The 55,596-nt window shown below is 59.3% G+C and carries 59 protein-coding genes (1 of these 59 only partly in view); 14 read left to right on the forward strand and 45 right to left on the reverse strand.

The genetic code is table 11. The annotated features are described in order from the left end of the window. Positions 1 to 62: 62 nt before the first annotated feature. Genes gshA through AB5Y89_RS08645 form a run of 4 tightly spaced genes read right to left on the reverse strand, consistent with a single transcriptional unit; the run spans position 63 to position 5,967 of the window. On the reverse strand, positions 63 to 1,661 hold the full coding sequence (gene gshA, locus AB5Y89_RS08630; protein ID WP_041210977.1) for a glutamate--cysteine ligase: 1,599 nt from the start codon (positions 1,659 to 1,661) through the stop codon (positions 63 to 65). A gap of 58 nt (positions 1,662 to 1,719) precedes the next feature. After that, a complete protein-coding gene (locus AB5Y89_RS08635) occupies positions 1,720 to 4,533 on the reverse strand; it encodes a M16 family metallopeptidase (protein ID WP_368223539.1) in 2,814 nt (937 codons plus the stop codon). A gap of 25 nt (positions 4,534 to 4,558) precedes the next feature. After that, on the reverse strand, positions 4,559 to 4,996 hold the full coding sequence (locus AB5Y89_RS08640; RefSeq protein ID WP_029313803.1) for a YqaA family protein: 438 nt from the start codon (positions 4,994 to 4,996) through the stop codon (positions 4,559 to 4,561). Next, on the reverse strand, positions 4,993 to 5,967 hold the full coding sequence (locus AB5Y89_RS08645; protein ID WP_368223542.1) for an NADP-dependent oxidoreductase: 975 nt from the start codon (positions 5,965 to 5,967) through the stop codon (positions 4,993 to 4,995). The genes AB5Y89_RS08640 and AB5Y89_RS08645 overlap by 4 nt, the downstream gene beginning before the upstream one ends. 56 nt (positions 5,968 to 6,023) lie before the next feature. Between AB5Y89_RS08645 and AB5Y89_RS08650 the strand changes: the two genes are divergently transcribed. Together AB5Y89_RS08650 and fos are read left to right on the forward strand one after the other, a co-directional pair. Further along, a complete protein-coding gene (locus AB5Y89_RS08650) occupies positions 6,024 to 6,191 on the forward strand; it encodes a hypothetical protein (protein ID WP_005308905.1) in 168 nt (55 codons plus the stop codon). 29 nt (positions 6,192 to 6,220) lie between these two features. Next, positions 6,221 to 6,622: a fosfomycin resistance glutathione transferase gene (fos, locus tag AB5Y89_RS08655; RefSeq protein ID WP_039040005.1), complete on the forward strand. Its 402-nt coding sequence runs from the start codon at positions 6,221 to 6,223 to the stop codon at positions 6,620 to 6,622. A gap of 7 nt (positions 6,623 to 6,629) precedes the next feature. Here fos and AB5Y89_RS08660 read toward each other — a convergent pair whose 3' ends face one another. Continuing rightward, positions 6,630 to 7,625: a Preprotein translocase subunit SecY gene (locus AB5Y89_RS08660; RefSeq protein ID WP_368223544.1), complete on the reverse strand. Its 996-nt coding sequence runs from the start codon at positions 7,623 to 7,625 to the stop codon at positions 6,630 to 6,632. A gap of 246 nt (positions 7,626 to 7,871) precedes the next feature. Here AB5Y89_RS08660 and AB5Y89_RS08665 point away from each other — a divergent pair, with 246 nt between their 5' ends. After that, positions 7,872 to 8,150 (forward strand): hypothetical protein, encoded by a 279-nt coding sequence (locus AB5Y89_RS08665; protein ID WP_174722078.1) that lies wholly within the window; start codon positions 7,872 to 7,874, stop codon positions 8,148 to 8,150. A 25-nt stretch (positions 8,151 to 8,175) separates the two neighbouring features. Next, on the forward strand, positions 8,176 to 8,520 hold the full coding sequence (locus tag AB5Y89_RS08670; protein ID WP_368223547.1) for a hypothetical protein: 345 nt from the start codon (positions 8,176 to 8,178) through the stop codon (positions 8,518 to 8,520). A 54-nt stretch (positions 8,521 to 8,574) separates the two neighbouring features. Here the strand turns inward: AB5Y89_RS08670 and AB5Y89_RS08675 are convergent, their stop codons facing one another. From AB5Y89_RS08675 to rpsF, 4 genes are all read right to left on the reverse strand, one after another. Continuing rightward, positions 8,575 to 9,318, reverse strand: a complete 744-nt coding sequence (locus AB5Y89_RS08675; protein WP_039040002.1) for a ferredoxin--NADP reductase — start codon at positions 9,316 to 9,318, stop codon at positions 8,575 to 8,577. A 101-nt stretch (positions 9,319 to 9,419) separates the two neighbouring features. Next, positions 9,420 to 9,866, reverse strand: coding sequence for a 50S ribosomal protein L9 (gene rplI, locus AB5Y89_RS08680; protein WP_010673120.1), 447 nt, complete (start codon positions 9,864 to 9,866; stop codon positions 9,420 to 9,422). A 52-nt stretch (positions 9,867 to 9,918) separates the two neighbouring features. Further along, entirely contained in the window at positions 9,919 to 10,149 is a 231-nt protein-coding gene (rpsR, locus tag AB5Y89_RS08685) for a 30S ribosomal protein S18 (RefSeq protein ID WP_005313392.1), read from the reverse strand. A gap of 32 nt (positions 10,150 to 10,181) precedes the next feature. Beyond that, a complete protein-coding gene (gene rpsF, locus AB5Y89_RS08690; RefSeq protein WP_005331771.1) occupies positions 10,182 to 10,568 on the reverse strand; it encodes a 30S ribosomal protein S6 in 387 nt (128 codons plus the stop codon). A 236-nt stretch (positions 10,569 to 10,804) separates the two neighbouring features. On the opposite strand from rpsF, the gene AB5Y89_RS08695 reads away from it, so the two are divergent. Next, the gene (locus AB5Y89_RS08695; protein ID WP_113069613.1) at positions 10,805 to 12,028 is read left to right on the forward strand and encodes an Nramp family divalent metal transporter; all 1,224 of its coding nucleotides are present in this window, start codon (positions 10,805 to 10,807) and stop codon (positions 12,026 to 12,028) included. A gap of 100 nt (positions 12,029 to 12,128) precedes the next feature. Further along, positions 12,129 to 12,977 (forward strand): hypothetical protein, encoded by an 849-nt coding sequence (locus AB5Y89_RS08700; protein ID WP_368223551.1) that lies wholly within the window; start codon positions 12,129 to 12,131, stop codon positions 12,975 to 12,977. Between the two features lie 189 nt (positions 12,978 to 13,166). On the opposite strand, the gene AB5Y89_RS08705 is transcribed toward AB5Y89_RS08700, so the two are convergent. The 4 genes from AB5Y89_RS08705 to rnr form a co-directional block, all read right to left on the reverse strand. Next, positions 13,167 to 13,622, reverse strand: a complete 456-nt coding sequence (locus AB5Y89_RS08705) for a GNAT family N-acetyltransferase (RefSeq protein ID WP_049636452.1) — start codon at positions 13,620 to 13,622, stop codon at positions 13,167 to 13,169. Between the two features lie 151 nt (positions 13,623 to 13,773). After that, entirely contained in the window at positions 13,774 to 14,343 is a 570-nt protein-coding gene (locus AB5Y89_RS08710; RefSeq protein WP_043153096.1) for a Crp/Fnr family transcriptional regulator, read from the reverse strand. 7 nt (positions 14,344 to 14,350) lie between these two features. Next, complete coding sequence (gene rlmB / locus AB5Y89_RS08715; RefSeq protein ID WP_010673115.1) at positions 14,351 to 15,100, reverse strand: 23S rRNA (guanosine(2251)-2'-O)-methyltransferase RlmB; 750 nt, start codon at positions 15,098 to 15,100, stop codon at positions 14,351 to 14,353. Continuing rightward, on the reverse strand, positions 15,097 to 17,490 hold the full coding sequence (gene rnr / locus AB5Y89_RS08720; protein WP_010673114.1) for a ribonuclease R: 2,394 nt from the start codon (positions 17,488 to 17,490) through the stop codon (positions 15,097 to 15,099). The genes rlmB and rnr overlap by 4 nt, the downstream gene beginning before the upstream one ends. A gap of 133 nt (positions 17,491 to 17,623) precedes the next feature. Here rnr and AB5Y89_RS08725 point away from each other — a divergent pair, with 133 nt between their 5' ends. Next, entirely contained in the window at positions 17,624 to 18,646 is a 1,023-nt protein-coding gene (locus AB5Y89_RS08725) for a GGDEF domain-containing protein (protein WP_010673113.1), read from the forward strand. A 61-nt stretch (positions 18,647 to 18,707) separates the two neighbouring features. Here AB5Y89_RS08725 and luxS read toward each other — a convergent pair whose 3' ends face one another. Genes luxS through AB5Y89_RS08745 form a run of 4 tightly spaced genes read right to left on the reverse strand, consistent with a single transcriptional unit; the run spans position 18,708 to position 21,855 of the window. Then, positions 18,708 to 19,217, reverse strand: coding sequence for an S-ribosylhomocysteine lyase (gene luxS, locus AB5Y89_RS08730; protein WP_368223555.1), 510 nt, complete (start codon positions 19,215 to 19,217; stop codon positions 18,708 to 18,710). A gap of 18 nt (positions 19,218 to 19,235) precedes the next feature. Beyond that, complete coding sequence (locus AB5Y89_RS08735) at positions 19,236 to 19,838, reverse strand: transglycosylase SLT domain-containing protein (RefSeq protein WP_042014883.1); 603 nt, start codon at positions 19,836 to 19,838, stop codon at positions 19,236 to 19,238. A gap of 46 nt (positions 19,839 to 19,884) precedes the next feature. Then, positions 19,885 to 20,223 carry a nitrogen regulatory protein P-II gene (gene glnB / locus AB5Y89_RS08740; protein ID WP_005308848.1) on the reverse strand — a complete coding sequence of 113 codons (339 nt, stop codon included), beginning with the start codon at positions 20,221 to 20,223 and terminating at the stop codon, positions 19,885 to 19,887. Positions 20,224 to 20,232: 9 nt separating this feature from the next. Continuing rightward, positions 20,233 to 21,855, reverse strand: a complete 1,623-nt coding sequence (locus AB5Y89_RS08745) for an NAD+ synthase (RefSeq protein WP_124243877.1) — start codon at positions 21,853 to 21,855, stop codon at positions 20,233 to 20,235. A 137-nt stretch (positions 21,856 to 21,992) separates the two neighbouring features. Here AB5Y89_RS08745 and AB5Y89_RS08750 point away from each other — a divergent pair, with 137 nt between their 5' ends. Then, entirely contained in the window at positions 21,993 to 22,496 is a 504-nt protein-coding gene (locus AB5Y89_RS08750) for a GspH/FimT family pseudopilin (protein WP_010673109.1), read from the forward strand. A 13-nt stretch (positions 22,497 to 22,509) separates the two neighbouring features. On the opposite strand, the gene AB5Y89_RS08755 is transcribed toward AB5Y89_RS08750, so the two are convergent. From AB5Y89_RS08755 to murJ, 12 genes are all read right to left on the reverse strand, one after another. Next, entirely contained in the window at positions 22,510 to 22,794 is a 285-nt protein-coding gene (locus AB5Y89_RS08755; RefSeq protein ID WP_041210962.1) for a TapY2 family type IVa secretion system protein, read from the reverse strand. Beyond that, positions 22,791 to 26,312, reverse strand: a complete 3,522-nt coding sequence (locus tag AB5Y89_RS08760; protein ID WP_368223674.1) for a pilus assembly protein — start codon at positions 26,310 to 26,312, stop codon at positions 22,791 to 22,793. Before AB5Y89_RS08760 ends, AB5Y89_RS08755 begins: the two co-directional genes overlap by 4 nt. A 65-nt stretch (positions 26,313 to 26,377) precedes the next feature. Then, on the reverse strand, positions 26,378 to 26,821 hold the full coding sequence (gene tppD, locus AB5Y89_RS08765) for a type IVa pilus pseudopilin TppD (protein ID WP_049636457.1): 444 nt from the start codon (positions 26,819 to 26,821) through the stop codon (positions 26,378 to 26,380). After that, the gene (locus AB5Y89_RS08770; protein WP_368172766.1) at positions 26,818 to 27,819 is read right to left on the reverse strand and encodes a PilW family protein; all 1,002 of its coding nucleotides are present in this window, start codon (positions 27,817 to 27,819) and stop codon (positions 26,818 to 26,820) included. The genes tppD and AB5Y89_RS08770 overlap by 4 nt, the downstream gene beginning before the upstream one ends. After that, positions 27,816 to 28,379 (reverse strand): type IV pilus modification protein PilV, encoded by a 564-nt coding sequence (gene pilV, locus AB5Y89_RS08775; protein ID WP_323902305.1) that lies wholly within the window; start codon positions 28,377 to 28,379, stop codon positions 27,816 to 27,818. The genes AB5Y89_RS08770 and pilV overlap by 4 nt, the downstream gene beginning before the upstream one ends. A 3-nt stretch (positions 28,380 to 28,382) precedes the next feature. Next, complete coding sequence (tppA, locus tag AB5Y89_RS08780; RefSeq protein WP_039039991.1) at positions 28,383 to 28,790, reverse strand: type IVa pilus pseudopilin TppA; 408 nt, start codon at positions 28,788 to 28,790, stop codon at positions 28,383 to 28,385. A gap of 110 nt (positions 28,791 to 28,900) precedes the next feature. Beyond that, positions 28,901 to 29,836, reverse strand: coding sequence for a 4-hydroxy-3-methylbut-2-enyl diphosphate reductase (ispH, locus tag AB5Y89_RS08785; protein WP_010673102.1), 936 nt, complete (start codon positions 29,834 to 29,836; stop codon positions 28,901 to 28,903). After that, positions 29,836 to 30,288, reverse strand: a complete 453-nt coding sequence (gene fkpB, locus AB5Y89_RS08790) for an FKBP-type peptidyl-prolyl cis-trans isomerase (RefSeq protein ID WP_010673101.1) — start codon at positions 30,286 to 30,288, stop codon at positions 29,836 to 29,838. The genes ispH and fkpB overlap by 1 nt, the downstream gene beginning before the upstream one ends. Then, a complete protein-coding gene (gene lspA / locus AB5Y89_RS08795) occupies positions 30,285 to 30,788 on the reverse strand; it encodes a signal peptidase II (RefSeq protein WP_010673100.1) in 504 nt (167 codons plus the stop codon). Before lspA ends, fkpB begins: the two co-directional genes overlap by 4 nt. Then, entirely contained in the window at positions 30,788 to 33,649 is a 2,862-nt protein-coding gene (gene ileS / locus AB5Y89_RS08800; protein ID WP_201985220.1) for an isoleucine--tRNA ligase, read from the reverse strand. The genes lspA and ileS overlap by 1 nt, the downstream gene beginning before the upstream one ends. Then, positions 33,649 to 34,623 (reverse strand): bifunctional riboflavin kinase/FAD synthetase, encoded by a 975-nt coding sequence (gene ribF / locus AB5Y89_RS08805; protein ID WP_048209146.1) that lies wholly within the window; start codon positions 34,621 to 34,623, stop codon positions 33,649 to 33,651. The genes ileS and ribF overlap by 1 nt, the downstream gene beginning before the upstream one ends. 207 nt (positions 34,624 to 34,830) lie before the next feature. Then, the gene (murJ, locus tag AB5Y89_RS08810) at positions 34,831 to 36,393 is read right to left on the reverse strand and encodes a murein biosynthesis integral membrane protein MurJ (protein WP_029313784.1); all 1,563 of its coding nucleotides are present in this window, start codon (positions 36,391 to 36,393) and stop codon (positions 34,831 to 34,833) included. 191 nt (positions 36,394 to 36,584) lie between these two features. Between murJ and rpsT the strand changes: the two genes are divergently transcribed. Beyond that, positions 36,585 to 36,848 carry a 30S ribosomal protein S20 gene (gene rpsT / locus AB5Y89_RS08815; protein ID WP_005308808.1) on the forward strand — a complete coding sequence of 88 codons (264 nt, stop codon included), beginning with the start codon at positions 36,585 to 36,587 and terminating at the stop codon, positions 36,846 to 36,848. Positions 36,849 to 36,896: 48 nt separating this feature from the next. Here rpsT and AB5Y89_RS08820 read toward each other — a convergent pair whose 3' ends face one another. The 8 genes from AB5Y89_RS08820 to rppH all read right to left on the reverse strand — a co-directional run bounded on the left by AB5Y89_RS08820 (position 36,897) and on the right by rppH (position 44,541). Next, entirely contained in the window at positions 36,897 to 37,199 is a 303-nt protein-coding gene (locus AB5Y89_RS08820) for a metalloregulator ArsR/SmtB family transcription factor (protein WP_042878863.1), read from the reverse strand. A gap of 48 nt (positions 37,200 to 37,247) precedes the next feature. Then, a complete protein-coding gene (nhaR, locus tag AB5Y89_RS08825; RefSeq protein WP_010673095.1) occupies positions 37,248 to 38,180 on the reverse strand; it encodes a transcriptional activator NhaR in 933 nt (310 codons plus the stop codon). Then, positions 38,167 to 38,547 (reverse strand): hypothetical protein, encoded by a 381-nt coding sequence (locus AB5Y89_RS08830; protein ID WP_175429470.1) that lies wholly within the window; start codon positions 38,545 to 38,547, stop codon positions 38,167 to 38,169. The genes nhaR and AB5Y89_RS08830 overlap by 14 nt, the downstream gene beginning before the upstream one ends. A gap of 20 nt (positions 38,548 to 38,567) precedes the next feature. Continuing rightward, positions 38,568 to 39,758 (reverse strand): Na+/H+ antiporter NhaA, encoded by a 1,191-nt coding sequence (nhaA, locus tag AB5Y89_RS08835; RefSeq protein WP_049636461.1) that lies wholly within the window; start codon positions 39,756 to 39,758, stop codon positions 38,568 to 38,570. 277 nt (positions 39,759 to 40,035) lie between these two features. Beyond that, positions 40,036 to 40,830 (reverse strand): thymidylate synthase, encoded by a 795-nt coding sequence (gene thyA, locus AB5Y89_RS08840; RefSeq protein WP_039039983.1) that lies wholly within the window; start codon positions 40,828 to 40,830, stop codon positions 40,036 to 40,038. After that, positions 40,830 to 41,654 carry a prolipoprotein diacylglyceryl transferase gene (lgt, locus tag AB5Y89_RS08845; protein WP_039039982.1) on the reverse strand — a complete coding sequence of 275 codons (825 nt, stop codon included), beginning with the start codon at positions 41,652 to 41,654 and terminating at the stop codon, positions 40,830 to 40,832. Before lgt ends, thyA begins: the two co-directional genes overlap by 1 nt. Positions 41,655 to 41,720: 66 nt before the next feature. Then, positions 41,721 to 44,000, reverse strand: a complete 2,280-nt coding sequence (ptsP, locus tag AB5Y89_RS08850) for a phosphoenolpyruvate--protein phosphotransferase (RefSeq protein WP_010673090.1) — start codon at positions 43,998 to 44,000, stop codon at positions 41,721 to 41,723. Between the two features lie 13 nt (positions 44,001 to 44,013). Then, a complete protein-coding gene (rppH, locus tag AB5Y89_RS08855) occupies positions 44,014 to 44,541 on the reverse strand; it encodes an RNA pyrophosphohydrolase (protein WP_010673089.1) in 528 nt (175 codons plus the stop codon). A 731-nt stretch (positions 44,542 to 45,272) separates the two neighbouring features. Between rppH and mutH the strand changes: the two genes are divergently transcribed. Both mutH and AB5Y89_RS08865 read left to right on the forward strand, forming a co-directional pair. Continuing rightward, on the forward strand, positions 45,273 to 45,947 hold the full coding sequence (gene mutH, locus AB5Y89_RS08860; RefSeq protein WP_368223560.1) for a DNA mismatch repair endonuclease MutH: 675 nt from the start codon (positions 45,273 to 45,275) through the stop codon (positions 45,945 to 45,947). An 83-nt stretch (positions 45,948 to 46,030) separates the two neighbouring features. Next, positions 46,031 to 46,360 (forward strand): isoamylase early set domain-containing protein, encoded by a 330-nt coding sequence (locus AB5Y89_RS08865; protein WP_103260846.1) that lies wholly within the window; start codon positions 46,031 to 46,033, stop codon positions 46,358 to 46,360. A gap of 102 nt (positions 46,361 to 46,462) precedes the next feature. Here the strand turns inward: AB5Y89_RS08865 and rplS are convergent, their stop codons facing one another. The 5 genes from rplS to ffh form a co-directional block, all read right to left on the reverse strand. Then, entirely contained in the window at positions 46,463 to 46,810 is a 348-nt protein-coding gene (gene rplS / locus AB5Y89_RS08870; RefSeq protein WP_005313505.1) for a 50S ribosomal protein L19, read from the reverse strand. A gap of 32 nt (positions 46,811 to 46,842) precedes the next feature. Further along, positions 46,843 to 47,592, reverse strand: a complete 750-nt coding sequence (gene trmD / locus AB5Y89_RS08875; RefSeq protein WP_010673086.1) for a tRNA (guanosine(37)-N1)-methyltransferase TrmD — start codon at positions 47,590 to 47,592, stop codon at positions 46,843 to 46,845. 34 nt (positions 47,593 to 47,626) lie between these two features. After that, positions 47,627 to 48,148 (reverse strand): ribosome maturation factor RimM, encoded by a 522-nt coding sequence (gene rimM, locus AB5Y89_RS08880; protein ID WP_039039979.1) that lies wholly within the window; start codon positions 48,146 to 48,148, stop codon positions 47,627 to 47,629. Positions 48,149 to 48,172: 24 nt separating this feature from the next. Beyond that, a complete protein-coding gene (rpsP, locus tag AB5Y89_RS08885; RefSeq protein ID WP_010673084.1) occupies positions 48,173 to 48,421 on the reverse strand; it encodes a 30S ribosomal protein S16 in 249 nt (82 codons plus the stop codon). Between the two features lie 179 nt (positions 48,422 to 48,600). Continuing rightward, complete coding sequence (gene ffh / locus AB5Y89_RS08890) at positions 48,601 to 49,980, reverse strand: signal recognition particle protein (protein WP_010673083.1); 1,380 nt, start codon at positions 49,978 to 49,980, stop codon at positions 48,601 to 48,603. A 285-nt stretch (positions 49,981 to 50,265) separates the two neighbouring features. Here ffh and ccsA point away from each other — a divergent pair, with 285 nt between their 5' ends. Together ccsA and AB5Y89_RS08900 are read left to right on the forward strand one after the other, a co-directional pair. Then, complete coding sequence (gene ccsA / locus AB5Y89_RS08895; protein ID WP_039040017.1) at positions 50,266 to 51,057, forward strand: inner membrane protein YpjD; 792 nt, start codon at positions 50,266 to 50,268, stop codon at positions 51,055 to 51,057. 39 nt (positions 51,058 to 51,096) lie between these two features. Then, positions 51,097 to 52,377: an HlyC/CorC family transporter gene (locus AB5Y89_RS08900; protein WP_263308817.1), complete on the forward strand. Its 1,281-nt coding sequence runs from the start codon at positions 51,097 to 51,099 to the stop codon at positions 52,375 to 52,377. A 30-nt stretch (positions 52,378 to 52,407) separates the two neighbouring features. On the opposite strand, the gene AB5Y89_RS08905 is transcribed toward AB5Y89_RS08900, so the two are convergent. Then, positions 52,408 to 52,875, reverse strand: a complete 468-nt coding sequence (locus tag AB5Y89_RS08905; RefSeq protein ID WP_039039978.1) for an Rrf2 family transcriptional regulator — start codon at positions 52,873 to 52,875, stop codon at positions 52,408 to 52,410. Positions 52,876 to 52,986: 111 nt separating this feature from the next. Between AB5Y89_RS08905 and hmpA the strand changes: the two genes are divergently transcribed. Then, entirely contained in the window at positions 52,987 to 54,180 is a 1,194-nt protein-coding gene (gene hmpA, locus AB5Y89_RS08910) for an NO-inducible flavohemoprotein (RefSeq protein ID WP_368223563.1), read from the forward strand. Between the two features lie 82 nt (positions 54,181 to 54,262). On the opposite strand, the gene AB5Y89_RS08915 is transcribed toward hmpA, so the two are convergent. Beyond that, a complete protein-coding gene (locus tag AB5Y89_RS08915) occupies positions 54,263 to 54,853 on the reverse strand; it encodes a tetratricopeptide repeat protein (protein ID WP_029313773.1) in 591 nt (196 codons plus the stop codon). A 409-nt stretch (positions 54,854 to 55,262) separates the two neighbouring features. Then, positions 55,263 to 55,596 carry the end of a malate dehydrogenase gene (gene mdh / locus AB5Y89_RS08920; RefSeq protein WP_010673076.1) on the reverse strand. Its footprint extends 602 nt past the window's final position, so 334 of the gene's 936 nt are visible here — the last part of the coding sequence; its start codon lies off the right edge, out of view — the gene reads right to left on this strand; the stop codon is at positions 55,263 to 55,265.

Here is a 55,596-nt window from a genome sequence, read left to right on the forward strand (position 1 = left end):
ACCGCCGGGCTCCCATGAAAAAGCCGCTCCCGGGAGCGGCTTTCGTCATCCTGGCGGCATCCTCAGGCCGTGGTCTGGCGGGTACCGAAATAGTCAGCTAGGAAGTCGTCGAACGACAGGCTGTCACTGCGTTCCCGCTCCCGCTGCTTGGCCAGGGAGTCCCGTGCCTCGCCGGCAAAATAGGCCTCGTCCCAGTACTGCAGATCGCCGGCCAGCATCTCTTCCCGGTAGCGGTTCGCCAGCGCATCGCCGAAGCAGCCGTTGTCCTGGCCGCTTGAAAGCAACTGCTTGAGCAGGCGGGCGGAGTAGGTCTGCTCGGGGTCGAGCAGCTTCTCACGGTGCATCGCCAGCGTCTCGCGATAGCGGTTGCGACCACAGCAGCGATCCAGCAGCGCTGCGACCTCGGCCAGTTCGTCGAACAGCTTGAGGCCGTACTCCTTGAGGCCGATGGCATTGCCCTGCTCATCTTCAAGCGTCAGGCCGGGGCGGCGCCCCTCCAGCACCACCTTGTTCTGGTTGCGGCGGTTGCGGGCAACCTCGTCATCCGAGAGCACGGGGGACGGGCGCAACAGGCACCAGACCAGGAAGAGATCGAAGAAGCGGATCTGATCCACCTCGATACCGAACGGGGTGAAAGGATTGACGTCCACCGTGCGCAGTTCGATGTATTCGATGCCGCGCTGCTCCAGCGCATCCGAGGGCTTCTCGCCGCTGCGGGGGGTGCGCTTGGGGCGGATCGGCGCGTAGAGCTCGTTCTCCAGCTGCAGCACGTTGTCGTTGAGCTGGCGGTACTCGCCGTTCACCTTGACCCCTATCCTGGCGAAGTCGGGATCATGGGTGTTGATGGCCCGGCGCAGGCTGCTCACATAGGCGGGCAGGCTGTCATGACTGATCTTGAGCCCCGCCTGGGCGCTGTTGGTGTAACCGAGATCGGACAGGCGCAGAGCCGTGGCATAGGGCAGGTAAAGGGTGCCCTTGCCGGTCTTCTGGAACGGCAGGCTGCTCTTGCGCCCCTTGAGGAAGGAGTCGCAGATGGCCGGAGACGCGCCGAACAGATAGGGCACCAGCCAGCCGAAGCGGTAGACGTTGCGAATAAGCCCCATGTACTTGTCGGAGATGAAGCGCTGGCTGCAGCAGCCCTCTCCCACCAGATCCTGCCACTCGCACCAGAAGCTGTCCGGCATGGAGAAGTTGAAGTGCACCCCGGCGATCACCTGCATCAGGCTGCCGTAGCGGTTCTTCAGCCCCTGGCGATAGAGGGTCTTCATCCGCCCGATGTTGGAGCTGCCGTACTGGGCCAGGCGGATGCTCTCCTCGTCACCGACGAAGCAGGGCATGGAGAGGGGCCAGATCCGCTCCTCTCCCAGATGATGAATGGTGTGGCGGTGAATGTCGCCGAGCTGCTCGATCAGGCTCTCGATGGAGTCGGTGGCTGGCGTGATGAACTCCAGCAGGCTCTCGGAGTAATCGGTAGTGATGTTGGCATGGGTCAGGGCCGACCCCAGGCTTCTGGGGTGATCGGTCTGGGCCAGGGTCCCTTCGGGGGTGATGCGCAGACATTCGCGCTCGATCCCGCGCCGGATCCCCTTGAGGGCGGTCACCCGTTCCGGGGTACCCAGCGCAGCCAGCAACTCGGTGAGCGACAAGCTAGTAGTGGTCATATTCACGGCTCATGTGTGGCCGCCCCACCCGGGGCGGCACTTATTGTTGCGACGCCCCTCAGGGCAGTTGCAGTGGATAGATGGGAAGATGAAGCTCGCTCAGGGGTTTTTCAAGCTTTTGCTTGTCTCCCACCACCACAATCACCATCTCGGCCGGATCCAGCCAGCGGGCTGCACTGGCCTTCAGCGTCTCGGGTGACACCGTTTTGATCAGGTTGTTCTGGGCCTGCACATAGTCCGGCTTCAGGTCGTACATGATCATCTGCAGCAGGAAGCCAGCCTTCTGCCCCAGGGTCTCGTAGGAGAGCGCATCCTGCTGGGAGACGGCGCTGCGCATGTAGGCCAGCTCCACCGGGGTCGGCCCGCTCTTGCGGTAGCCGTCCATCTCCTTGAGGAACTGGCGGATGGCATCCACGGTCGCATCGGTGCGCACATTGGCGCCGGTCGCGAAGATACCCGCCTCGCGGTTGGCCTGGAAGCCCGAGCTGGCACCATAGGTGTAGCCCTTGTCTTCCCGCAGGTTGAGGTTGATGCGGCTGTTGAAGTTGCCACCCAGGTTGAAGTTCATCAGGTTGGCGATGAAATAGTCTCCCGTGGTGTCAAACGGCATGGCGCGGCGGCCGATGCGGATCACCGACTGGGGGGCTCCCGGCTTGTCCACCAGATAGATGCCTGGCTTGGCCTGCTCTCCCCTGGGCTTGAGATCCCCCAGGGTCGGGGCGGCCCCCTGCCACTGGGTCAGGAAGGCGAGACCGGATTCCACCTGCTGGGCAGTCACATCACCTGTCACCACCACCTTGGCATTGGTCGGATTGTAATAGGCCTCATAGAAGCGCTTCACATCCGCCAGGGTCAGCTTCTCCACGTCCGCCAGCACCCCGTCAGAGGGTTGGCCGAGGCGGTTCTGCTTGCCATAGACCAGTTCGCGGAACGCCTGACCCGCCAGCCACTCGGGTTGCTGCTCGCTCTGTTTCATGCCTTGCAGCATCTGGGTCTTGAGCCGCTCGAAGTCCGCTTCCCGCAGGCCGGGTTGCAGCAGCACTTCCCGCACCAGCGCCAGGGTTTCGGGCAGCTTGTCCGCCAGACTGCTGATGGTGATGAGGTTGTTGTACTGGGCGCTGGAGACGCTGATGCTGGCGCCGAGTTTTTGCAGCTCGTCGCTCAGCTCGGCCTCGGAGAGGCGCGTCGTCCCCTGCTCCAACATGGCGGCGGTGAGGCTGGCCAGCCCCAGCTCTCCCTTGCCTTCGGCCCGGATGCCACCCGGTAGGGCGATCATGATGGAGACGGCCGGGATCTCGTCACTGTGGGTGCCGATGATCTCGATCCCCTTGTCGAGCTTGCCACGCCAGATGGCGGGCACCTTGACGCTCACCGCATCGGCCGCCTTGGGCTGCACGCTGCGATCGAAGTCATCTTTCACCGGCCGCTCCGCCAGCACCTTGTCATGCTTGCTGTAATCCGGCAGCTCCCGCTTGGCGGGAGTGAAGTTCGGGGTCGCGGCCTGCCAGTCGCTCTTGCCCTTGGGCACCACGCTCAGCACCACGGCAGGCTTGTTCTGGATGAACTTGTCGTAGGCAGCCTTGACGTCAGACCCCTTGACCCGGGCGATGGCATCCAGATTCTTGAACACATAGTCGGGATCCCGGGCCAGCACCTGCCCCATGGCAAGCTGGCTTACCTTGCCCTCGATGCTGTCGAGTCCCCAGATGGCGGACGCGCGATAGCTGCTGATGGCCTTCTCCAGATCCGCGGGCTTGATGCCGCGCTGGGCGAACTCGCCGATCACCTTGTCCACCTCGCCCTTGAGGGTCTTGAGGCTGCCATCCGCCGCCGGATTGGGGTAGGCATAGACCGTCAGGGTACAGGCAAGCTCTTCGCAGGAGTGGGAGGCACCCGCCTCGATGGCCTTGCCGGTTTTCACCAGGGACTGGTAGAGCATGGAGCTGGCAGAGCCCCCCAGCACATCGGCAAAGATGTCCAGCGCCGGCTCCTGCGGGTCACCCAGGGAGACGGTCGGGTAGCTGATATACAGGAGCGGCAGATGCACCTTGTCTTCCAGCGTCACGTAGCGGGTTGCCGGCAGGGTGGCAGGCTGAGGCGTCGGTTCGGCCACGTCCGGACCGCGCGGGATGGAACCGAAGTACTGCTCAATCCAGGCCAGCGCCTGCTTGGTATCAAAGTCGCCGCCCAGGGTCAGGGTCGCATTGTTGGGGCCGTACCAGCGCAGGAAGAACTGCTTGAGGTCGTTGACGTCGACCCGGTCGAGATCCTCCACATAACCGATGGGTTGCCAGGAGTAGGGGTGGGTGCGCGGATAGAGTGCCTCCCCCACCCGCTCGCCCACCAGGCCATAAGGCTGGTTGTCGATGCGCTGAGCCCGTTCGTTCTTGACGGTGGCGCGCTGGATCTCGAACTTCTTCTGGCTCACCGCATCGAGCAGGAAGCCCATGCGATCCGCCTCCAGCCAGAGCACCTTCTCCAGCTGGTTGGCCGGCACGGTTTCGTAGTAGTTGGTGCGGTCCTTGTTGGTGGTGCCGTTCATGTCACCGCCCGCCTCGTTGATGATCCGCATGTGTTCCTGATCACCAACATGCTTGGAGCCCTGGAACATCATGTGCTCGAAGAAGTGGGCAAAGCCCGACTTGCCCACGGTTTCCCGGGAGGAGCCGACGTGATAGGTGACGTCCAGATGCACCAGGGGATCGGAGTGGTCGGGGGCCAGGATCACGGTCAAACCGTTGTCCAGCTTGTACATCTGATAGGGAATGCCGAGCTTGCCCTCCTGCTTGACCTGCTCGGACACCAGGGTCGGGGCCGCCAGCACGGGAAGGGAGAAGCCCAGCAGCATGCTTAATGGAATCAGTTTGTTCACGGGTACCTCGTGAGTGACAAAAGGGCTAGAAGATCTGACTGGCCAGCAGAAACACCAGGGCATAACGAAGCAATTTGCCGAGCCCGATCAAGATGAGGGAGCGCCAGAAGGAGAGGCGCAGCCAACCAGCCAGCAGACAGAGACCATCGCCGACCACAGGCGTCCAGGCAAGCAGTAGACACCAGTGGCCATGACGTTTGAGCCAACCAAGGGCTTTTTGTTCCCCACGGCCTTGAAAATCTTCCGGTTTTTTCTTGTGGGTGGCGAGCCAGCCGAGCCACCAGGTGGTCATGGAACCCAGGGTATTGCCCAGCGTCGCCCAGAAAAGCAGGCTGGTCATGCTCCACTCCCCCTTGACCGCCATGGCACCCAGCAGCACTTCCGAGCTGCCGGGCAACAGGGTGGCGGAGGTGAAGGCGCTCAGAAACAACCCTCCCAGCCCCATCCCGGTGAAGTCTATCATCCGGGCTGGCCGTCTGCGGCGGACATGCGCAGCAACAGCTTGCCGCGCACATGGCCCTGCTCGATGGCCTGATGGGCCAGCGCCCCTTCTGCCAGCGTGTATTCACCGGAGACAGTGATCTTCACCTCCCCCTGGCGAAGCAGCGTCAGCATCTGGGTCAGCTGCGTTCGATCGGGATGGACCAGCATGCCGACAACCTCGACGCCGAACTCGGCCCCCGCGTCCTTGATCTGCTGGGCCGTGATGGTGGGGACCGTCACCAGACGGCCGCCCGGCTTGACGCAGGCCAGCGCCGCCTTGCCGCTCTCGCCCCCCACCAGATCCAGCACCAGATCGAACGGACCATCGGTGATCGCTTCGGTGCACCACCCGGCCTGGTGGTAATCCACCATCCGGCTCGCCCCGAGACTATGAAGGAAGCTGTGATTGTCGCCGCTTGCCGTGGCAACCACGTGGGCACCATAGGCGGCGGCAAACTGCACCGCCAGGTGGCCGACGCCACCGGCACCGGCCAGGATCAGTACCCGTTGCCCCGACTGCAGGCCACCGTGCTCCAGCAGCCCCTGCCAGGCGGTGAGACCCGCCAGCGGTAGGGCCGCTCCCTGCCTGAGGCTCACCCCATCGAGCTTGACCAGCTCCTCCTCGCGGGCCACCACGGATTCGGCATATGCACCGGCGGCGAGGGGGAAACCCACCATGCCGCACACCTGATCCCCCTCGGCCAGGGAGGTCACGCCGGTCCCCACCTTTTCCACCACGCCGGAGACGTCATAACCCGGCGTCCAGGGCAGGTTGTCCTTGTTCTGGGCGGCCGCCCAGCCGAGACCGGCCCGGGTCTTGGCATCGATGGGGTTGACCCCCGCAAAGCAGATGCGCACCCGGACCTCTCCCTCCGCGGGCACCTTGTCCAGGGAAGGGTTGAGCCTGAGTACCGAGGGGTCGCCGAATGCGGTAATCTGTAGCTGCGTCATTGCACAATCCATCCTGTTGATTGATCAAGGGTCAACAGAATAACAGCGAGGACACCATGGCTCGAATGTTTCTTATTCCTCTGTTGCTGGCCCTGGGGTGGTGGGCGTTTCTGCTCTACTTCCGCATTCCGCTCAAACAGGGGGCCAAGGGCTTTTACTGGATCATCGGCATCGGCGGCGGGCTGGCCGCCTTCCTCAGCCTGATGATGGTGCTCACTCACTAGGGTTCGGGGACAAGGGGGAAGAAGAGAAGATGCTGCATGGACTGAACCATCTCACGCTGGCAACCGGCGATCTCGACAGCAGCGTTGCCTTTTATGTCGACTTGCTGGGATGTCGCCCCAGGGTGAGATGGGCACGGGGAGCCTATCTCACCCTCGGCGATCTCTGGCTCTGTCTCTCCTGTGATCCTCCCCAACCGGCCAGAGATTACAGCCATGTCGCGTTTGGCATCTCGCCTGAACAGTTTCCAGCCTTCTGCGCCCGTCTGCGCGCGGCGGGCGTCGTGGAGTGGAAGAAGAACAGCAGCGAAGGGGATTCACTCTATCTGCTGGATCCCGACGGGCACCGACTGGAAATTCATGCAGGCAACCTGGATAGCCGCCTCGCCTCTCTCAGACAGCAACCCTATGAGGGTCTTATCTGGTTCGACTGAGCCGGATTCACCCCTGCTCGGCACGAAGATGGTAGTGACGATTGCTGCCCTGCCCCAGCACGCCCTGCGCCAGCAGATGCTGGAACACCCGGTCCACCTCCTCCAGAGACAGTGACAATGCCTCTGCCACCTTGCGTTTGCTGCATTTGAGCTCGCCGCTCTCCAGCGCGCCGCGCACCTGGGCGACCACGGCTGGCTCGGGCATGGGTCTGCTGATGGCTGGCGGCTCCGGGGTCGGCACTGCGACCCGGGCCTCGGCTTGCGCCTTCTCCCGTTGCCACATCCATTGACGGCGGAAGCGGTTCTCCTCACCGATCAGGCTGACGAAAAAGGCACCAAACGCATCGAGCAGGATAGACAGGAAGCAGACCAGCAGGAACTGCACCTGGCCGATGCTCATGCCCACCCCGTCCGCCAGACTGCTCATCAGCCCCAGCATGGAGGACTGCTCCCCCAGCGGCTTGGCGTCCCGCTCCTGGCGCAGCTCGTCCTGACGCAGCCTGAGCTTGGTGTTGGCCTGCTGCAGACCGCTGACGCCGCTCGAGATACGCGCCATCTCGATGTATTTGCGGGCCGCCTCTTCGTTGAGCTGGATCTGCCGCTCTATGCTGGCTATCTGCTCGTCGAAACGGGCTATCTCCCGCTCGTGACGCGCCTGCTGGCTCAGGATGGTGTTGGTGGCGCTGTTGATGCCGCCGATACTGCCCCCGATGGAGATGGCGGCCAGCACGCTGTAGAACAGCAGCGACCAGAAGGCGCCGCCCAGATCCCGCCTCGCCTTGCACTCGCCGTACTCGTACCAGACGTAGAACTTGCCCAGCTCGAAGATGATGGCCAGCCCGCCGAACAGCCACTTCATCAGGGGGTTTTCGTCGATGGAGAGAAACAGCAGCAGGGAGAAGACAATGGAAGCCAGAATGGCCAGCCCGGTAAAACTGTAGACTGTCGTGAGGGCGAACCATCCCTTGGGGTAACGCAATGCGGCGCAAGCCTGTGTAGCCATGATGAAGCGGGAAACATCTGCAGGAAAAGTTGGCTGCCGATTATAGTCGCCACTCCCCCGGAGAGAAGGGCAAATCCCCGAATTCCCGCCGATGGACGATCAGCTGCCCAGAGTGCGACCAAAACGTGCAAATCGGCAGCAGAAAAACACTACAATCGACCCCGCACCTGAAGGACATCTGCGGTTATGCTCGGGTTAAGCCCGCCGCATTACACTCATTTCCACCGAACACGACTCGAGGACATCATGAACAGAACGACGGCTTTGTTGCTCTCTCTTTTTCTGATCACTGGTAGCGCCCTGGCACAGGACGAAGGGAGCCAGACCTTCTCCGTGGATGCGCTGACCTTCAATCTGGACTGGAATGACACGCAGTTTGACTGGTCCCAGAGCAACTGCTTCGATCTCGGGAGCGGTGACACGGCCGCCGCCGACTGCAAGAGGATCAACCTCAGTCTGGAGGACGAGACGCAGCGCAACCAGCCCCCCAGCACCAACCAGATCAGCACGCAACCGGATCAATGATCCCCCTGACAGGAGCCTTGATGCGATGACCCACATGACCATGACTTCCCGCGGCGCACTGCTGCTCTCCCTGCTTCTGGTTCAGGGAATGGCCTTTGCTGCCCCCCCTTCCAAACACGATGACGACATCCGGATCTCCACCGACCAGGGCCGGGTAAGCCTGGATTGGGACGACAAGGAGTACGAGTGGTGGCAGCACAACTGCCTGGATGTCAGCACCCGGACCAGCCACATCCAGCTCAACTGCGACAACATGGATGGAAAATACCGCGACCATTACAACCGCAGCATTCACAGTGGCAACAACCCGGGTCAGGGCCATGACAAGCCCAGGAACAAGCACGGCGGCAACGGCCACCAAAAACACTGACCAGCATGCCCATGGACATGGTTGAGGGGCCTGTGGCCCCTGGAGTCATGTCCCCTACCAGTAGTTTTCCATGCTGATATTGCCGGGGGCGCGACGCAGGTTCTTGGCAAGCCCCAGCCCGAGCAGGGTCTGCTGAGTCTCTTTCACCATGGCGGGGTTGCCGCAGATCATCACCTGGCTCAACTCGGGGGAGAAGTTCAGCCCCACCCTCGCCTGCAAGCTGCCATCGACGATGGCTGCCGGGATGCGCCCTGCCATCGCCCCCGGCCAGGTCTCACGACTGACGAAGGGAACATAGCGAAAACGCTCGCCATGCTGCTCGGCAAAACTGGCGATAAGCGGCTGATAGCTGAGCTCTTCCCCTTTTCTCACCCCGTGTACCAGCACCAGATGCTCGAAGCGGTCGAAGACCTGTCCCTCGGCCAGCATGGCGAGGAAGGGGCCGATGGCGGTGCCGGTTGAGAGCAGCCAGAGGTCCCGTCCCGGGGGAATCTCATCCAGGGTCAGAAAACCGGTGGCCTGGGACTGCACCAGCAGGCTGTCGCCCACCTGCAGGGAACCGAGAGAGGGACTCAGCTCACCGCCGGGGATCTCCACCAGATAGAATTCGTGATAGGGCGTGCCGGGAGGATTGACGAAGGAATAGGCACGCTGGACGCGACGCTCGCCCTGCTCCAGGGCCAGCTTGGTGAATTGACCCGCCTTGTAGGGGGCAAGTTCCGCCTCCACACGCAGGGAGAGCAGGGTGGGTGTCCACTCGATGCGCTCGATGACCCGACCTTCGACCCAGGCAGCCATAAAGGTTCTCCTCCAGAGGAACAGACCTTCACTTTACCCCTTGATCTGAAAATAAAAAACCCGCGCATGTGCGCGGGTTTTTCTGCAAGAGCTGAACGCTATTACAGAGCAACAACCTGGATTTGTACGGTTGCTTTGACGTCAGCGTGCAGCTGAACAACAACTTCGTACTCACCGGTGTTACGCAGAACGTTGCCCATGCGGACTTCGCTCTTGGCAACGGCTACGCCGGCAGCAGTGATGGCTTCAGCCACGTCACGGGTACCGATGGAACCGAACAGCTTGCCTTCGTCGCCAGACTTGGAGGCGATGACAACGGCAGCCAGCTCACCCAGCTTGGCAGCGCGCTCTTCGGCAGCAGCCTTGTTGGCAGCCAGTTTGGCTTCCAGCTCAGCGCGACGAGCACCGAAGGCTTCGATGTTGGCCTTGGTGGCCATAACAGCTTTGCCTTGCGGGATCAGGTAGTTACGGGCATAACCAGCTTTTACGGAAACTTGGTCACCCAGACCGCCCAGTTTGGCGATCTTATCGAGCAGGATAACTTGCATTACCTTTCCTCTATAAATTTCGTTGAGTTAGGCGTAAGCGCCGGGCCGATTCTTACTTGTTGTGCAGATCGGTGTACGGCAGCAGAGCCAGGTAACGAGCACGCTTGATGGCGCGTGCCAGCTGACGCTGATACTTGGCGCGGGTACCGGTGATACGGCTCGGTACGATCTTGCCAGATTCAGTGACGTAGTTTTTCAGAGTAACGATATCTTTGTAGTCGATCTCGGTAACGTTCTCGGCGGTGAAGCGGCAGAACTTACGACGACGGAAATAACGTGCCATGGCCTTTATCCTCTAATGCGGTGATCTAAGAATTACTCTTCGGAAGACGCTTCAACAGCATCTTCGCGACGCTCGTCGTCACGACGGGTGAAGCGCTCTTCCTTGGCCTTGGCCATCGGAGAAACTTCAGTCACGGCGTGCTTGGTGCGCATGATCATGTTGCGGATAACGGCATCGTTGAAGCGGAAGTTGGTTTCCAGCTCATCGATAACGGCCTGTTCAGCTTCTACGTTCATCAGAACGTAGTGAGCCTTGTGCAGCTTGTCGATCGGGTAAGCCAGTTGACGACGGCCCCAATCTTCCAGGCGATGAATGGTACCACCAGCGGTGGTGATAGCGCCGGTGTAACGCTCGATCATGCCAGGTACTTGCTCGCTCTGGTCCGGATGAACCATGAAGACGATTTCGTAATGACGCATTTTAGCTCCTTACGGATTAATTCAGCCTCCGCCCAGGTGCAGCCAGACCTCGGAGGCAAGGAACATAGTGATGTTTAGACGCTGCTTTCTAGGGCGGCGTATTGTACGAAATCACCTCTCCCACTGCAACTGGCGAAGCAAGATGTTTTTCTCGATGAGCCCGATACAAAACTTTAATTGATAACAATTATCATTTAGATCCATACTCTCCTCATATCCCCACGGAGGATGACAGTATGCAACCTGCGCTCACCACGGCCATCCCGGCCCGCAAATTCAAGCTGACCCTGCTCGGCCCCGCCTTCATCGCCGCCATCGGTTATATCGACCCGGGCAATTTTGCGACCAATATCCAGGCCGGCTCCACCTTCGGCTATCAACTGCTGTGGGTAGTGGTGTGGGCCAATCTGATGGCCATGCTGGTGCAGACCCTCTCGGCCAAGCTCGGCATCGTCACCGGCAAGAACCTGGCGGAGCACATTCGCGACCGGCTGCCCAAGCCGGCGGTCTGGGCCTACTGGGTACAGGCGGAGATCATCGCCATGGCCACCGATCTGGCGGAATTCATCGGTGCTGCCGTAGGCTTCAAGCTGCTGCTCGGGGTCACCCTGCTGGAAGGGGCCGGCATCACCGCCGTGGTCACCTGGGGGATCCTGATGCTGCAATCCCGCGGCCAGAAACCGCTGGAGTTCGTGGTGGGGGGCCTGCTGCTGTTCGTGGCCGCCGCCTACATCGTCGAGCTGATCTTCTCGCGCCCCCATCTGCCGAGTCTGCTGGAAGGGGCACTCTTCCCCGGTCTCCCCAATGGTGATGCTGTCTATCTGGCGGCCGGCGTGCTCGGCGCCACCGTGATGCCCCACGTCATCTACCTGCACTCGGCCCTGACCCAGCACACCCAGGATCAGGGCTCGGTCCCCCAGCGGCTGCACACCACCCGGGTCGACGTGGCCATCGCCATGACCATCGCCGGCTTCGTCAACCTGGCCATGATGGCCATGGCGGCGGCCGCCTTCCACAGCTCCGGCAACCAGCAAGTAGCCGAGCTGGAGTCGGCCTACCAGACCCTCACCCCGCTGCTGGGCCAGGCGGCCGCGACTCTGTTCGGCCTCTCCCTGGTCGCCTCCGGCATCAGCTCTACCGTGGTGGGCACGCTGGCCGGCCAAGTGGTGATGCAGGGCTTCGTGCGCTTCACCATCCCGCTCTGGCTGCGCCGAGCCATCACCATGGCCCCCGCCTTCGTGGTGATCGCCATGGGCCTCAACACCACTGAAATCCTGGTGTTGAGCCAGGTAGTGCTGAGCTTCGGCATCGCCCTCGCTCTCATTCCGCTGCTGATCCTGACCGGTGATCGCGCCCTGATGGGGGCACATCGCAATCACCCCGTCACCCAGGCCGTGGGGCGCCTCATCGTCGCCCTGGTGATCGGCCTCAATGCCTATCTGCTGGTCACCACCCTCTAACGCCATCTTGAGGCTCATTGACCCGGGTTGATGAGCCTCTTCGCACTTTCGCGTATGCTGCCCCTTTCCCTTCTCATCATCTCGTTGCGGGAGCCCTGCCATGGAACATACCCGAGCCAGCTTCGTACTGGGCCACCATCAGGAACAGGCCAGCGTCGTCTGTTGCAAACAGGGGGATAAGACCCTGCTGGTCACCGACCTCACCCCCTTTCATCCCCAGAGCCACCTCTGGCCCGATCAACCCGGTGACGTGGGCACAGTGCGCTGGGAAGGGGGGGAAGCGGCCGTGGGCCCCTGCCGCATGGGCGCCATCAGTCCCGAGGGCGAGCTGTTCGTGGATACGGAGATTCCGGTCAAGCGGGGGGCGGATGGGTGGGCTTTCGTGGTGGTGCATCCCCTCGCCGGTTCCCATCACCTTGCCATTGGCTCGCCTGTGGAACTGACAGTGGATGCCGAGGCACGCCATGCCCTGAGCCTGGGCCACAGCGCCTGCCACCTGGTGGCACTGGCCCTCAATCGGGCGCTCACGCCCTATTGGCGAAAGGAGACGAGCGAGCTTGACGCTCTCGGGCAGCCGGATTTCGACCGCCTTGCCATCCAGCACTCCCGGGTCGAGCCCAGAGGATCAAAGGAGCAGTACCGGATCGGCAAGAGCCTTCGGAAAAAGGGAATCAACAGCGAGGCACTGCTGGCCGACCTCGACAGGATAGCGCTCCAGGTCAACGAGCAGCTGATGCGCTGGCTCAAAGAGGGAGGCGAGATCCGCCGCAGCCGGGCCGGTGATGCCATCATCGATTCCCGCTACTGGCATGGCATGGTGGAGGGTCGGGAGATCACCATTCCCTGTGGCGGCACCCATGTGAGCAGTCTGACCGAGTTGGGCCAGGTTCAGGTGACGCTGGCCCCCAGTGAAGAGGGATTTACCCTCACCACCCGGGTCACCCCCTGAACTAGCCCAACCCGCCTGATGCCGCACCGCCCTGACCGGGGCGGTGTCCCGACAGAGAGGCCCGCAGGCAGATCAGCGCGGCGGTATCTCACCCCGGGCTGACGACCACATGGCCACGGGGTAGCAAAAAAACCATGCGATGCACCACGGATGAGGGGCCACTTGCCCCTTTCCTGGCACCTGACGATGTCAGGCAGGCTCCCTTCGCATCCCCATGTGAGGGATGTCATCTTCCAGATACCCTTCCCCTTCGGCCACGAAACCATGCTGGCCGTAAAAACCTTGCAGGTGGGCCTGTGCACCGAGCCAGATGCTGTGTGCAGGCCAGCGTGCCTCGCACTCTCTGACCGCTTGCGCCAGCAGGCGGTGACCCAGTCCGCCCCCCCGCGACGTGGGAGAGGTGACCACGCGGCCGATGGCGGCGCCGCTGTCATCACCAATGCCGGGTGCCATGATGCGGGCATAGGCCGCCAGGTGATCCCCCTCACGACCGAGCAGATGCAGCACGCCGTCACGGCGATCCAGCCCGTCCAGATCCTGGAAGGGACAGGTCTGCTCCACCACGAACACCTCAGCGCGCAGGGCAAGCAGCTCATACAATTCATCCGTGGTCAGCTCGGACCAAGATTTCATACTCCAGTTCATGAATGACTCCTGTTTAATGGGGTCTGACAGCATAATCTTGCTCCCGACGAGGGGCATTAACCTTGGTTAAGTTGCCCCCCTTCTCATCCAATGCGGACATGGCCAGCAAAGAGCCGATCTCTGCCCTGGTTCATCGGTAATCCCTTCTGGCTCAACCCTGATCGCGCGTTTTCAGCCGCCTGCGGATGCGGCTCAGGCTGATGGGGGTGATCCCCAGATAGGCGGCAATCTGGTGATCCGGGACCCTGGCATCCAGCGCGGGGAAGCTTCGCAGAAAATGCTGATAGCGCGCCTCTGGGCCCCCGGTCAGCAGCAACAGCTCTTTCTCCTCCTTGATGCGCAGTTGCACTTCAAGGAGATGGTGATACCAGGCGGGCCAGCAAGGGAGTCGGCGCAGATCCGCCAGCGGGAAAAGTTGCAGCCGGCAAGGCTCCAGCGCCTCCACGCTGTAGCGGGCGGGCTCACCACTGAGCAGGTGGTGGAAGTCGAGAAACTCGTCCCCCTCCCAATAGAACTCCTTGATGTACTCGCGGCCATCCGCCAGCACCACCTTGGCCCGCAGCAACCCCTCCTCCACTCTGACCAGCAGCGCCGGACTGTCACCGGCATGCCAGAGGCAGGTGCGAGGGGGCAAGGTCAGGGAGCGGACAAAAGAGAGGAGGCGCTCGGCCTCCTGCTCATCTGCAACCCGTTCCCAGACAAAGGGGGGTCTGTCGGTCATCGTCTTGTCAGACGCGGCGCTGGCGCACGGCTTCGAACAGGCAGACACCGCTCGCCACCGAGACGTTGAGGCTGGATACTGCCCCCGCCATCGGGATGCTCACCAGCTCGTCGCAATGTTCGCGGGTCAGGCGGCGCATCCCCTTGCCTTCGGCTCCCATCACCAGCGCCATGGGGCCGGTGAGTTTGGCCTGATAGAGATCGTGATCCGCCTCGCCGGCGGTGCCCACGATCCAGACGCCGCGCTCCTGCAGCTCGCGCAGGCTGCGGGCCAGGTTGGTGACCTGGATGAGCGGCACCACCTCGGCTGCGCCACAGGCGACCTTGCGCACCACGGACGTGAGGCCTGTGGCCTTGTCCCGCGGCACGATCACCGCATGTACCCCGGCCGCATCGGCACTGCGCAGACAGGCGCCGAGATTGTGCGGATCGGTCACCCCGTCCAGTACCAGCAGGAAGGGCGCTGTCTCTTGCGCCGCCAGATCGTCCAGCAGGCTGGCCAGGTCGTGCTCGGCCAGCTTGGGCGCTTCAATCACCTTGGCCATGATGCCCTGGTGATTGTTGCCTTCCGCCTTGTCATCCAGCGTCTTGCGGTTCACGCTCTGCACCCTGATACCGAGGGACTCCAGCTCGGCCAGCAGGGGATGCAGCCGCTCGTCATCGCGGCCCTTGAGAGCCCACACCTCGATGAAGCGCTCGGGGGTGCGCTCCAGCAGCGCGGAGACGGCGTGAATGCCGTAGATCAGTTCAGTACTCATTTAGTGCTCTTGGCCTTGTCGCGAGCCTTTTTGCTCGGTCGTCTGTTGCTGGGCTTGGCACGGCCACCCTTGTCGGATTTACCGCTCTCCTTGCCCTCTTTGCGTTTCTCGTGGCGCTGGGCGCTCTTGGCCTTCTCTTTCTTGATCTCGGCCTGCTTGCGCGCCATCTCCTTGGCGTTCTTGCCGGTGGCCTTGAGGGGCTCTTCCACCATCACGAAGTCGATCTTGCGATCGTCCAGGTTCACGCCCATCACCTTGACCCGCACCTTGTCACCTAAACGGTAGCGACGGCGGAAGTTCTCGCCGATCAGCTGCTGGTGCAGCGGGTCGAACTGGTAGTAGTCGTTGGTGAGGGTGCTGACGTGCACCAGACCGTCGATGTGGATCTCCGCCAGACGCACGAAGAAGCCAAAACCGGTGACGCTGGCGATGACGCCGTCAAACTCGTCACCCACGTGATCCAGCATGTACTCGCACTTGAGCCAGTCTGCCACGTCGCGGGTGGCGTCGTCGGCACGGCGCTCCGTCATGGAGCAGTGCTCGCCCATGGGGTCCACTTCTTCCAGCTGGTAGTGGTAGCCACCGCTCGGGGTCCACTTGTGGCGCAGGTTGCCCTGCTGCTCCTTGGCGGTCTGATACTTGATCGCCCGGTGCAGGATGAGATCCGGGTAGCGACGGATCGGCGAGGTGAAGTGCGCGTAGGACTTCAGGGCCAAACCGAAGTGACCGATGTTGTCGGCCTGATAGATGGCCTGACGCATGGAGCGCAGCAGCATGGTGGAGAGCAGTTCCGCATCCGGGCGCCCTTCGAATTTGGCGGCCAGGTCGGCAAAGTCCTTCGGCTCGGGCTCCAGGCCCCCCTTGAGCTCCAGACCCAGTTCGGCCAGGAAGTCGCGGAAGCCGGTGAGACGCTCCTCGCCCGGGCGGTCGTGCACCCGGAACAGGGCGGCGGCCTCGTTCTTCTCGATGTAGCGGGCGGCCGCCACGTTCGCCTGGATCATGCACTCTTCGATGATCTTGTGGGCGTCATTGCGCACCAGCGGTACGATACGGTCGATCTTGCGCTGGGCGTTGAAGATGAAGCGGGTCTCCTCGCTTTCGAACTCCACCGCACCGCGTTGATGACGGGCATGCTTGAGCGCCTTGTAGAGGTTGCTCAGCTCCTCGATGTGGCCCACCAGCGGATCATACTGCTGACGCAGCTTGGGATCCCCGTCCAGGATCGCCGCTACCTTGGTGTATGTCAGGCGAGCGTGGGAGTTCATTACCGCTTCGTAGAACTTGTAGCCGGACATGCGGCCGGCGGCGGAGATGGTCATCTCGCACACCATGCAGAGCCGGTCGACCTGCGGGTTCAGGGAACACAGACCGTTGGAGAGCACTTCCGGCAGCATGGGCACCACGAACTCGGGGAAGTAGACCGAGTTGCCGCGCTGATAGGCTTCGGTGTCGAGGGCCGTGCCCGGTTTCACATAGGCAGAAACGTCGGCAATAGCGACCCACAGGCGCCAGCCGCCTCCGCGCTTGGCTTCACAGAAGACGGCGTCATCGAAGTCGCGGGCGTCTTCCCCGTCGATGGTCACCAGCGGCAGGGCGCGCAGGTCGATGCGACCCTCTTTGGCCTTCTCCGGCACCTGCTCGCCCAGACCGGCGACCTCCTTGGTCACCTCTTCCGGCCAGGTGTGCGGAATGCCGTGGGTACGCAGGGCGATCTCGATCTCCATACCGGGCGCCATGTTCTCACCCAGGACTTCCAAGACGGTACCGACCGCATTGAAGCGGGCAGTGGCGCGCTGGTTGATGCGCACGACCACGACCTGGCTCTGGCGAGCCCCCTTGTTCTCCCCTTCCGGGATGATGATGTCCTGGCCGATGCGGCTGTCATCGGGTACCACGAAACCGACGCCGTTCTCGACGAAGTAACGACCGACGATGTCCGCCTCGCGGGATTTGAGCAGGCGCACCAGACGCGCTTCCTGACGACCCTTGCGATCGATCTCGGTCGGCTGCACCAGCGCATAGTCGCCATGCATCAGGCGCTGCATCTCGCGGTTGTTCAGGAAGAGATCCGCTCCACCACCCTCGGGGCGCAGAAAACCGAATCCATCTTTGTGGCCAAGCACATAGCCTTTGACCAGATTCAGGCGATCCGGCAGGGCGTAACATTGGTTGCGGGTGAACACGAGCTGTCCATCACGCTCCATGGCGCGCAAACGACGTCGCAAGGCTTCCAACGGCTCTTCATCGGTCAGCTTGAGGACCTTGGCCAGCTCTTCCCGGGACATGGGTTTCTCATGGCCCTTGATGAGCTCCAGCAGCATCTCGCGACTGGCGATGGGGTTTTCGTATTTTTCGGCCTCGCGTTGGAGGAAAGGATCTTTTTGAGACATAAGCAGGCCTTAGGGTAGGTAATAACGCAGACATTATATCGGAGGGGGGAGCTAATGGCATCCATCGACTGCCTTTTGGCCATTCTCTCTGTCATACTGGACACAGTTTGCAGGTATGTGAGACTCGGAACTCATGAGCAAGGACTCGTTCGCCCAATCTGCCGCCTATTTGAAACAGGCGGTTCCCCTGATGATCAAGTATCAAATTCCCACCACGCCGAACAACTATCACCTTTGGTACAGCTATGTCTCCGGCGACATGCCCGAACTCAACCATGCCGTCGATCAGGCGATAAAACAACAGGGGACCTTCTCCCTGACCACTTGTGAGCGTCTCTACCACCAGCACCTTGCGGCTCAGGACGAGCAGCAGATCGAGGCGATGAAACTCAACCTGGCGGCCATGGCCAGCGAGCTGAGTCACTCGATGCAGGATGCCATCTCCGATACCGGGCTGTTTCAGGAGATGCTCGACAAGAGTTTCGACAAGCTGAGCAAGATAGACGACGAGGGGCTCAGCCTGGAAGACACCATGGGGATCCTGCGGGATCTCGTGCGCGAGTCGCGTGACGTACGCATGTCCACCCTCCACTTTCGCAACCAGCTCAGCAGCGCCGAGAAAGAGATAAAGGAGCTGAAACAGGCCCTGAACGAGACGAGGAAGCTGGCCACCGAGGACCCGCTCACGTCTCTGCTCAATCGACGCGCCTTCGATCTCGAGATGGACAGCCTCATCCGTAGCAAGCAGCCCTTCTCCCTGATCCTGACCGATATCGATCGCTTCAAGAACTTCAACGACGAATACGGACATCTGCTGGGGGACCAGGTGCTGCGCATCGTCGGCAAGCGGCTGCGAGAGGCCAGCAAGGAGGGCATAACCGCCTATCGCCTGGGGGGTGAGGAGTTTGCCCTCTTGGTGCCAAACCGCGCCCTGGCGCTGACCCGCCAGATGGCCGAGAGCCTGCGTCGCGTCATCGAGCGGATGTCGATTCTGGATCGCAAATCCGGGCGACGCATCGATCACATCACCGCCTCGTTCGGTGTGGGGGAATACATCCCCCAGGAGACGGCAGACACCCTGATCGAGCGTACCGACAAGCTGCTCTACAAGGCCAAGGAGCTGGGACGCAATCGGGTGATGCCACTGCCCTCCTGATCCCACCAGATGCAAAAAGGCCGGTCATTGACCGGCCTTTTTCATGCTTCCCTTATCGGGCTCAGAGGTTTTTCAGCTTCTCTTCCGGCAGGGCCAGCTCGTCATTGTGGTTGACACCGATACCGCGCTCCAGCACATGGCGGGCGATGGCATGGGCCTCTTCCAGCGAGTGCATGCTGTAAGTACCGCACTGGTATTCGTTCAGCTCGGGGATCTTGCTCTGCTCCTGCACGGTCAGCACGTCGCTCATGGCGGCCTGCCAGGCAGCGCCAACACGGGCTTCATCCGGCGCACCGATCAGGCTCATGTAGAAGCCGGTGCGGCAACCCATGGGAGAGATGTCGATGATCTCCACCCCATTCCCATTGAGATGGTCACGCATGAAGCCGGCAAACAGATGCTCCAGAGTATGGATGCCGCGTTCGGAGAGGATCTCCTCGTTCGGCACGCAGAAACGCAGGTCGAACACGGTGATGGTGTCCTTGTTCGGGGTCTGCATGGTCTTCGCCACCCGCACTGCCGGGGCGGCCATGCGGGTATGGTCGACGGTAAAACTGTCCAATAACGGCATTTCTGACTCCTGATTTGGTTACCAGAACCAGCCCCCGCTGGAGAGCTGATCCTTGCATTGTCGATACTGGGCACCGTAGCGTTGGGCACGGGCCTCCACCTTGCGGGAGACCTTCATCAGCCATCCCTTGCTGCGGTAGCTGCCACGTCGATAGCCCCCCCAGCCTTCGTGATAATTGAGATACTGGCCATAGGCATCCCACTTGGACGTGCCGTTGAGCCGCTGTGCCTTGTGAGTGTACCAGCCCATGAAATCGATGGCGTCGGCAAAGTCGTCGCGATCGCTCCAGCCGTTGCCGGTTTCCCGCTGGTAGTCGGCCCAGGTTTCGTCTTTCACCTGGGCATAGCCGTAGGCTGAACTGGCCCGCCCGGTGGGGATGAAGAGGAAATACTGCATCGGCGGCTGGGCATCATGCACGAAGGAAGATTCCTGGTACATCATGGCCATCACTACCTGGACAGGTGTCCCCCACTTCTCGTTCATCTTGAGCGCCGCCTCGTGCCACTCGGGTTTCTCCCGAAAGATCTGGCACAGGTTTTCCGGCTGGGCCGGCGGCCGGGTACTGCACGCGGTGAGCGCCATCAGGCACGCCGCAACCACCCCGATACGGTAAAACGACATCAGAACGACAGACTCTTGCTGTTCATCACAGGGCACATCCACCACATCAGATCGCGTCTTCGTTCTCTTCACCAGTACGAATACGAATGACGCGCTCCACCTCGCAGACGAAGATCTTGCCATCACCGATCTTGCCGGTACGCGCTGTGTTCTGGATGGCTTCCAGGCAGGCATCGAGATCCTCGTCCTGCACCACCAGCTCCACCTTGACCTTGGGCAGGAAGTCGACCATGTACTCGGCACCGCGATAGAGCTCGGTATGGCCCTTCTGACGGCCGAACCCCTTGACCTCGGACACTGTCATGCCGTTGATGCCGATCTCGGCCAGGGCCTCGCGCACATCGTCCAGCTTGAATGGTTTGATGATGGCTTCAATCTTCTTCATGGTGACTCCTTACCAGTTCTGTTTGCCGAACCCGGACGTGATGGGATAGCGGCGGTCCTTACCAAAGTTGCGAGCCGTGATGCGGGGGCCGACGGCGGCCTGACGGCGCTTGTATTCGTTGAGATCCACTAGGCGGATCACCTTGCGTACCACCGCCTCTTCGAAACCTTCCGCCACCATGTCGGCGACAGACGCATCCTCTTCCACGTAGCGCTTGAGGATGGCATCCAGGATGTCATAGGGGGGCAGGCTGTCCTGGTCCACCTGATCCGGTGCCAGTTCGGCCGACGGGGGACGATCGATGACCCGCTGCGGGATCACGTACTCCACGCTGTTGCGATATTCGCACAGCTTGAAGACCAGGGTCTTGGGGACGTCCTTGAGCACATCAAAGCCACCCGCCATGTCGCCATACAGCGTGGCGTATCCCACGGCCATCTCGCTCTTGTTGCCAGTGGTCAGCACGATACGGCGGCGCTTGTTGGACAGCGCCATCAAGAGCACACCGCGGCAGCGGGCCTGCAGGTTCTCTTCGGTGGTGTCGCGGGCGGTCCCTTCAAACAGAGGTGCCAGCTGCGTCATGAAGCCTTCGAACATGGGTTCGATGGAGATGATGTTGAACTCCACCCCCATCCGCTCGGCCTGCTCCTTGGCATCCTCCACGCTCATCTGGGCGGTGTAGCGGAACGGCATCATCACCGCCTGCACCTTGTCCGCCCCGATGGCGTCGGCCGCAATGGCCAGGGTCAGCGCCGAGTCGATACCACCGGAGAGGCCCAGCACGGCGCCCTGAAAACCGTTCTTGGTGACATAGTCGCGCACCGCCAGCACCAGGGCCTGATAGGTCTCGGCCAACGGCTCCAGCGGTGCGGCGGGTTCCCGCTCCTTCACCGGCTGACCATCGGCAAAGCGCACCAGCGCCAGCTCTTCGGCAAATGGAGCAAGCTTGTGGGTCAGCTCGCCCTGGCTGTTGAACACTTTGGAGCAGCCGTCGAAGATCAGCTCGTCCTGGCCGCATACCTGATTGAGGTAGATGAGCGGCAGGCCGGTCTGATCGCAGCGTTCCGCCATCAGCTCGCGGCGGATCCAGGGTTTTTCCTGATCATAAGGAGAGGCATTGATGGTGAGCAGCAGCTCGGCCCCCGCCGCCTTGGCGGCCAGCGCCGGACCCGGCTGCCAGAGATCTTCGCAGATGAGCAAACCCAGCTGATGGCCACGGAACGGCACCACACAGGTATCGGCCGCCGCAGTGAAGTAGCGCTTCTCGTCGAACACCCCGTAGTTGGGCAAGTCCTGTTTGAAATAACGTGCCCGCAGTTGACCGCGCTCGTAGAGAGACGCCGTATTGTAAAGCGCCCCCTCTTCGCGCCAGGGATGGCCCACCAGAATGGCACATTGTCCCTGCCATGCCGCGATGCGGGACAGCGCAGCCTCGACCCGGATCATCAGGTCGGCGCGCAACAGCAGATCCTCAGGCGGGTATCCTGTCAGGGCCAGCTCGGAGCAAACCAGCAGATCGGCCCCTTGCTGATCGGCCAGGGCTGCTGCCGCCAGTACCTTGTCACAGTTATCTTCGATGGCGCCTACCGTCAGATTTAACTGGGCAAGCATCAGAGAGAGGGCTTTTGCCATGGCGATGCATCTTGAATTCGAAAATGATGGGGAATGATAAAGAAAAGGCGCTGGCTGTGCCAGCTCAACACTTGGGCTTTACGCTGGTGTTCTGGCTGTCTGGAGATAAGATGTAACTAATCGAGGGAGATATTGCCATGATCAAGGACGAGAAAGGATTCACCCTGCTGGAACTGATGATCGCCGTCAGTCTGGGGGTCATCTTGCTTGGTATTGGTGCACCGGCCATGTCGAGCCTGCTCAATGAGAATGCCTTGAAATTTGAATCTCGCACACTCTTGAAATATCTGCGTTTTGCTCGTAGCCAAGCCATCGACAACCAGCAATCTGTCACTGTGTGCCTTGCCAATGCCAGTGACAATTGTGTCACCGCCAATCCGACCCAATTCCTCGTGTTCGTCGACGGTAATGGCAATGACATTTTCAATAACGGTGAGCAGATTCTGGCAAGAAGCCCTCAGCTATCTGACTCGCTGACTGCTGCAAACAATCGAACTTCCACTACCTTCAGCCCTGATGGCACCAGCCTGGGTACCAATGCCACCATCACGCTGTGTCGTTCAGGAAATGCCCAGATAAATCTGGTCATCTCTCCCTCCGGCCGCACCACCCAATCTACCCAGGCAAATATCTGCCTCTGAATGAAGTCCTTCGCTATCGCAGTTGACGGGCATCCTGTTGCTGACCCTCTTTTGACTGGAAATTTTCCTCCGCAGTGCGGCATTCCAGGATTTTCTTCACAGGCTGTACCGCACCATCCACCTCGTATCCTCTTTGTTTGAATTTATCCTGCACCGCCTTTGGCGTGTTGTCTGCCACAGTACCGTGCAGGACAACCTTCTGGCCGTTAACCAGCTCGACATAACATTTTATGTCATCTGCCAAGACGGACCCGGATAACAAGAGGCACAAACCCAACACCCCGCTACGTGTTTTCATTGTGCCTCTCCTTCGTAGAGGTAAATTTTCTTGGGCGACATATCCATCTCAGCCTCCTCTGCCCCCTGGTTGCACTCTCCCGCTCCGGTACAACGCTCAGGCTCACCATCCCCTTCATCTTTCAGGATGACCTCTTCCCCGACACCGCCTCCAATAATGCGGATCTTGGCATCGTCTCCTGCATGCACCACCAAATCGTCGGCAACCTTGTTCTGAACTTCGACATAACGCTCAGGTGTCTGGTTGCCTTCAAGATCAACCACATAACGGAAGGAACTGCCATAATGCATGTCTACCATGTATTGGCGTGCAGCCCCGATGGATTGAATGGTGCATTGCTGGAACGACTGCACTTGCGGCAGGAACGAGGTGAAGTAAAGCTTGCCCTGAAGTACGACCCCGGCCCCCATGGATTTCTCACCCGGTTCGTTCAACCAATTGACCCACCCTTTGGCAGTGGTAATTCCCGCCTTGGTCACCAATATTCCATCCGTGTTTGTCTGGGCAGACAAAGGATCAGAGGTCACATCATAAAGGTCAGTAATCAAGATGGGGCTTCTTGCCTGCGCATTGGCGGCACGCGGCACGACATCATAATCACGCAACATGAAATAGCCATTGCGGACGGTCGCTTCCGATGAGGGGCGATTGCGGTCTCCACTCCCAATCAGCACTGCATCAAAGGGACGATCCTGATAGGAGTAGACCACATTCCCCCCCACAACGGTGCGGGTGACCTGCTTGTTGATGGTACGCACCACGATAGGCTGGGTGAAGAAACGGCGATCATCTGCTTGAGTGACATCCGACCCCAGGCTGGCAAATTTGAAGACGCTCCAGTCAGATTTGTTGGTGCCTGGGAGATCCATGCGCCAGATATTGCCCCCCGTATCACCCACATAGATGCGATCGACTTTGCCATCACCATCGCTGTCAAGCGTAGCTACCGACCCGGGCATACTGTCGGTCATCCCCGTGACTCTGAGGTTGCTGGTTGAAGTCGCAGCAGGGGTCGCACTGAATATCAGCGCCCCAGTATCGGCATTGACGATGTAGATACCTCTCCCCATGCTGTCACTGGTTCCCAATCCCAGCACGCTCTTGTTCACGTCATAACCGCCAGCAAAGATAAGCACGGGATCACTGACTCCCGGCACAAACGCGACTTCCGGCACCGACCAGGTCAGCCCCAGCTCACCAAAACCAGTCGTCAGACTGTTCAGACGCCATTTCAGTGTCGGCGTATCCGGGCTGGAAACGTTGAATGCATAATAGGCTTTGCCGCCGCTCCTCAAGCCGGTGAATACCCAGACAAAATCGCTCTCCGAGGATTTCAGCACCCCGTTGCGATTGGCATCTTTGATAAGGGCCACCGGAGAAGAGTCAACACCGTAGATATGTTCGGCTGATTCCGCATTGAGACGCAGCGCCTTCTGATTGGCCATGAACTCATAAGGTATCGCCGCCCAGCTTTCGTCTATGGTGCTCCCCATGTCCTTGAACATATGCAGGAAACCGGCATTGGTCCCAAACAGAATACGCAAGTCCGGTGCATCTGTCGGGTTACCGGATTGCGGGCCATAGTTCAGCACCAGGGGACGTGAGTGCAGGGGGTCACCCATGATATGGGCGCGGATCAGGGTTGATGTATCAAAGTCCTCATCGTCGACATCCAACCCCTTGGTCCAGTTGATCAGGGAATCGAGTTCAGTCGTCGTAACTGCCTGCATGAAGGTCATGAGCGCGGCTTCACTGCCAGCCTGCGTTACCAGATTTGCCTTGGTCAGCTGATCGAGACGGTTCTGGGCATTGTTGATGACATAGAGGCTGCGGTTGCTTTTCCCCGCCAACATCTCTTGCGCCCCACCTTCGGCCACAACGTTCCCGTCACGGCCGGATGACCAGAAAGTCTGGGCACTGTCGATGATGGTGCCATCAAACTTGATAGCAGGCAGCCCCCGGCTGTCAGCCACATAACCGTCAGGAGAAAAGATCAGTTTTTTCAGATTGCCCCGCCATCTGGGACCATCATCTGGCTCAAACATGGCGTAATAGATGTTGTTGAGACTGCGTGTCCGGTCAAAGTTGTTGCTGGCAATGGCGGGGGACACCAGCGAGGTATTGATCCGCAGGATCGCTAGCAGCGATGCCTTCAACGCATCACTCAAGGCAGAGGCGTTGGTTGCCGGATAATAAACGCCGCCACCACGACGGGCAGTTTCAGCAAGCAAATTACCGGCCCCGCTTATCGCCTCGTCACCAAACCCGACGGTAAAGGTCGTGACTGTCTGGGTACCAGGGGAAACGGCATTCACATCCTTGTGTTTCATATAACCCGCCAATGCGGCCAGATAGCTGCTGGACCTGTTCCCTGACCCATAAGTAACGGTAGTGCCATAAGCCGCTTTTTCATCGCTGGACAATGTATTTATCAATCCCTGGACAAAGGTATTGGCATCCCCATCCTGAGTCGGCTCTCCATCGGTGATGTATATGACGTAACCGTTGTTTGAGCAGTTGTCATAGGGGGCTTGATAGGTACCTGTTGGGCTTTCGGCGGTCGTATCTCTCGTGCCTCCTTGCAAGCCATAAACAACGCTTCGTCCCCCGAAGAAGCGATACGCCTCACTCAACGTCTCGCATAATGGTGTGTTGGTACTGGCAGTCAGTCCTTCGACCCTGTCGAGCAGGTCTTGTTCTCCGGTCTTGCCATTCGACAACGTGATCTCGCTACCCAGAATATCCCGGACAACTCTGCCGCCATTGGTACTGCTACTGTCATTCCTGTTGAAAATAGCCAGACCAAAATCAACCCCGGGGGCAGATGATATCAATCCTTTGACTGCATCTTTGGCAATACGCAGCCGGGATTCTATAGAGTAACCCGTAGGCCCGTAATACCACCTGATATAGTTGGCAGAATAAAGCACCACGGCCGTATTGCTGGCATTAACAGAGTCTCTTGTTGCCGCTGTATAAAACCATGAGCCTTGATTATTGCTGGTTTTATTGACCGGATACCCGGTGCCAACACTCCAAGTACCTGTGTATGGGTTGGCAGGGTTATTTGCGGTCACATCCTGCTTGCAATCGACCAAGTCGATGTTGTTTTCCTGATAACCACTAATTGAATACCAGCTTCCCCTCCCTCTCCCGGGAGGGTTGCCACTTGTCACTTCATAAGTCCAGACTTGCGACTGAAAATAACCGATACTTGCAAGAGGTCCCTTGGAGGTGGCACAAGCGTTCAGTTTGTCGGAGAAACGCTTGTTGCTATTAATAGTGGGAATGCTCCCATCTGTTGAAAAATAGATATATCGTTTATTATTGCTTGTGTCGGGATCATTGCTCAAGGCTGGATAGACAGTCGCTGGATTATAAGCTTCCTTTATCTGTTCCATGGTGTCAGCCATACTGCCGGAGTTATCAAATATCAACAGCACTTTAGGTCTGAAATCACCAGCCTTATTAAAGTCGTATATAAAAAGCTCGGTGTCATCGGCTCGTGTTGACGTCATGCCAAAAACAAGACTGCACCAGCATAAAATTGAACCGAATCGTTGTAACCACATATCCTTCGCTCCTATTTTGTGAGCAGTGGCTGTTCCACACCCGCAGTCCAGGTCAGCGGGCGAGAATATTTTCCATAATTGACACCGGCCTGTAGCTCGACATATTTGCATACAGGAATCACATTGCTGCTGCTGGCATCCACCTTGCGTTTGCAGACAGTTTCCGTGCGATTGGTGAGGGCCACACTGGCTGAATTATTGCTGCTATTGACACTGATGGCAGCACTCGCCCCCAGCGCAGACCCCATGCCTGCAATCACCGTCGATATGTTATTGCTCTGTACCGCCGCTTCGATGATGCCTTCCAGTCTGTGTTCTGCCTGCCTGAAATTGGCCGCAGAGCCTGCCATCTTGAGATCCTGCCCGGAGGACTGCATCACCACCACGGCGATCAGCGTCAGAGGTACCAGGATGATCAGAGCGACGATCAGGGCAACGCCATGCTGAGACCTCATGAACCACCTCCAGTCATGACCATCGGGTTGCGCAGCGACACGCTGCTCTCCAGCAGCAAACGACGAAATCCATCCCCATTGCCTGATACGCTGGTACTGCCTACCTGATAGATGTTGTTGTTCACATAGCTGCTGGATGCTTGCGACGACCGCACCAGAATAAAGACACGGGCAGCAACGACACGCCCTTCGCTCCATTCCTGCTCGGTCACGTTTGTAGACGCGACATAGCGATCAATGACCCCATCGGCAACAGGAGTGTCGTCAACACCAAACAGCACCGTCATGCGCTCAATCCCTTCCGCCATGGGGCCTCCGATCAGAACCGAGCCCCCATTGGCAGTCAGGTAACGCTTTCTCAGCTCCGGGTTGCCTGCGGCATTGGGAGCGAGATAATAGATAAAGTGCTGGTATTCCCAGAGCTGACGAGCCGGCATATCTGTCATCGTGGGCACTGTTTCTCCCCCTTTGAACATCAGTGCCGCTTGCGTCGTAGTAGCAAGATAGAAGCGATTGCCAGTAGCTGCGGCATCGGCCAGGGGCTGCCCAATCAATCGCTTGATGCTGATGACATCCGTATTGGCAACACGTGACGTCACGGGAATACAGGCAAAAGCCCCCCCGTTAATCGCCCTGTTGTTGTCCACCCGCGCGACCCAGACCCCCCGATTTGTTCCCACGCTGGGCGGCAAGCTGCCACGCCCCAAATTGTCCAGACAATCGTTCGCCGAAAGCACCGCAGACCCGCTGCTGAGAGTCACGCCTTGCCCCGTTGCCATGGGGGAACCGGTGTAGTCCCCCCAGAAGCCCGCCCACTTCAGGTCCTGTGTCACCAGACGCATCGCAATACGCCCGTTCTCCTGCAACTCGCTCTGATCGAAAGCATCTTCCGTTGTGGCGCGGGAAGCCACGAAGATGCTCAAGCCGCCACCGACCAGAAATACGCCGATCAACATGGCAATCAACCATTCAATCAGGGTGAAGCCGCGGGCATTCATAGTGTGGTCGTCAGTACGAACTGACGCCTCTGTCTGTCTGCCGCATTGCCCAACCCACAACTGTTGCGCACCGCGGCCACTGCAACGGCACCATCGGACAAAGACTCCCGCCCCTGCCAGAAGATCCCTATGGTCAAACTGTTGTTGGCGCCACGAATCACGCAGCCGACCGGAGATTGCAGAGGTGACGCGGCACCGGATACTGCGGTTCCCAGCAGGGACTGCTGCCAGTAGAAGAGGTCCAGTGCCTGCCGCTCTGCCCTGCTGCAATCCGACATGGTGCCATTGTTGTTGGCACAGCTCGGCATATCCAGGATCGCGTTGCCGGATACCACTGTCGTTCCCTGACCAGCCCAGCTGTCTTTGTTGATCCTGGCGCGTTCCACCAGATCATTGGCCAGCCAGTTGGCGATGGTGCGCTGACGCGCTTCGTAGCTGGAAAACTTGGCGGTAACCTGCATGGCAACCAATCCCAGCAAGCCGAAGGAGAGCACCACGGCCGCAATCAGCACCTCCAGCAGGCTGAACCCCCTTATGTGTCGATGGCGCAGTGGTTTCATCGCCTAGTCCCAGCAAGCATTGTTGACGGTATCCCCGAGCCGGGTGGCACTCCGGGTGCCATCCTGGTCGATGGAGAAAATGATGCAGTCGCTGTCTGACCCCTGCGCACCAGAGGCCGTGGCAAACAGGATGTATGTATTGACCCCGGCTGAGATGACCAGGTGATAGAAGCCGGATTCGGAGTTCTCCGAGATATTCAAATCGGCTGCGGATGAGGTATACCGATTGAAGTCCATAAAATAGGTTTCTTGTCTGTTGGCGGCGTCCAACAGCATTTTTTTGGCATCAATTCGGTGGCTGGACAGCAGGTAACGCTGATAGGAGGGATAGGCAATAGTGCCAAGAATCGCCACGATTGCGACGACAATCATCAATTCAATGAGAGAAAAGCCTCGATAGAACCCAATCATAACCCATCCTTGGTGACTGGCGGTTCATATAGTCTAATGCCGGATAGGTCGCAACGACAAATCCGGCATCAGGAACATAACTCTTTATTCTCAGGCCATCCTGGCCACATTCAAATAATTCTAAGCTCGGGCGGCACTTCAAACACCACATTCTCTTCCCGGCCAGGATGCTCGGTCACTATCTTGCCTCCCAGCTCGCGCAGACGGGCAATGACATTCTGAACAAGCACATCGGGGGCTGACGCACCCGCCGTGACACCGATACGGGCAACCCCGTCCAGCCATTGCGGCTCAATCATGGAGGCATCGTCGATGAGGTAGGCCTTGGCACCCACCTTCTCGGCCAGCTCCCGCAGACGGTTGGAGTTGGAAGAGTTGCGCGACCCCACCACCAGCATGGCGTCCACCAGCCCGGCCATCTCCCGCACGGCATCCTGGCGGTTCTGGGTGGCATAGCAGATGTCATCCTTGCGCGGCCCCTGGATCTTGGGGAAGTGCGCACGCAAGGCATCGATGACATCCGAGGTCTCGTCCACGCTGAGTGTCGTCTGGGTAACGAAGCAGAGGTCATCCGGGTTCTTCACCTTGAGCCTGGCCACGTCTTCCGGTGTCTCCACCAGATACATGCCCCCCTCACTGTTCTCGTACTGTCCCATGGTGCCGATCACCTCGGGGTGGCCGGCATGGCCGATGAGCACGGCTTCGGAGCCTTTGCGACTGGCGCGATGGACCTCCATGTGCACCTTGGTCACCAGCGGACAGGTGGCATCGAACACCTTGAGGGCGCGGGATTTGGCCATCTCGCGCACGACCTTGGCGACACCGTGAGCGGAGAAGATGACGATGCTGTCATCCGGCACCTCGTCCAGCTCTTCGACGAAAACGGCACCCGCCTCCTTGAGCTTGTTCACCACGTAGCGGTTGTGCACCACCTCGTGACGGACATAGATGGGGGCACCGAACTTCTCCAGCGCGCTCTCGACGATGCTGATGGCCCGGTCGACACCGGCACAGAAGCCACGGGGGTTAGCCAGCAGAATATCCATCAGTGAACCTTCTCCTCGTCATCAACTCCCAGGATCTCCACCTCGAAGGTGACGGTGTGACCGGCCAGGGGGTGGTTGAAATCGACCGTAACCGACATCCCTTCCACCGCCCGGATGATCCCGGGCAGTTCGCTGCCGTTGGGCTGGTCAAACAGAATGATGGTACCCACCTTGGGCTCAACTTCGTTACCGAATTTGGCGCGATCGAGATGGTAGATGTTGTCAGGATTGGAAAGGCCGAACGCCTCTTCCGGCGCCAGGGTAAAGCTCTTGCTCTCCCCTTCGCGCAGCCCCAGCAGGCATTGCTCGAAGCTCGGCGTCAAGCTGCCGTCTCCCATCCGCAGACGGGCAGGCTTGCCGTGCAGCGCCGTGCTGTCGGCCACCGAGCCATCTTCCAGTTTGATAGAGAAATGGAACAGCACGCTGCTGTCCGCAACAATCAGCTGGCTCATGAGGTCGCGTCCTGTTTTTTCTCGCCACGGAAGCCGTCCAGCACGATCATGGCGGCACCGATGAAGATGAAGCTGTCAGCCAGGTTGAACGCCGGCCAATGAGCGCGCTGCCAATAGAAGTCGAGGAAGTCGACCACATGGCCCAGCACCAGCCGGTCAAACACGTTGCCGAGCGCCCCGCCGATGATCAGGCTGTAGGCGATACCGCTCCAGCGCTGGGTGACCGACTGCTTGCGCAGCCAGTGGATCAGCAGGCCACAGATGGCGAACGCCAGCACGGCGAAGAACCAGCGCTGCCAGCCTCCCTGATCCGCCAGGAAGCTGAAAGCAGCGCCCTTGTTGTAGACATGGACCAGGTTGAAGAAGGGGGTGATCTCCACCCCCGGGTAGCCAAATGGCAGCAGTTTGACCACGGCGAGCTTGCTCGCCTGGTCCAGAACAAAGGCCAGCACTGCCAGCCACAGCCAACGCAGGCCGCTTTTATGTTGAGTCATGTTCATCAGGCAAATTGACGCGTTTCGCCGTCACCCTCGACGTTGGTGACGCAGCGGCCACAGATCTCTTCATGGCCCGCGATGGTACCCACGTCCTCTACATGGTGCCAGCAGCGGTCGCACTTGGCTGCAGCTGACTGGGCCACGCAGAGCCACAGGTCATCGCGCTCGGTCGCCACGGCCTCTGCCGGTGCGACATCGACGCTGACGACCTTGGCCTTGGAGGTGAGCAAAACGAAGCGCAGCTCATCGGCCAATGCGTTCAGACGCGCGGCCAGCTCAGGCTTGGCGAACAGGGTCAGCTCGGCCTGCAGAGAACCGCCGATGCGCTTCTCGCCACGGGCCACTTCCAGCGCCTTGTTCACTTCACCGCGCACGGTGAGGATCTCGGCCCAGAACTCGTCGTTCAGCACTTCGCCCGCTTCAAGCCCGAACAGGCCGTCGTACCACTCCTCGGTGAACACGAACTCACCGCGCTCACCCGGCAGCAGGGCCCAGATCTCGTCGGCGGTGAAGCTCATGATGGGCGCCATCCAGCGCACCATGGCCTCTGCGATGTGATAGAGGGCGGTCTGGCAGGAGCGACGGGCCAGGCTGTCAGCCTTGGCGGTGTACTGACGGTCCTTGATGACGTCCAGATAGAAGGAACCCATCTCGATGGAGCAGAACTGCATCAGCTTCTGGGTCACACCGTGGAAGTTGTACTCGTCGAACGCCGCCATGATCTCGGCCTGTACCGCCTTGGCACGGCCCACGGCCCAGCGATCCACCACCACCATGTCGGCAGGCGCCACCATGTCGGTCGCCGGATTGAAGCCGTTCAGGTTGGCCAGCAGGAAGCGGGCGGTGTTGCGGATGCGGCGATAGGCGTCGGCAGAGCGCTTGAGGATCTCGTCGGAGACGGTCATCTCGCCGGTGTAGTCAGTGCTCGCTACCCACAGACGCAGGATGTCGGCACCCAGCTTGTTCATTACGTCTTGCGGGCTCACCACGTTGCCGATGGACTTGGACATCTTGCGACCCTGACCATCAACGGTGAAGCCGTGAGTCAGCACCTGGTTGTAGGGAGCCTTGTCTTTCATCGCCACGCCGATCATCAGGGAGGACATGAACCAGCCACGGTGCTGGTCAGAGCCTTCCAGATACATGTCGGCCGGCTTGCCGTTGAACTCGGGACGGGCATCGACCACGGAGGCATGGGTAGAACCGGAGTCAAACCAGACGTCGAGAGTGTCAGGCACTTTCTCGTAGTTGTCGGCATCGGCGCCCAGCAGCTCGGCCTTGTCCAGATCCCACCAGGCCTGGATGCCGGACTGCTCGACCCGCTTGGCCACCTCTTCCATCAGGCGCACGGAATCCGGGTGCAGCGCCTGGGTATCCTTGTGAACGAACAGGGAGATGGGCACGCCCCAGGTACGCTGACGGGAGATACACCAGTCGGGACGGTTCTCGACCATCGCCTGGATGCGATTCTTGCCCCAGGCCGGGACCCAGCCGCTCTGGCCATGCTGGGCAATGCCCTGAGTCTCGATACGCTCGATCTCTTCCAGAGCACGCTTGCGCAGACCCTTCTGCTCCATGCTGATGAACCACTGGGGGGTGGCACGGAAGATGATCGGGGTCTTGTGACGCCAGCAATGCGGGTAGGAGTGGTTGAATACCTTGTGATGCAGCAGGGCGCCGCGCTCGGTCAGCACCTCGACCACGGCCGCATTGGCCTTGAACACGTGCTGGCCAGCAAACAGTTCGGTATCCGGCAGATAGACGCCGTTGCTGCCAACCGGGTTGGCCACTTCCAGACCGTACTTCTGACCGACCACGAAGTCTTCCTGACCGTGACCAGGGGCGGTGTGTACCGCGCCAGTACCGGCGTCCAGAGTGACGTGGTCACCCAGCACCACAGGTACGTCGAAGCTGTAGAAGGGGTGGTTGAAGCGCAGCAGCTCGAGTGCAGCACCCTTGGCATAGCCCAGGTTGTGGAAATGCTCGATGCCGGCGCGATCCATCACGTCCTTGACCAGCTCGGCAGCCAGGATCAGGCGCTCGGGATTGTCGCCCTCTACCTGCACCAGTGCGTAGTCCAGATCGGCATGCATGGCGATGGCGCGGTTGGCCGGCAGGGTCCACGGGGTGGTCGTCCAGATCACGGCAGAGAGCGCGCCCTTGCCGGTGTGGCCTTCGGCGCAATCAAACTTGGCGGCAACGGCAGCCTCGTCGACGGCCTTGAAGCGCACGTCGATGGAGGGGGAGTTCTTGTCGTAGTACTCCACTTCCGCTTCAGCCAGCGCGGAGCCGCAATCGGTACACCAGTGCACCGGCTTGGAGCCTTTGTGCAGGTGGCCGTTTTCAACGATCTTGGCCATGGAGCGGATGATGTTGGCTTCGGTGCCAAAATCCATGGTCAGGTAGGGGTGTTCCCAGTCACCCAGCACGCCCAGACGGATGAAGTCGGTCTTCTGCGCTTCGATCTGGGTTTTGGCGTATTTGCGGCACTCGGCTCGGAACTCGGCGGCGGAAACCTTCTCGCCCGGCTTGCCGACCATGCCTTCCACTTTCAGCTCGATGGGCAGACCGTGGCAATCCCAGCCCGGCACATAGGGGGAATCGAAGCCGGAGAGGCCCTTGGACTTGATGATGATGTCTTTGAGGATCTTGTTGACCGAGTGACCGATGTGAATGCTGCCGTTCGCATAGGGGGGGCCATCGTGCAGAATGAAAGAAGGCTTGCCCGCTTTGGCGCGGCGAATGGCGCCGTAAAGATCCTGATCGTACCAACGTTTCAACATGTTGGGTTCGCGTTTGGCCAGATCGCCACGCATCGGAAACTCGGTTTCCGGCAGATTCAGGGTGTGTTTATAGTCGCTCATCAGTCCTGGGTTCCCTTCTTTTCTAAAAGAGTGCTGGGTAAATGAAATTGTGGCAGCCCGAACCAGGCTCGGGCCGCCAGGGCATCTCGTTCGATCTGCTCTTTCAAGGCGGTGAAAGAGTCAAATTTCTGCTCTTCGCGCAGCTTGTGGCGAAGCAGCACCTTGACCTGCTGACCATATAGATCACCAGAAAAATCAAATAGATGTACTTCCAATCTGGCTTGTGTACCGCTCAAGGTCGGACGTACACCCACATTGGCGACGCCGGGGAAAGTCTTGCCGGAACATATCACTTCCACCGCAAACACGCCACCGACCGGGACAACCTGGCGTTTGAGGGCCAGATTCGCGGTGGGAAAACCTATGGTGCGCCCCAGCTTATCGCCGTGGGCCACCCGGCCGCTGATGGCATAGGGGCGACCGAGCATCAGCTCCACCTCCGCCATGCGGCCCGCTTTGAGGGCCTCACGCACCAGGGTGCTGCTGACCCGCTGGCGGGAAAGCTGGAAACTCTGGGTGCTGATCACCTCGAACCCGAAGCGCCGACCGGCCTCCTCCAGCAGGTGGAAGTCCCCTTCCCGCCCCTTGCCGAAGCGAAAATCGTCGCCGACCACCAGATAGTGCACGCCGAGTTTCTCCACCAGCAGTTGCTCGATGAAGGTGCTGGCTGCCTGCTCGGCAAAACGATGGGTGAAACGCACGCAGAGCATGCGATCGATCTGCATTCCCTTGAGGGCTTCGTACTTCTCCCGCCAGCGGCTGAGGCGGGCGGGCGCGGCACTGCCCGCAAACAGCTCCAGCGGCTGGGGTTCGAACAACATGACGCAGGCTGGCAGGCCAAGTTGGGCGGCCTTATCCTGCAAACGGGCCAACACCGCGTGGTGCCCCTGATGAACCCCATCGAAGTTGCCTATGGTCAATACACAGCCCCGGTGACGGGGCTTGATATTGTGAATGCCGCGAATAAGCTCCATCAGTGCCTTGTGCGTTGCTGCCATGGAAATCGGCGGATTATATATCAGGCAGCAGGCAGGGTCAGCCCTGCCGTTGACCCGATTTAGCCATCCCGCTCGCTTCTCGGACTTGGCCAGGAGCATCGCACCTCGTTGGCGGGCCAACCCGACAGCCCCTGAGACCGCCCCCATCGACCCTGTACTGTCCCCTCCCTTGCAGCTGGCTCCTTATTGCTGACCGGCTCTCAGGTGCCGTGGCCGGATCCCCAATGCCAAGAGGACAATGCCATACAGCGCTCCGCCCAGGCAGAGCAGCAGGGTCAACTCCAGGCTGGCCTTGCCCATGCTCCAGGCCCCCCATTGGGCGAGATCCGGTGACAGATAGGCCAGAAGCCCCCCCATCAAGACCGTTGCCGCCAAGAGCTTGAGGCAGAACAGCCCGGTGTTGCGGGAAGGGCGATAAACATCCTGCTGATAGAGCCCCTTGAACAGCAGTACGGCGTTCAGGGTGCCGGAGCAGGCGGTGGCGAGAGCCAGCCCTACGTAGCCGAGCGGATAGATGAAGATGAGGTTGCACACCATGTTGGCAACCATGGCCATGATGCCGATACGCACCGGCGTCCTGGTATCCTGGCGGGCGTAATAACCGGGGGCCAGCACCTTGATGAGCATCAAGGAGAGCAGCCCCGTGGTGGAGGCCAGCAGGCTGGCACTCGACATGCTCACCTCGTGCAGACCAAACTCACCGCGCATGAAAAGCACCCGCAGTATGGGCTCGCGCAGCACGGCGATACCGACCATGGCTGGCAAGCCGAGCAGCATCACCATGCGTACTCCCCAATCCATGGTGCGAGAGAAATCCGCCGGATCCGCATCCACGTGTTTCCTGGCCAGGGCAGGCAGGATCACCGTGCTGATGGCCACCGCAAAGAGGCCGAGGGGGAACTCCAGCAACCTGTCAGAGTAGTAGAGATAGCTGATGGCGCCGGTGGCCAGAAACGAGGCCAGCATGGTGTTGATCAGCAGGTTGATCTGGCTGACCGACACGCCGAACAGGGCCGGGATCATCAGGGTACGGATCTTCACGACCCCGGGATGGTGCCAACCCCACTTGGGCCAGACCAGCATGTTGAGCTGGCGCAGAAAAGGATACTGGAACAAAAACTGGACCAGACCGCCGAGAAAGACACCGATCGCCAGGGAGATCTCGGGGCGCTCCATCAAGGGCGCGATCCACCAGGCCGCCGCAATCATGGTGATGTTGAGGAATACCGGCGTGAAGGAGGACACGGCAAAACGGCCAAAGGTATTGAGAATAGCCCCCGCCATGGCGGTGAAGGTGATGAACCAGAGGTAGGGGAAGGTGATCTTGAGCATCAGACTGGCCAGCTCGAACTTCTCCGCCGCCGGTCCGCCATGCAGCCAGTCCCAGAACCAGCCCCAGCCAAAGAGAGCCGTCAGGACACCGGAACCCAGCACCCCGAGCAGGGTGACCACGGTGACGATGCCACCCAGGGTGCCCGCCACCGCTGCCAGCAGCTCCCGAACCGCCTGCTCGTCACCATTTTTCTTGTACTCCGTCATCACGGGCACGAAGGCCTGGTTGAATGCCCCTTCGGCAAAGAGCCGGCGCAAGAAGTTGGGAATGCGATTGGCGAAGAAGAAGACGTCTGCGGCCACCCCGGCACCGAGCAAATTGGCGATGACCACATCGCGCACCAAGCCCATCACACGGGATGCCAGCGTCATTCCGGACACTATCATGCCGGATTTGATCAATTTCTTACTCAAGACGAGGCCTCTGGAACTGTCGGAAAGAAAAGAATGCTGTTAGAATCGGCCGACAGTTTAACCGTCTCCCATCTGACACACCACCGGGGGGCGGTGTTTATTTGCACAAATCATTTGACAATATGTGGTTGGGAAGGCATATTTCCGGGCCTTTTCAATACACTCGCTAAGACAGTTTTAGGAGTTTTACCTTGGCTAACATCAAATCTGCTAAGAAGCGTGCTCTTCAGTCAGAGAAACGTCGTCAGCACAACGCCAGCCGTCGTTCCATGACCCGTACCTACCTGAAGAAAGTGATCGCTGCCATCGCCTCTGGTGACAAGGCTGCTGCCACTGCCGCTTTCGCTGTTGCTCAGCCGATCATGGATCGTATGGCGACCAAAGGCCTGATCCACAAGAACAAAGCTGCTCGTCACAAGAGCCGCCTGTCTGCCCAGATCAAAGCCATGGCTTAATCAGCATCCGCTGATGAAAGCTGAAAAAACCGGCCTAGTGCCGGTTTTTTATTTGGGGTCGCTACAGTACAGTCTGTGCAACAATCCGATCATCTCGCGCACCTCATGGCTGCGCAGGGAGTAATAGACCGTCTGGGCTTCCTTCCTCGTCGCCACCAGCTCATCCCGGCGCAACACCGCCAGATGCTGCGACATGGCTGACTGGCTCAATCCCAAGACCTCGTTCAGCTCGCCGACCGACAGCTCCCTATCCAGTAACTGGCACAAGATAAACAGCCGTCGCTCATTGGCCAATGCCTTGAGCAGGGTGACGGCACGCCCGGCATTCGCTTCCATCTCTTCCAATCGCATCTCACCCTCCTCTTCCAAGACTGGCATCATAGCGCCGTCACCCTCGATTTAAAACGAGAGGCTTGCCGGCTGAATGGCCGTGAAATCCTCCTGCCCCGCAAAGAGGAAGGAGAAATCACTCTCGCATACCCGCTTGACCGCAGGATGCTGGATCATCCGCTCGGCAAAGATGACGTAATACTCCTCCATCAGATCCTGGGTTTCACCCAGCAGCATCACCTCCTCCCCCTCCAGGATCTCCTCCCGATAAATGGTCGGTGCCATGAAGATGCCCTGGTTGAAGAAGCCGAACGCCTTCATCAGCGCCGCATCGTCGAATTCTCCCAGAATGCTGGGGGAAATTCCCTGCTGCTCGAACCACTGGGTCAGTTGACGACCCATGGCGGTGCGACGGCCCGGGATGAGCAGCTTGCGCTCTTCCAGGCAGGCAGGGAAAGGCTGGGAGGGCAGAGGCGCCTTGCAGAAGAAACTGACGCCGCATCCCCCCAGACGCTTGGACAGCAACCCGGCATGCTGGCTGGAGTCCACCGGGCAATCAGAGAGGATCATGTCGAGCTTGTGCTCGCTCAACTGCTCCAGGAGAAGTTCATGGGTCGACTCGAAGCAGCGCAGGTGAATGGAACCATCATTGGGGATCACGGAGAGCAGCACCCGGCTGGCAAGACGCTTGGAGAGTGCATCGGCGATGCCGACGTCGAACAGGATCTGGCTCTCCTTGCGGTAGTTGACGATATCCAGCATCTCGTAGGAGAGGCTGAACATCTTGTCTGCATAGCGAAATACCAGTTGGCCAAGCTCGGTGGCCTCAAGGGAGCGCCCCTTTCTGATCAGCAACTTGCCGCCAAGACGCTGCTCAAGCAGCTTGATCTGACCGGTCACGGTCTGTGGGGTCAAAAAGAGGGCTTCCGCCGCCTGCGTGACGGAGCCCTTCTTCTGAGTCATCCAAAAATAGTAGAGATGGTTGTAGTTAAGGTGTGACATCCGATGGGGTTCCCGCGCCAGGCGGGCTCCGGTAGCAGCTGAGTTCAACCGCCAGAATGTCATACATGTCGCTGATCGAGTCAACCTTGTTCGCGTCGAACTGTGCCTGCAGATGGGCCTTGAGACGACCGGCATCCGGCATTCGCTCGGTGCAATAGCGCTTGTTGGACAGCTTGACTCGCTCGCCGGCACGACTGCTCAGTGCCCGTTCGGCGAAGGTCTCTCCGAACCGGGCTTTTACCTGAGAGTCTCCCAGCATGAGTGCGCTGTCGACCACCCCGTTGAGATAGGCAGAACAACTTGCCGAGGTGGCATCCCGCTGACAATCGGCCAGACTATCTGCCCAGAGTGCAGGGCTCGCCAGCATGACTAACCATCCTAGTTTTCTCATAACCCCTCCGTACTTTGATTCGCCTCCCGATTGGGCAGCGATATCCGCAGAGCGATGTAACCGATCACGGCCGCGAGTGTGGAACCTGCCAAGATCCCGAGGCGCGAGTAGCTGCCGTAGTCCAGTCCGCCATGCTCGAATGCCAGCGATGCGATAAACATCGACATGGTGAAGCCGATGCCACACAGGATGCTGACGGCAAAGATCTGTCTGAAGTTCACTCCTTGCGGCAATTGGGCAATGCCTGATTTCACTGCCAGCCAGCTGATGGTGAAAATCCCGAGCGGCTTGCCGACGAAGAGCCCCAGGATGATCCCCATGGGGAGCGGATTGAGCAGAGCCGAGAAGTAGACCCCCTCCAGCGATACCCCGGCGTTGGCGAAAGCGAACAGCGGCAGGATCAGGAAGGCGCTCCAGGGGTGCAGCACATGCTCCAGATGCTTGAGTGGCGATGCGTAACGCTTGCCGTTGAGGGGGATCATGAAGCCCACGATGACCCCCGCCAGGGTCGCATGGACACCGGACTTGAGCACGGCAACCCAGAGCACCAGGCCGACTAGCATATAGAGTCCAATCCTGTCCTCACCACGGCGATTCATCCAGAGCAAGGTCAGGGTGGCCACCACACCTATCGCCAGCGCAGTCAGCGACAGTTGCTGGGTGTAGAAGAGGGCAATGATGATGATGACCCCCAGATCGTCCATGATGGCCAGCGCCAGCAAGAAGACCTTGAGGCTGGTCGGTACCCGCTTGCCCAGCAGCGCCATGACCCCGAGAGCGAAGGCGATGTCGGTTGCGGCCGGAATCGCCCAGCCAGCACGGGTAGCCTCGTCTCCGTAGTTGAAGAAGCTATAGATGAGGGCCGGTGCCAACATCCCACCCACGGCGGCAATGGCCGGGAAGGTTGCCTGCACCCGGGAGGAAAGCGCCCCCTCCAGCATCTCTCGCTTCACCTCGAGACCCACCAGAAGGAAGAAGATCGCCATGAAGCCATCGTTGATCCAGAGCAGCAGCGGCTTGTTGATGTCGAGCGCCGCGATGCGAACCTGCACCTCGGTATTGAGGAAGCTCTGATAGTGTTGCGCCAGCGCCGAATTGGCCAGGCCGATGGCAAGCAGGGCGGCCAGGATCAGAATGATCCCGGAAGCAGACTCCAGTTTGAGAAAACGCTTGAATACATCGCTCATATCTAACTACCCATAAGATTCCATTTTTTCAGTCTAGGGCCCGAGTAGCTCAATGAAAAATCGTTTCTAACGGCCGATAACAACGAAAAAACCGAAAGCAAAACAGATAATGCCTGCTATAAGCCGGTTACTACCCTCTTTCAAGAGCCTTCTCTCCACCCGGAACATCGCATATAAATTCACATAAATGCAAAAGGCGCCCGCAGGCGCCTCTAACAGCTGAGTGTCAATTCATCGTCACCTGGGAGACGATACTCGCCCTAGGCTCATTACTTACTCAAATAGCGACAGGCGCCTTGATCCCAGGATGGGGATCATAGCCCTGGATCTCGAAATCCTCGAATCTGTAATCGAAGATGGAGTCAGGTTTGCGCTTGATCACCAGTTGCGGCAGGGGGCGCGGTTCACGGGTGAGTTGCAGTGCGGTCTGCTCCATGTGGTTGGAATAGAGGTGCACATCACCACCGGTCCAGACAAAGTCCCCCACTTCCAGATCGCACTGCTGCGCCATCATGTGGGTCAGCAGCGCATAGCTGGCAATGTTGAACGGCAGGCCAAGGAAAACATCACAACTGCGCTGGTAGAGCTGGCAGGAGAGCTTGCCATCCGCCACATAGAACTGGAAGAAGGCGTGGCAGGGTGCCAGCGCCATCTTGTCCAGCTCGCCCACGTTCCAGGCGGAGACGATGATGCGGCGGGAATCCGGGTTGTGCTTGATGTCGTCCACCGCCTTCTGGATCTGGTCGATGACAGACCCATCGGCCGCCGGCCAGGAGCGCCACTGGGCACCATAGACAGGCCCCAGATCACCGTGCTCGTCGGCCCACTCATCCCAGATGCTAACACCGTGCTCTTTCAGATAGGCGGTGTTGGTATCGCCGTTGAGGAACCAGAGCAGCTCGTGAATGATGGAGCGCAGGTGGCACTTCTTGGTGGTCACCAGCGGGAATCCTTCCGCCAGATTGAAGCGCATCTGATGACCGAACAGGGAGACGGTCCCGGTGCCGGTGCGATCGGATTTGACGGTCCCTTCATCCAGAATTTTCTGCATCAGGTCGAGATAGGCACGCATTACTTCGCCTCCTTGGGTGCATTGCCGAACAGGCGGGGCTGCTTGTAGGCGGCCCAGACCATGAGTGCACCCGCCACTATCATCGGGGTAGAGAGGATCTGGCCCATGCTGATCTCGTTGAAGTAGAGACCCAGCTGGCTGTCTGGTTGACGAACAAACTCCACCAGGAAGCGGAACAGGCCATAGAAGAGCAGGAACATCCCGGAAATGGCGCCACGGGGTGGGTGCTTGCGCCAGAACAGGTTCAGGATGATGAAGAGCACCACACCTTCCAGCGCGAACTGGTAAAGCTGGGACGGGTGACGCGGCTCGGGGCCAGCCTCGGGGAAGATGATTGCCCAGGGGACATCGGTCACCCGACCCCACAGCTCGCCGTTCATGAAGTTGCCGATGCGGCCAACACCGAGGCCAAACGGAATCAGCGGCGCCACGAAATCCGCCACGGTGAAGAAGTGGCGCTGGGTTTTGTGGGCAAACCAGATCATGGCGGTGATCACCCCGATGAGGCCACCGTGGAACGACATGCCACCGGTCCATATCTTGAACAGATAGGTCGGGTCGGCGAGGAAGAGATCGAAGTTGTAGAACAGCACATAGCCGATACGGCCACCCAGGATCACCCCAAGGAAGCCATAAAACAGCAGGTCGGATACCTCGTTGCGGGTCCAGCCGCTATTGGGTGCATCGGCGCGGCGACCTGCCAGCCACATGGCGAAGGCAAAACCGAACAGGTACATGAGACCATACCAGCGTACCGATAATGGTCCCAAACTGAATGCTACGGGATCAATCTGCGAGAAAACCCAATATCCGTCGTGCTGCATAGGCGGCCCCAATCATAAGAAAAGCCGCATTCTCCGATCATTCTTACGCAGTAACAAGGTGGAATATCAATCGGGCAGCCTGACCTTGTGCCCAGCCCGCAGCAATCCGCCCAGACCGTGCTCTTCCAGATATCGGGCAAACAGGCCCCGCAGCACGTGAGGATTGTCATGCTTGAGACCATCCGCCATCAGCGCCTTCAACTCGCCAAGGTCGGATTGCCGCAGCACGTATTTGATGCGGGAGATGTTGTGGGTATTCATGCTGAAACGGCGATAGCCCATGGCCAGCAGCAGCAGCACCCCGACCGGATCGCCAGCCAGCTCGCCACAAACAGAGACCGGCTTGTGATAGCGCTGGGAGGCATCGACCAGCAGTTGCAAAGCGCGGATCACCGCGGGATGGAAGGCATCGTAGATGCTGGCGACACGGGCATTGTTGCGATCCACCGCCAGCAGGTACTGGGTCAGGTCGTTGCTGCCCACCGACCAGAAGTCGATGAGCGGCGCCATCTCCGGCAGGATGTACAGCGCGGAGGGGACTTCGATCATCACCCCGAGACTGGGGTAGCGGATCACCGCATCGCGGCTGGCCGCTTCTTCCGACACCTCGCGCCACGCCTGATCCAGCAGACGACGGGAGGCCTTGATTTCACTGACGCTGCTGATCATCGGCAGCATGATGGCCAGATTGTCCAGCCCTTCGCTGGCCCGCAACATGGCCTTGAGCTGCACCAGGAAGAGTTCGGGGTGATCCAGGGTGAGCCGGATCCCCCGCCAACCAAGGAAGGGATTTTCCTCCACGATGGGGAAATAGGGCAGTTGCTTGTCCCCCCCCACGTCCAGAGTTCGCATGCAAACCGGGCGATCCCGATAGGTTTCTAGGATCCCGCGATAGCGGGCAGTCTGCTCCCACTCCGAAGGGAAGCTGTCCTGCAGCATGAAGGGGATCTCGGTGCGATAGAGCCCCACCCCATCCGCAAGATGATTGAGGGAAATCTCGGTATCCGCACTCAGCCCTGCGTTGAGCAGCAGGGAGACCTTGGTGCCGTCCGCGGTCTCGGAGGGCTGGTTGTCGACGCTGCGCACCAGGGTGTCGAGTGCCCGCTCCTCACTCAGCAGTTGACGGTACTCGGTCAGGATCACTTGGTTGGGTTCGATGAAGAGATCGCCGCTGTAGCCATCAATGACCAGAGTACGCCCGCCGATGTCACCGAGGGGCAGATCCACCCCCATGATAGCCGCCACCCCCATGGCACGGGCCAGGATGGCGGCATGGGAGTTTGTCCCGCCCTTGAGCGACACCACACCGCTCAGAAATTCCCTCGGGATCTCCGCAAGGATGGTGGCCGTTACTTCATCGGCGACCAGCACCACGGGTTCGCCGATGGTGAGCTGCTCGGGTTCGTCCTGCACCAGCCGGCTGATGAGCCGCTGGGCGATGTCTTTCACATCGGTGGAGCGTTCCCGCAGATAGGGATCCTTCATCCCCTTGAACTGCTCTATCAGCCGATCGCTGATGAGTTTGACCGCCGAGATCGCCGTCCAGTGTTCCTTGCTGACCTTGTTGCGGATGGGCTTGATGTAGCCGGGATCGTTCAACAAGTGCAGATAGATGTCGAAGATGGCGACCGAGTCCTGGCTGTAGCTCTCGCGAAAGCGCAGTGCCAGGCTCTCCAGATCATGGCGCACTTCCTCCACCGCCAGCTCGAGACGGGCAAGCTGCTTGGCATGATCCTCGTCCTTGCGCGGCGTGATGGTATTGAGCGCCTTGCGCGGACGCCACACCCAGGCCTTGGCGATGGCGATGCCACTCGCCCCGGCAATACCGCGCAGCGGCTTGCTCCAGTCGGTCTTCTGCAGCCACCCCTTGGCCTGGGCCTGGGCGATGCGGGCAGCCAGCTGAGCTGCCAAGGTGACCATGAAGGACTCTTCCCCCTCATCGAAGAGGCGGCTCTCCTTCTGCTGCACGACCAGAATCCCCACTACCTGACGCTGATGCATGATGGGAGCGCCGAGGAAGGAGCGAAACGCCTCTTCCGCCACATCGGGCAGGAACTTGAAACTGGGATGGGAGGGGGCATCGGCCAGGTTGATCAGCTCTTCACGCTGACCCACCAGACCGACGATACCCTGCTCGAACGGCAGGGTGGCCTTGCCCACGGCCGATTCGGCCAGACCATCGGTCGCAGCCAGTCGATAGCGGCGCATGTCGGGCTCGGCCACGTAGACGGAGCAGCAGTCCACCGTCATGGCGAGCCGGGTCTGGCTCACCAATGCTTGCAAGGCCTGTTCGAGGGTGTTGGCCTCGGCCATGCTTTCCACGATGCGTCTGAGTTCCGTCAGCAACTAGTTGTGCTCCTTAACGCGAGCGGTTGCGCCGCCCATCTTTTCGGTTAGCCTGCACCACGGGGACTGGCATGGCCAGCGGGGCAAACTCCTTCATCACCCGGCGGTAAACCTCCCGCTTGAAGGAGACGACCTGACGAACCGGGTACCAGAAGCTGACCCAACGCCAATCATCAAATTCCGGGTGACCATGACAGCCAAACTGGATCCTGGACTCTTTGCCAGGATCGAGCTGCAACAAAAACCATTTCTGCTTCTGGCCAATACAGACCGGTGAACTGTCCCAGCGGACGAGTCGTTTGGGTAAGCGATACTTCAGCCAGTTGCGACTGGTCGCCAGTATGGTCACATCGTCCTGCTTGAGGCCTATCTCCTCATACAGCTCACGATACATGGCCTGTTCCGGCGATTCACCATCATCAACCCCCCCCTGCGGAAACTGCCAGGAGTGCTGCCCATAGCGCTTAGCCCACAATACTTGTCCGTCACGGTTACAGATCACGATGCCGACATTGGGACGAAATCCGTCACCATCTATCACGTGATCACCTTATAAAGGCTGAATCTATAACGAGATTGTTCCACATTCACCCCGTGGCGGCAAACAGGGACTGTCATCTTCCATTCATGAATAACTTGGCATTTCAAGCAAAGTTATAAACAAATTGAAGGTTCATGCTAGGCAAGTTGCCCACCCAGACTGTGCATAAACCTGTGATCAAGCAGGTATATACAGTAGTTTTATACTGTGGCATTGCACGGAAGCATATCATACCCGATTCACTTAAAAACAAAATATACATTTAAATACATAAGGTTATAGTTTAATTGCTGGATCAAGATCCATGTCTTTTGCCTAAGAGGATCCAGCCTGTCAATTGTGAACAAGTTCGACTGCTCAAAGATCCACCAAGACGGATTTATCCACAGATATGGCGCATTATCTGCACCGAAATGGCGCTGAAAATCGGCGTACTCTCACATTTATTTCTGGTGCCACGCTTCCTTTCACCACTTTACGCCAGTTATCCAAGATTTCTGTGGATAACTGTGTGCAACAGCTCGCACAAACCCTTGGACAACTCGTTTATGCGGGGATCCGGCGGGCCAACATACTGGATAAATAAAGTAAAACCCTTTAAAATCATTTAGATATGTTGAATTCTGTCACCCATGTCTCCCTGTGTATAGTCGGGCGAGGATCGGTTATAAAATCAGCGATACCATGCAAGGATCCGTATTGCGATGTCTATTATCTCCAGAGGAGCCCTCATGCCCGCCAATCCCCAGTCAGAACAAGAGCTGCTCAGTCGAGCCTACGCCATGGCTGGCTTCACTCTGGCCCAGCTTGCCGCAACGGCGGGCATCCCCGTACCGCGGGATCTCAGGCGTGACAAGGGCTGGACAGGGCAGTTGATCGAGTGGCAGCTGGGGGCCAGTGCAGGTAGCCGTCCCGAGCAGGATTTTCCGGATCTCGGTATCGAGCTCAAGACGATCCCCGTCGATCCTCAAGGGCGCCCGCTGGAAACCACCTTTGTCTGCGTGGCCCCCCTCATCGGGGTCAGCGGCCAGCGCTGGGAGGAGTCGAACGTGCGCAACAAGCTGTCGCGGGTGCTCTGGATCCCAGTGGAAGGCAGCCGCGACATCCCTGTCGGCGACCGTCGCGTCGGCATGCCGCTGCTATGGAGCCCGAATGAAGAGGAAGAAGGACTGCTGCGCCAGGACTGGGAAGAGCTGATGGACATGATAGTGCTGGGGGAAGTGGAGCAGATCAGCGCCCGCCACGGCCAGGTATTGCAGCTGCGCCCCAAGGCGGCCAACAGCAAAGCGCTGACCCGCGCCATCGGCCGCAATGGCCAACTCATCATGACGCTACCACGGGGCTTCTACCTCAAGATCGAGTTCACCCATCAGCTCCTGCAGCGCCATTTTGCCCTCCCCCTTTGATCCTGCTTATCAACATCCTTGTCATAAAGTGATATAAAAATAACCAGCGCTATTTTCTTCGCAACCAGTGACAAGGAGTCCATATGCCGATCAACAAGCAATTCCTCAAATCGCGTCCCGAGGTCAAGGTGACCTTTGCCGTCGAAAAGGAGGCCGCCGGTGATGCCGAGCAGGTCTTGCTGCTGGGTGAATTCAGCCAGTGGCAGCCCATTGAACTGAAGAGGATGAAAAACGGGGAGTTCAAGGCGACACTCAACCTGCCGACCGATGGCCCCAGCCATTTCGAGTATTGCTATCAGCTAGTGCAACCCGATGGTGAAACCCTTTATGACAACGACTGGGAGGCGGACGACTACGTACCTGGCCCCTTCGGGCGTGATAACTCTGTGGTGCGGGTCAGCCAGCCCAGTTGAGCCAATACCCCGCACACGGATACAAAAAAGGCTCGCCATTGGCGAGCCTTTTCACTACCTGTCGAGCTTTTCGCCGACATACCGACACCAATTCGAATCGAATTAGTTGAGCTTCTCTTTGATACGAGCAGCTTTGCCGGACAGGTTGCGCAGGTAGTACAGTTTGGCGCGGCGAACATCACCACGACGCTTCAGTTCTACACTGTGGATCAGCGGAGAGTGAGTCTGGAATACACGCTCAACACCTTCGCCGTTGGAGATCTTGCGAACGGTGAAAGCAGAGTGCAGACCGCGGTTACGCTTGGCAATCACGATGCCTTCGAAAGCCTGCAGACGCTCTTTACCACCTTCTTTAACACGAACTTGAACACGTACGGTGTCGCCCTGGGCAAAAGCCGGGATGTCGGTACGCAGTTGCTCTTGTTCAAGCTGCTGAATAATCTTGCTCATTGTCTTTCCTTACCTAGGATAAACTGAAAACTCTACTTAACGCTGTCACGCACTTCGCGGACATACTCGGCAAGAAGTGATTCTTGCTCGTCAGTCAGAGCTAGGTTGTTAATAAGTTCCGGCCTTCTCTGCCAGGTTCGTCCGAGCGATTGCTTGAGTCGCCAGCGCCGAATCACTTCGTGATTGCCGCTTGTCAGCGCCTCGGGCACCGTCAGCCCATCCAACACCTCCGGCCGAGTATAGTGGGGATGATCCAGCAGCCCATCCGTGAAGGAGTCCTGCTCGGCACTGGCCTGATCACCCAAGACCCCCGGGACCAGACGCGAAACCGCATCGATCAGGGTCATGGCAGGCAACTCGCCACCACTTAACACGTAATCCCCGATAGACCACTCTTCGTCGACTTCGGTTTGTATCACGCGCTCATCGATACCTTCGTATCGACCGGCGACCAGAATCAGTTTCTGATTCGTCGCCAACTCGGTCACGCCCGCTTGAGTCAGCTTGCGTCCCTGAGGAGAGAGATAGATGACTTTCGCCCCGTCTCCCGCCGCTTGCTTGGCTGCATGAATGGCATCACGCAGCGGCTGAACCATCATCAACATGCCGGGCCCACCACCATAAGGACGATCATCGACCGTACGGTGTTTGTCGTGGGTGAAGTCCCGAGGGTTCCAGCACTCAATCTGCAGCAGGCCACTCTTGACGGCCCGACCCGTTACCCCGTGCTCGGTAATGGCTCGGAACATTTCCGGGAAGAGGCTAATGACCCCAATCCACATAAGAAACCTCCGGCACCCGTGTTAGCGCGGGAAACTAGAAACCAGGATCCCAATCAACTTCGATTGTTCGAGCAGTCAGATCAATATTCTTGATCACCTGCTCTTCCAGGAACGGTATCAACCGCTCCTTTGCACCAAAGGCATCTTTTACATTGGCCTCAACCACCAACACATCGTTGGAGCCGGTTTCCATCAATTCGGTCACCTTGCCCAGGTCGTATCCCTTGGTGGTTACCACGGTGCAACCAATGAGGTCACGCCAGTAGAACTCCCCTTCGGGCAACGCAGGCAACAGATCGGCGGGGACGCCAATCTCGACGTTGGTCAATGCCAGGGCATCCTCGCGCACATCGATACCATCGAGTTTGCAGATCAGACCCTTGTTGTGACGCTTCCAGGATGACACCCGGATTTCACGCCACGCCCCGTTCTGATTGATCAGCCAGGGGTTGTAATCGAAAATCGCTTCGGCAACATCGGTGAAGGAGTTCACTTTAAGCCAGCCCTTGATCCCGTAAACGGTCCCCAGGGTGCCCAGAACTACAGGTTTTTCCACCTTAACTCCCTACCGTTTGGCTGATTAAGCAGCTTTGGCAGCGTCTTTGATCAGCTTGGCAACGCGGTCAGAAACAGCGGCACCAGTAGCAACCCAATGCTCGATACGAGCCAGGTCCAGGTTCAGCTTTTCAGCGTTACCAGCAGCAACCGGGTTGAAGAAACCGACGCGCTCGATGAAACGACCGTCACGGGCGTTACGGCTGTCAGCAACTACTACCTGGTAGAACGGACGCTTTTTCGCGCCACCACGTTGTAAACGAATGGTTACCATATCGTCCTCATAAACATCTAATGAACAAGGCCTGCAAATACGCAGACCCTAGCTTAAAATAAGCCGCGTAATTCTACTTGGATTCGTAATAATTGCAACCAAGCCAGCTATTTTTTGCGCAGGGATTGGCATGAAAAAGGCTCACCAGGGTGAGCCTTTCTACCTGACCAGCAGGAAAATCAGAACGGACCGCGACCGCCACCACCGAATCCGGGGGGCAGCATGTTCTTCATCTGGCCCATCATCTTGCGCATGCCGCCCTTGCCGGACATTTTCTTCATCATGCGCTGCATCTCGGTGAACTGCTTGAGCAGCTTGTTCACATCCTGGACCTGCATGCCGGAGCCCGCAGCGATGCGGCGCTTGCGGGAGCCCTTGATGAGATCGGGATGGGCACGCTCTTTCGGCGTCATGGAGCTGATAATGGCCTCCATCCGCACGGTGAGCTTGTCATCCATCTGATCCTTGATGTTGTCCGGCAGGCCGGACATGCCAGGCAGCTTGTCGAGCATCCCCATCATGCCACCCATGTTGCGCATCTGGGCCAGCTGCTCACGGAAGTCTTCCAGATCGAAGCCCTTGCCACTCTTGACCTTGCTGGCCAGCTTGGCCGCCTTCTCTTTATCGACATTGCGCTCCACCTCTTCGATGAGAGAGAGCACATCCCCCATACCGAGGATGCGGGAGGCGAGACGATCCGGGTGGAACGGCTCCAGCGCGTCGGTCTTCTCGCCCATACCGATGAACTTGACCGGTTTGCCGGTGATGTGGCGCACCGACAGTGCGGCACCACCGCGAGCATCACCGTCTGCCTTGGTAAGGATCACACCGGTGAGCGGCAGCGCCTCGTTGAAGGCCTTGGCGGTATTGGCAGCATCCTGGCCTGTCATGGCATCCACCACGAACAGGGTTTCGACCGGCTTGATGGTGGCGTGCAGATCCTGGATCTCCGCCATCATTTCGCCATCGACGTGCAGACGACCGGCAGTATCGACGATCACCACGTCATAGAACTTCTTGCGCGCCTGATCGATGGCAGCAGTGGCAATGGCGATCGGTTTCTGGCTGGCATCACTCGGGAAGAAGTCGACACCGATGTCGCCCGCAAGGGTCTCAAGCTGCTTGATCGCCGCCGGACGGTAGACGTCCGCACTGACCACCAGCACCTTCTTCTTGCTGCGCTCCTTGAGCAGTTTGGCCAGTTTGCCAACCGTAGTGGTCTTACCGGCCCCCTGAAGACCTGCCATCAGGATGATGGCCGGCGGCTGGGCAGCCAGGTTGAGCTGTTCGTTGGCCTCCCCCATCACGGTGACCAGTTCGCCATGGACTATCTTGATGAAGGCCTGGCCCGGGCTCAGGGATTTGGCCACTTCCTGGCCCACGGCTCGTTCCTTGACGCGCGCCACGAAATCGCGCACCACCGGCAGGGCAACGTCCGCCTCGAGCAGCGCCATGCGGACTTCGCGCAGGGTATCCTTGATATTCTCTTCGGTCAGACGGCCGCGGCCGCTGACGTTGCGCAGGGTGCGCGAGAGTCGTTCAGTCAAATTCTCAAACATGACGCTTTCCGGTTCTTGGCGTGACACTGGGGGCATTATACCCCGGTCAGCACTCTAGGGACGATTACTCGCCGCTTGCCGCGGCGGCCTGCCATCGAGCGGGCAGGTCAACAAATGGAGGGCAGTATACCCCAGTCAACGCCGGAGGACGATTATTCGCCGCACGGTGACCATCAACGCCTACTTATATGTGGGCAGTTAGCCTCTGGCACAACTGGCGAGCATATCTTGTGCAAGGTATACTGCCCCTCTTATCCATAAAGCTTGTTTGACAACGACCTGGTTATGATCGTGATCTCTGTTCTGGCCCTGGCGTTTTACCTGCTGGCCATCATCGCTTCACTGCACCTGCTGCTCAGCGCCAAGCCCGTCGGGCAAGTATCGCTGTTCGCCTGTGTCGGCCTGGCCCTGACCGCCCATGGCATGGCGGTGGGCAGCGAAGTGCTGGCCACCCATTCCGGCCAGAATCTCAGCATGTTGAACGTGGCCTCGCTAGTCAGCCTTATCATCAGTTGCTTCATGACCTGCGTCACCCGACGCTTCAACGGCTGGATCCTGCTGCCCGTCGTCTACAGTTTTTCAGCCCTGCTGCTGGCAGCCAGCGCGCTCATTCCCGGGCGCTACATCACCCATCTGGAAGCGCACCCCCAGTTACTGCTGCACATAGGCCTCGCGCTGATGGCCTATTCGGTACTGATGATCGCCTGCTTGTTTGCCCTCCAGCTTGCCTGCCTGGACAGGCAACTGAAATCCAGAAAGATCAGCCACCTGCCAGCCATGCCACCCCTGATGACGGTGGAGAAGCGCCTGTTTCAGCTCATTTCCGCAGGTCTGCTGCTGCTGACCCTCTCCATCGCATCCGGCCTGTTCTTCCTGGAAGACATGTTTGCCCAGGGCAAGTCCCACAAGGCCATCCTCTCTATCCTGGCCTGGTGCGTCTACGCTCTGCTGCTCTGGGGTCACCATACCCGTGGCTGGCGCGGCCGCAAGGTCATCATGCTGAGCCTCATCGGCAGCTTCATCCTGACACTGGCCTATTTTGGCAGCCGTTTCGTCAAGGAAGTGCTGCTTAGCTGACACACGAACATTCCCCAACCATCCTTACAGGAGCCCTTCTTGGACAGTATCTCAACGAGTACATTGCTGATTGTTCTCGTTATCTTGATCCTTTTGTCAGCCTTCTTCTCCAGTTCCGAAACCGGCATGATGTCCCTCAACCGCTACAAGCTGCGGCATCTGGCCCAGACCAAGCACAAGGCTGCCCGCCGGGTCGAGAAGCTGCTGGCCAGGCCGGACCGCCTGCTTGGCCTCATTCTCATCGGCAACAATCTGGTCAACATCCTGGCCTCCGCCATCGCGACCATCGTCTGCATCCGGCTTTTCGGGGATCTCGGCGTCGCCATTGCCACCTTCGGGCTGACCCTGGTGGTACTGGTATTCGGGGAAGTCACCCCCAAGACACTGGCGGCCATGTTCCCCGAGCGGATAGCCTACCCTGCCTCCTGGATCCTCAAGGGGCTGATGGTGCCGTTCGCCCCCCTTGTCTGGCTCATCAACAGCATCACGAACCTGCTGCTGAAACTCTTGCGTCTCGAGCACAACAAGGATGATTCCCTCAATTCCGAAGAGCTGCGCACCATCGTCAACGAGGCGGGCAATCTCATTCCCAAGCACCACCAGGAGATGCTGATAAGCATCCTGGATCTCGACAAGATGACGGTGGAGAACATCATGGTCCCGCGCAGCGAGATCTCCGCCATCGACATCAATGACGACTGGAAGATCATACTGCGCCAGCTGGCCCACTGCGCCCACACCAAGATCCTGCTCTATCGCGACAACATCGATGACGTCGTCGGCTTCCTGCACTCACGGGACGCCCTGAGACTGGTCGCCCGGGATCAGTTCAGCAAGTCCAGCCTGCTGCGGGAAGTCGACCCCATCTATTTCATCCCCCAGGGGACCCCCCTCAACGTGCAGTTGGCCAAGTTCCAGCGCAACAAGGAGCGAATTGGCCTTATCGTCGACGAATATGGCGATATTCAGGGGCTGATCACCCTGGACGACATCCTGGAAGAGATTGTCGGTGACTTCACCACCTCCATGACACCGACCCCGAGTGACGAGATCCATCCCCAGCCGGACGGCTCCTTCCTGGTCGAAGGCTCCGCCAGCATCCGCGAGCTGAACAAGGAGATGGACTGGCACCTGCCCATGGACGGCCCACGGACCCTCAATGGCGCCATCCTGGAGTACCTTGAGGAGATCCCCCAACCCAACATCAGTGTCAGGCTGGCGGGCTACCCTATCGAGATTCTCGAAGTGGAGAACAACATGGTGAAGATGGCGAGGATCATGCCGCACCTGTACCGGGACGACTCAGGGTACGAGGATTGAAAAAAGGCTGCCAATGGCAGCCTTTTTGTTTCACTCGCTCTCGTCATCCGGCTCCAGCACCAGAGTGGGGATGAGCTCACCGAACACCTGCTGCAACTCGTCACGGTTTGCCAGCAAATCCTGCAGCGTATAACCATCCATCACCGCGAGGAAGGCGTTCATCGCCTCCTTCAAGGCACTCTTGAGCAGGCAGACGGAGACGATATGGCAGACCGGGGAGCTGCAGTCGATCCCGTCCAGATTGCCTTCCAATGCCCGGATCACTTGCCCGATATTGATCTCGTCGGGGGAGCGCGCCATGCGGATGCCACCATTCTTGCCTCGTTGTGACTGCAGATAGCCCAGTTTTACCAACTGGTTCACCACCTTCACCATGTGGTTGCGGGATACGTCGTACAAGGCGGATACCTTGGCCACGCTCGACAGTTCCCCCTCCGGCAGGGTAGCCAGATAGAGCAGGGCCCTCAATCCAAAATCGGTATAGCTCGTTAGTCTCATAGTGCCTGTAGCGCCTAGCGCGAAGAATTGATGATTGATCCAGATCAATTAAACATTTAGGATGCAACTTAATAAGTGACATTCCAGATGTTCAATTAGAAAGGACCTCCTATGTTAGACCAAGCCACCATCGCCGTCATCAAGAGCACCATTCCTTTGCTCGAATCGGCGGGCCCTGACCTCACACGGCACTTTTATCAGCGCATGTTCAGCCACAATCCCGAGTTGAAGGATCTCTTCAACCTGGCTCACCAGCGTAGCGGGGGACAGCCCTTGGCACTGTTCAGTGCGGTGGCGGCCTATGCCAGGAACATCGACAATCTGGGGGCCCTGGCCGGAGCCGTTGAACGCATCGCCCACAAACACACGGGTTTCCTGATCCAGCCGGAACAATATCACATTGTGGGTAGTCATCTCTTGGCCACGCTCAAAGAAATGGGTGGCAACGCTGTCACGGAGGAGGTCCTTACCGCCTGGGGCAAGGCTTACGGTGTGCTGGCCGACATCTTCATCGGCCGGGAGAGCGAGCTCTATCGGGAGAAGGCAAGCCAGGACGGTGGTTGGCAGGGAACCCGCCCTTTCATCATCAAGGAGAAGCGTCAGGAGAGTGAACTCATCACCTCTTTCGTCCTGGCCCCCCTCGATGGCAACCCCGTGTTGCGTTTCAAACCGGGGCAATATCTCAGTATCAAGCTGGTTCATCCCACCCTCGAGCATCAGGAGATCCGCCAGTACTCCCTCTCGGACGCCCCCAATGGCCGCGACTACCGCATCAGCGTCAAGCGCGAACCCAGGGGTCAGGCCTCCAACCTGTTGCATGATCATCTTCACATCGGTGACACGCTCGACATCATGCCGCCGGCCGGCGACTTCTTCCTGCAAGAAGAGACAGACACGCCTGTGGTGCTGATCTCCGCCGGGGTCGGCCTCACCCCCCTGCTGAGCATGCTCAACCACTTGCTGGCCGATGGCCCGGATATGGGTATTCGCTGGCTTCACGCCTGCGAACATGGCGCCCACCACGCGTTCAGGGACGAGATCCGGGCAAAGAGCAGGCAACACGGGAAACTGGAGAGCCGGATCTGGTATCGGGAGCCGGGGGAGCAGGATGTCAAAGGAGAGGATTACGACTTCAGTGGCACTCTGGCACTGGAGCAGGTCACCGACCTCATTCCGGCCGACGCCCACTACTATTTCTGCGGCCCTGTCCCGTTCATGAAGGCAGTCAAAGCTCAGCTGGAGAATGTGGGCGTGCCTGCCGGGCGGATGCACTACGAGGTCTTCGGCCCCCATCAGGGCCTCTGATCCCTCCCCTGACCGGGAAAATGCACAAGGCCCACAAGCACAGCTTCGTGGGCCTTGTAATATCAAAGCGGGCTACCAGAACTCAGTGCATCGCCTTAGCACGGGCGATGGCATTGGCGGGCATCCGGTTGCCGAGCCGGCTGAGCAGGCTCGCCGCCTTCTGGTGCATGGCCTTGTCGCCGATGACGGCGCCGTGCAGCCAGTGATACGCCTCCTCATAATCCAGGGGACTCCCCATGCCCTGCAGCAACATCTCCACCCACTCCATCTGTGCCCGCAAGAAGCCGAGGCTCGCGGCTTCCCGCATCAGGGTCTCGGCCCGCACCAGATCCTTCTGGACCAGGATCCCCTTCCAGTAATAGCGGCCAAGCTGTTCCAGCGCCGGCGCCAGCCCCTGGTTGGCGGCCTCCCACATGTACTGCACCCCGATCTGGGCGTCCGGCTTGGTGCAAACTCCCCAGGCCAGCATGTCTCCCCAGAGGAACTGATAGGCAGGGATCTTCATCACCGAGGCCCGCGCCTCGATATCCTGGGTGAGCTGGCACCTGTCCTGCTTCACCCGGGCCAGATGGCGCCCCTGCTCTATCCAGTTGAGCAGTTCGTCCTGGCGATAGAGCGGCACGGCCTGCAACTCTCCCGCAGCAGCGGATGCCTGCGTCGTCGCCCTGGGCAACGGCGCAGCTGCCGGTGCGGACGGTACAGGTGCGGATGCGGATGGCGCCTGGGCTGGCGCTGCTGACACAGGGAGGGATGGCGTGGCGACAGAAGAGGCTGGCGTCAGGGCTGGCTGGGCCGATGATGAGGCCGGTGACAAGGGTGCAGACGCCGCGGATGGCGGCGCGGCTGCAACAGCCACCGCCTGGGTGGGCGCGGCGGCCGAGGTGGGCTCCGCCCCCTGCAAGGGGAAGCTGCACACACCGATAATGGCGATGAGGGTTCTTGGTTTTATCATAGGGATCTCCTGCTGCCTTCTGTTATCGGCAGCCAGGGCCATCTCCTTAGCCCGCCACATTAGCCCGCCACACCCAACCCCGAAAATGACAAAGGGGAGCCTGGGCTCCCCTTGCGGTCGACGTAGAGACTTACTTGACGAAGTCGACGCCCAGCTGGATGTCAGCCTTCAGGGTGGCCAGCATGCTGTCCATCGCTTCCTGCTCGAAGGCGCTCAGCTTGCCGTAGTCCAGCACGGTTTCGACACCGTTCTTGCCAAGCAGCACCGGCTGCGCGAAGAAGGTGGCGTGCTCACCGTTGCCTTCCACATAGGCACACTCGATGACGTTGGCTTCCCCTTGCAGACCCTTGATGAGCGACAGACCGAAACGGCAGGCTGCCTGACCCATGGAGAGAGTGGCGGAACCACCACCGGCCTTGGCTTCCACCACTTCGGTACCGGCATTCTGAATGCGCTTGGTCATG

It is taken from the genome of Aeromonas sp. s4 (assembly GCF_040907855.1).
GTDB lineage: Bacteria > Pseudomonadota > Gammaproteobacteria > Enterobacterales > Aeromonadaceae > Aeromonas > Aeromonas caviae.

Coding starts and splice junctions, on each gene's coding strand:
- gshA (WP_041210977.1), bottom strand. CDS start 1,661: ATGACCACTACTAGCTTGTCGCTCACCGAGTTGCTGGCTGCGCTGGGT.
- AB5Y89_RS08640 (WP_029313803.1), bottom strand. CDS start 4,996: ATGATAGACTTCACCGGGATGGGGCTGGGAGGGTTGTTTCTGAGCGCC.
- AB5Y89_RS08645 (WP_368223542.1), bottom strand. CDS start 5,967: ATGACGCAGCTACAGATTACCGCATTCGGCGACCCCTCGGTACTCAGG.
- AB5Y89_RS08650 (WP_005308905.1), top strand. CDS start 6,024: ATGGCTCGAATGTTTCTTATTCCTCTGTTGCTGGCCCTGGGGTGGTGG.
- fos (WP_039040005.1), top strand. CDS start 6,221: ATGCTGCATGGACTGAACCATCTCACGCTGGCAACCGGCGATCTCGAC.
- AB5Y89_RS08660 (WP_368223544.1), bottom strand. CDS start 7,625: ATGGCTACACAGGCTTGCGCCGCATTGCGTTACCCCAAGGGATGGTTC.
- AB5Y89_RS08665 (WP_174722078.1), top strand. CDS start 7,872: ATGAACAGAACGACGGCTTTGTTGCTCTCTCTTTTTCTGATCACTGGT.
- AB5Y89_RS08670 (WP_368223547.1), top strand. CDS start 8,176: ATGACCCACATGACCATGACTTCCCGCGGCGCACTGCTGCTCTCCCTG.
- AB5Y89_RS08675 (WP_039040002.1), bottom strand. CDS start 9,318: ATGGCTGCCTGGGTCGAAGGTCGGGTCATCGAGCGCATCGAGTGGACA.
- rplI (WP_010673120.1), bottom strand. CDS start 9,866: ATGCAAGTTATCCTGCTCGATAAGATCGCCAAACTGGGCGGTCTGGGT.
- rpsR (WP_005313392.1), bottom strand. CDS start 10,149: ATGGCACGTTATTTCCGTCGTCGTAAGTTCTGCCGCTTCACCGCCGAG.
- rpsF (WP_005331771.1), bottom strand. CDS start 10,568: ATGCGTCATTACGAAATCGTCTTCATGGTTCATCCGGACCAGAGCGAG.
- AB5Y89_RS08695 (WP_113069613.1), top strand. CDS start 10,805: ATGCAACCTGCGCTCACCACGGCCATCCCGGCCCGCAAATTCAAGCTG.
- AB5Y89_RS08700 (WP_368223551.1), top strand. CDS start 12,129: ATGGAACATACCCGAGCCAGCTTCGTACTGGGCCACCATCAGGAACAG.
- AB5Y89_RS08705 (WP_049636452.1), bottom strand. CDS start 13,622: ATGAACTGGAGTATGAAATCTTGGTCCGAGCTGACCACGGATGAATTG.
- AB5Y89_RS08710 (WP_043153096.1), bottom strand. CDS start 14,343: ATGACCGACAGACCCCCCTTTGTCTGGGAACGGGTTGCAGATGAGCAG.
- rlmB (WP_010673115.1), bottom strand. CDS start 15,100: ATGAGTACTGAACTGATCTACGGCATTCACGCCGTCTCCGCGCTGCTG.
- rnr (WP_010673114.1), bottom strand. CDS start 17,490: ATGTCTCAAAAAGATCCTTTCCTCCAACGCGAGGCCGAAAAATACGAA.
- AB5Y89_RS08725 (WP_010673113.1), top strand. CDS start 17,624: ATGAGCAAGGACTCGTTCGCCCAATCTGCCGCCTATTTGAAACAGGCG.
- luxS (WP_368223555.1), bottom strand. CDS start 19,217: ATGCCGTTATTGGACAGTTTTACCGTCGACCATACCCGCATGGCCGCC.
- AB5Y89_RS08735 (WP_042014883.1), bottom strand. CDS start 19,838: ATGTCGTTTTACCGTATCGGGGTGGTTGCGGCGTGCCTGATGGCGCTC.
- glnB (WP_005308848.1), bottom strand. CDS start 20,223: ATGAAGAAGATTGAAGCCATCATCAAACCATTCAAGCTGGACGATGTG.
- AB5Y89_RS08745 (WP_124243877.1), bottom strand. CDS start 21,855: ATGGCAAAAGCCCTCTCTCTGATGCTTGCCCAGTTAAATCTGACGGTA.
- AB5Y89_RS08750 (WP_010673109.1), top strand. CDS start 21,993: ATGATCAAGGACGAGAAAGGATTCACCCTGCTGGAACTGATGATCGCC.
- AB5Y89_RS08755 (WP_041210962.1), bottom strand. CDS start 22,794: ATGAAAACACGTAGCGGGGTGTTGGGTTTGTGCCTCTTGTTATCCGGG.
- AB5Y89_RS08760 (WP_368223674.1), bottom strand. CDS start 26,312: ATGACGTCAACACGAGCCGATGACACCGAGCTTTTTATATACGACTTT.
- tppD (WP_049636457.1), bottom strand. CDS start 26,821: ATGAGGTCTCAGCATGGCGTTGCCCTGATCGTCGCTCTGATCATCCTG.
- AB5Y89_RS08770 (WP_368172766.1), bottom strand. CDS start 27,819: ATGAATGCCCGCGGCTTCACCCTGATTGAATGGTTGATTGCCATGTTG.
- pilV (WP_323902305.1), bottom strand. CDS start 28,379: ATGAAACCACTGCGCCATCGACACATAAGGGGGTTCAGCCTGCTGGAG.
- tppA (WP_039039991.1), bottom strand. CDS start 28,790: ATGATTGGGTTCTATCGAGGCTTTTCTCTCATTGAATTGATGATTGTC.
- ispH (WP_010673102.1), bottom strand. CDS start 29,836: ATGGATATTCTGCTGGCTAACCCCCGTGGCTTCTGTGCCGGTGTCGAC.
- fkpB (WP_010673101.1), bottom strand. CDS start 30,288: ATGAGCCAGCTGATTGTTGCGGACAGCAGCGTGCTGTTCCATTTCTCT.
- lspA (WP_010673100.1), bottom strand. CDS start 30,788: ATGAACATGACTCAACATAAAAGCGGCCTGCGTTGGCTGTGGCTGGCA.
- ileS (WP_201985220.1), bottom strand. CDS start 33,649: ATGAGCGACTATAAACACACCCTGAATCTGCCGGAAACCGAGTTTCCG.
- ribF (WP_048209146.1), bottom strand. CDS start 34,623: ATGGAGCTTATTCGCGGCATTCACAATATCAAGCCCCGTCACCGGGGC.
- AB5Y89_RS08820 (WP_042878863.1), bottom strand. CDS start 37,199: ATGCGATTGGAAGAGATGGAAGCGAATGCCGGGCGTGCCGTCACCCTG.
- nhaR (WP_010673095.1), bottom strand. CDS start 38,180: ATGTCACACCTTAACTACAACCATCTCTACTATTTTTGGATGACTCAG.
- AB5Y89_RS08830 (WP_175429470.1), bottom strand. CDS start 38,547: ATGCTGGCGAGCCCTGCACTCTGGGCAGATAGTCTGGCCGATTGTCAG.
- nhaA (WP_049636461.1), bottom strand. CDS start 39,758: ATGAGCGATGTATTCAAGCGTTTTCTCAAACTGGAGTCTGCTTCCGGG.
- thyA (WP_039039983.1), bottom strand. CDS start 40,830: ATGCGTGCCTATCTCGACCTGATGCAGAAAATTCTGGATGAAGGGACC.
- lgt (WP_039039982.1), bottom strand. CDS start 41,654: ATGCAGCACGACGGATATTGGGTTTTCTCGCAGATTGATCCCGTAGCA.
- mutH (WP_368223560.1), top strand. CDS start 45,273: ATGCCCGCCAATCCCCAGTCAGAACAAGAGCTGCTCAGTCGAGCCTAC.
- AB5Y89_RS08865 (WP_103260846.1), top strand. CDS start 46,031: ATGCCGATCAACAAGCAATTCCTCAAATCGCGTCCCGAGGTCAAGGTG.
- rplS (WP_005313505.1), bottom strand. CDS start 46,810: ATGAGCAAGATTATTCAGCAGCTTGAACAAGAGCAACTGCGTACCGAC.
- trmD (WP_010673086.1), bottom strand. CDS start 47,592: ATGTGGATTGGGGTCATTAGCCTCTTCCCGGAAATGTTCCGAGCCATT.
- rpsP (WP_010673084.1), bottom strand. CDS start 48,421: ATGGTAACCATTCGTTTACAACGTGGTGGCGCGAAAAAGCGTCCGTTC.
- ffh (WP_010673083.1), bottom strand. CDS start 49,980: ATGTTTGAGAATTTGACTGAACGACTCTCGCGCACCCTGCGCAACGTC.
- ccsA (WP_039040017.1), top strand. CDS start 50,266: ATGATCGTGATCTCTGTTCTGGCCCTGGCGTTTTACCTGCTGGCCATC.
- AB5Y89_RS08905 (WP_039039978.1), bottom strand. CDS start 52,875: ATGAGACTAACGAGCTATACCGATTTTGGATTGAGGGCCCTGCTCTAT.
- hmpA (WP_368223563.1), top strand. CDS start 52,987: ATGTTAGACCAAGCCACCATCGCCGTCATCAAGAGCACCATTCCTTTG.